44 protein-coding genes (1 of these 44 running past the window's edge) are annotated in these 57671 nt (G+C 72.3%); 19 read left to right on the plus strand and 25 right to left on the minus strand.

Annotation, left to right across the window (positions count from 1 at the left end; genetic code table 11):
- Positions 1 to 118: 118 nt before the first annotated feature.
- A complete protein-coding gene (secA, locus tag ACTVAJ_RS00005) occupies positions 119 to 2962 on the minus strand; it encodes a preprotein translocase subunit SecA (RefSeq protein WP_470385890.1) in 2844 nt (947 codons plus the stop codon).
- A 388-nt stretch (positions 2963 to 3350) separates the two neighbouring features.
- Between secA and ACTVAJ_RS00010 the strand changes: the two genes are divergently transcribed.
- Positions 3351 to 3848, plus strand: a complete 498-nt coding sequence (locus tag ACTVAJ_RS00010) for a hypothetical protein (protein ID WP_470385891.1) — start codon at positions 3351 to 3353, stop codon at positions 3846 to 3848.
- A gap of 280 nt (positions 3849 to 4128) precedes the next feature.
- Here ACTVAJ_RS00010 and hpf read toward each other — a convergent pair whose 3' ends face one another.
- The 5 genes from hpf to mtrA form a co-directional block, all read right to left on the minus strand.
- Positions 4129 to 4800, minus strand: a complete 672-nt coding sequence (gene hpf / locus ACTVAJ_RS00015; RefSeq protein ID WP_470385892.1) for a ribosome hibernation-promoting factor, HPF/YfiA family — start codon at positions 4798 to 4800, stop codon at positions 4129 to 4131.
- A gap of 983 nt (positions 4801 to 5783) precedes the next feature.
- Positions 5784 to 6497: a ComF family protein gene (locus ACTVAJ_RS00020; protein WP_470385893.1), complete on the minus strand. Its 714-nt coding sequence runs from the start codon at positions 6495 to 6497 to the stop codon at positions 5784 to 5786.
- A gap of 75 nt (positions 6498 to 6572) precedes the next feature.
- A complete protein-coding gene (locus ACTVAJ_RS00025; RefSeq protein ID WP_470385894.1) occupies positions 6573 to 8495 on the minus strand; it encodes an LpqB family beta-propeller domain-containing protein in 1923 nt (640 codons plus the stop codon).
- Entirely contained in the window at positions 8492 to 10306 is a 1815-nt protein-coding gene (gene mtrB / locus ACTVAJ_RS00030) for an MtrAB system histidine kinase MtrB (RefSeq protein WP_470385895.1), read from the minus strand. Before mtrB ends, ACTVAJ_RS00025 begins: the two co-directional genes overlap by 4 nt.
- 16 nt (positions 10307 to 10322) lie before the next feature.
- The gene (gene mtrA, locus ACTVAJ_RS00035; RefSeq protein ID WP_116244912.1) at positions 10323 to 11000 is read right to left on the minus strand and encodes an MtrAB system response regulator MtrA; all 678 of its coding nucleotides are present in this window, start codon (positions 10998 to 11000) and stop codon (positions 10323 to 10325) included.
- 850 nt (positions 11001 to 11850) lie between these two features.
- On the opposite strand from mtrA, the gene ACTVAJ_RS00040 reads away from it, so the two are divergent.
- From ACTVAJ_RS00040 to ACTVAJ_RS00060, 5 genes are read left to right on the plus strand one after another with little or no spacing between them, the layout of a single operon-like run.
- Complete coding sequence (locus tag ACTVAJ_RS00040) at positions 11851 to 12849, plus strand: DUF7847 domain-containing protein (protein WP_470385896.1); 999 nt, start codon at positions 11851 to 11853, stop codon at positions 12847 to 12849.
- A complete protein-coding gene (locus tag ACTVAJ_RS00045) occupies positions 12846 to 13475 on the plus strand; it encodes a DUF4129 domain-containing protein (protein WP_470385897.1) in 630 nt (209 codons plus the stop codon). The genes ACTVAJ_RS00040 and ACTVAJ_RS00045 overlap by 4 nt, the downstream gene beginning before the upstream one ends.
- Positions 13472 to 14674 (plus strand): DUF4350 domain-containing protein, encoded by a 1203-nt coding sequence (locus tag ACTVAJ_RS00050; protein ID WP_470385898.1) that lies wholly within the window; start codon positions 13472 to 13474, stop codon positions 14672 to 14674. The genes ACTVAJ_RS00045 and ACTVAJ_RS00050 overlap by 4 nt, the downstream gene beginning before the upstream one ends.
- A 57-nt stretch (positions 14675 to 14731) precedes the next feature.
- Entirely contained in the window at positions 14732 to 15715 is a 984-nt protein-coding gene (locus tag ACTVAJ_RS00055; protein WP_470385899.1) for an AAA family ATPase, read from the plus strand.
- Entirely contained in the window at positions 15715 to 17016 is a 1302-nt protein-coding gene (locus ACTVAJ_RS00060) for a DUF58 domain-containing protein (protein ID WP_470385900.1), read from the plus strand. The genes ACTVAJ_RS00055 and ACTVAJ_RS00060 overlap by 1 nt, the downstream gene beginning before the upstream one ends.
- Before the next feature lie 170 nt (positions 17017 to 17186).
- On the opposite strand, the gene ACTVAJ_RS00065 is transcribed toward ACTVAJ_RS00060, so the two are convergent.
- On the minus strand, positions 17187 to 17630 hold the full coding sequence (locus ACTVAJ_RS00065) for a MarR family winged helix-turn-helix transcriptional regulator (protein ID WP_470385901.1): 444 nt from the start codon (positions 17628 to 17630) through the stop codon (positions 17187 to 17189).
- Between the two features lie 133 nt (positions 17631 to 17763).
- Between ACTVAJ_RS00065 and ACTVAJ_RS00070 the strand changes: the two genes are divergently transcribed.
- Positions 17764 to 18972, plus strand: a complete 1209-nt coding sequence (locus tag ACTVAJ_RS00070) for an MFS transporter (protein WP_470385902.1) — start codon at positions 17764 to 17766, stop codon at positions 18970 to 18972.
- 243 nt (positions 18973 to 19215) lie between these two features.
- On the opposite strand, the gene ACTVAJ_RS00075 is transcribed toward ACTVAJ_RS00070, so the two are convergent.
- Together ACTVAJ_RS00075 and ACTVAJ_RS00080 are read right to left on the minus strand one after the other, a co-directional pair.
- Positions 19216 to 20544, minus strand: coding sequence for a glycosyltransferase family protein (locus ACTVAJ_RS00075; protein ID WP_470385903.1), 1329 nt, complete (start codon positions 20542 to 20544; stop codon positions 19216 to 19218).
- 37 nt (positions 20545 to 20581) lie between these two features.
- The gene (locus ACTVAJ_RS00080) at positions 20582 to 20776 is read right to left on the minus strand and encodes a DUF397 domain-containing protein (RefSeq protein WP_470385904.1); all 195 of its coding nucleotides are present in this window, start codon (positions 20774 to 20776) and stop codon (positions 20582 to 20584) included.
- Positions 20777 to 20923: 147 nt separating this feature from the next.
- Here ACTVAJ_RS00080 and ACTVAJ_RS00085 point away from each other — a divergent pair, with 147 nt between their 5' ends.
- Positions 20924 to 22933, plus strand: a complete 2010-nt coding sequence (locus ACTVAJ_RS00085) for a tetratricopeptide repeat protein (RefSeq protein ID WP_470385905.1) — start codon at positions 20924 to 20926, stop codon at positions 22931 to 22933.
- Positions 22934 to 22937: 4 nt separating this feature from the next.
- Here ACTVAJ_RS00085 and ACTVAJ_RS00090 read toward each other — a convergent pair whose 3' ends face one another.
- Positions 22938 to 23195, minus strand: a complete 258-nt coding sequence (locus tag ACTVAJ_RS00090; RefSeq protein WP_470385906.1) for a DUF397 domain-containing protein — start codon at positions 23193 to 23195, stop codon at positions 22938 to 22940.
- 51 nt (positions 23196 to 23246) lie between these two features.
- Positions 23247 to 24239, minus strand: coding sequence for a stage II sporulation protein M (locus ACTVAJ_RS00095; protein WP_470385907.1), 993 nt, complete (start codon positions 24237 to 24239; stop codon positions 23247 to 23249).
- A 120-nt stretch (positions 24240 to 24359) separates the two neighbouring features.
- Here ACTVAJ_RS00095 and ACTVAJ_RS00100 point away from each other — a divergent pair, with 120 nt between their 5' ends.
- Positions 24360 to 25181 carry an RDD family protein gene (locus tag ACTVAJ_RS00100; RefSeq protein WP_470385908.1) on the plus strand — a complete coding sequence of 274 codons (822 nt, stop codon included), beginning with the start codon at positions 24360 to 24362 and terminating at the stop codon, positions 25179 to 25181.
- 5 nt (positions 25182 to 25186) lie between these two features.
- On the opposite strand, the gene ahcY (ACTVAJ_RS00105) is transcribed toward ACTVAJ_RS00100, so the two are convergent.
- Both ahcY (ACTVAJ_RS00105) and ahcY (ACTVAJ_RS00110) read right to left on the minus strand, forming a co-directional pair.
- The gene (gene ahcY, locus ACTVAJ_RS00105; RefSeq protein WP_470385909.1) at positions 25187 to 26452 is read right to left on the minus strand and encodes an adenosylhomocysteinase; all 1266 of its coding nucleotides are present in this window, start codon (positions 26450 to 26452) and stop codon (positions 25187 to 25189) included.
- 79 nt (positions 26453 to 26531) lie between these two features.
- On the minus strand, positions 26532 to 27968 hold the full coding sequence (gene ahcY / locus ACTVAJ_RS00110) for an adenosylhomocysteinase (RefSeq protein ID WP_470385910.1): 1437 nt from the start codon (positions 27966 to 27968) through the stop codon (positions 26532 to 26534).
- 128 nt (positions 27969 to 28096) lie between these two features.
- Between ahcY (ACTVAJ_RS00110) and ACTVAJ_RS00115 the strand changes: the two genes are divergently transcribed.
- Positions 28097 to 28513: a MerR family transcriptional regulator gene (locus ACTVAJ_RS00115; RefSeq protein WP_470385911.1), complete on the plus strand. Its 417-nt coding sequence runs from the start codon at positions 28097 to 28099 to the stop codon at positions 28511 to 28513.
- Between the two features lie 113 nt (positions 28514 to 28626).
- On the plus strand, positions 28627 to 29829 hold the full coding sequence (locus ACTVAJ_RS00120; RefSeq protein WP_470385912.1) for a hypothetical protein: 1203 nt from the start codon (positions 28627 to 28629) through the stop codon (positions 29827 to 29829).
- 64 nt (positions 29830 to 29893) lie between these two features.
- Here ACTVAJ_RS00120 and ACTVAJ_RS00125 read toward each other — a convergent pair whose 3' ends face one another.
- The 4 genes from ACTVAJ_RS00125 to ACTVAJ_RS00140 form a co-directional block, all read right to left on the minus strand.
- Entirely contained in the window at positions 29894 to 31186 is a 1293-nt protein-coding gene (locus tag ACTVAJ_RS00125) for a serine/threonine-protein kinase (RefSeq protein WP_470385913.1), read from the minus strand.
- A 155-nt stretch (positions 31187 to 31341) separates the two neighbouring features.
- Positions 31342 to 31518, minus strand: a complete 177-nt coding sequence (locus ACTVAJ_RS00130) for a Trm112 family protein (protein WP_017596839.1) — start codon at positions 31516 to 31518, stop codon at positions 31342 to 31344.
- A 115-nt stretch (positions 31519 to 31633) separates the two neighbouring features.
- Complete coding sequence (locus ACTVAJ_RS00135; RefSeq protein WP_470385914.1) at positions 31634 to 32986, minus strand: phosphomannomutase/phosphoglucomutase; 1353 nt, start codon at positions 32984 to 32986, stop codon at positions 31634 to 31636.
- 177 nt (positions 32987 to 33163) lie between these two features.
- Positions 33164 to 33562 (minus strand): DUF3499 domain-containing protein, encoded by a 399-nt coding sequence (locus tag ACTVAJ_RS00140; protein WP_470385915.1) that lies wholly within the window; start codon positions 33560 to 33562, stop codon positions 33164 to 33166.
- Between the two features lie 175 nt (positions 33563 to 33737).
- Here ACTVAJ_RS00140 and ACTVAJ_RS00145 point away from each other — a divergent pair, with 175 nt between their 5' ends.
- Entirely contained in the window at positions 33738 to 34133 is a 396-nt protein-coding gene (locus ACTVAJ_RS00145) for a metallopeptidase family protein (protein WP_470385916.1), read from the plus strand.
- 235 nt (positions 34134 to 34368) lie between these two features.
- Here ACTVAJ_RS00145 and ACTVAJ_RS00150 read toward each other — a convergent pair whose 3' ends face one another.
- From ACTVAJ_RS00150 to ACTVAJ_RS00165, 4 genes are all read right to left on the minus strand, one after another.
- Positions 34369 to 35817 carry a DUF5719 family protein gene (locus ACTVAJ_RS00150; RefSeq protein ID WP_470385917.1) on the minus strand — a complete coding sequence of 483 codons (1449 nt, stop codon included), beginning with the start codon at positions 35815 to 35817 and terminating at the stop codon, positions 34369 to 34371.
- On the minus strand, positions 35817 to 38990 hold the full coding sequence (locus ACTVAJ_RS00155; protein ID WP_470385918.1) for a glycosyltransferase: 3174 nt from the start codon (positions 38988 to 38990) through the stop codon (positions 35817 to 35819). The genes ACTVAJ_RS00150 and ACTVAJ_RS00155 overlap by 1 nt, the downstream gene beginning before the upstream one ends.
- 351 nt (positions 38991 to 39341) lie before the next feature.
- Entirely contained in the window at positions 39342 to 39629 is a 288-nt protein-coding gene (locus tag ACTVAJ_RS00160; protein ID WP_013154770.1) for a WhiB family transcriptional regulator, read from the minus strand.
- Positions 39630 to 39866: 237 nt separating this feature from the next.
- A complete protein-coding gene (locus tag ACTVAJ_RS00165) occupies positions 39867 to 41291 on the minus strand; it encodes a hypothetical protein (protein WP_470385919.1) in 1425 nt (474 codons plus the stop codon).
- Between the two features lie 244 nt (positions 41292 to 41535).
- On the opposite strand from ACTVAJ_RS00165, the gene cofD reads away from it, so the two are divergent.
- From cofD to ACTVAJ_RS00185, 4 genes are all read left to right on the plus strand, one after another.
- On the plus strand, positions 41536 to 42522 hold the full coding sequence (gene cofD / locus ACTVAJ_RS00170; protein WP_470385920.1) for a 2-phospho-L-lactate transferase: 987 nt from the start codon (positions 41536 to 41538) through the stop codon (positions 42520 to 42522).
- Positions 42519 to 43814 carry a coenzyme F420-0:L-glutamate ligase gene (locus ACTVAJ_RS00175; RefSeq protein WP_470385921.1) on the plus strand — a complete coding sequence of 432 codons (1296 nt, stop codon included), beginning with the start codon at positions 42519 to 42521 and terminating at the stop codon, positions 43812 to 43814. The genes cofD and ACTVAJ_RS00175 overlap by 4 nt, the downstream gene beginning before the upstream one ends.
- Positions 43815 to 44064: 250 nt before the next feature.
- Complete coding sequence (locus ACTVAJ_RS00180) at positions 44065 to 45348, plus strand: glycosyl hydrolase family 18 protein (protein ID WP_470385922.1); 1284 nt, start codon at positions 44065 to 44067, stop codon at positions 45346 to 45348.
- A 317-nt stretch (positions 45349 to 45665) separates the two neighbouring features.
- On the plus strand, positions 45666 to 47930 hold the full coding sequence (locus ACTVAJ_RS00185; protein WP_470385923.1) for a chitinase C-terminal domain-containing protein: 2265 nt from the start codon (positions 45666 to 45668) through the stop codon (positions 47928 to 47930).
- Positions 47931 to 48033: 103 nt separating this feature from the next.
- Here the strand turns inward: ACTVAJ_RS00185 and ACTVAJ_RS00190 are convergent, their stop codons facing one another.
- A complete protein-coding gene (locus ACTVAJ_RS00190) occupies positions 48034 to 50661 on the minus strand; it encodes a bifunctional FO biosynthesis protein CofGH (RefSeq protein WP_470385924.1) in 2628 nt (875 codons plus the stop codon).
- 91 nt (positions 50662 to 50752) lie between these two features.
- Here ACTVAJ_RS00190 and ACTVAJ_RS00195 point away from each other — a divergent pair, with 91 nt between their 5' ends.
- The 3 genes from ACTVAJ_RS00195 to ACTVAJ_RS00205 all read left to right on the plus strand — a co-directional run bounded on the left by ACTVAJ_RS00195 (position 50753) and on the right by ACTVAJ_RS00205 (position 53554).
- Positions 50753 to 51712, plus strand: a complete 960-nt coding sequence (locus ACTVAJ_RS00195; RefSeq protein ID WP_470385925.1) for a lysylphosphatidylglycerol synthase domain-containing protein — start codon at positions 50753 to 50755, stop codon at positions 51710 to 51712.
- Between the two features lie 70 nt (positions 51713 to 51782).
- Positions 51783 to 52388, plus strand: a complete 606-nt coding sequence (locus tag ACTVAJ_RS00200; RefSeq protein WP_470385926.1) for an RNA polymerase sigma factor — start codon at positions 51783 to 51785, stop codon at positions 52386 to 52388.
- On the plus strand, positions 52385 to 53554 hold the full coding sequence (locus tag ACTVAJ_RS00205; protein WP_470385927.1) for a CU044_5270 family protein: 1170 nt from the start codon (positions 52385 to 52387) through the stop codon (positions 53552 to 53554). The genes ACTVAJ_RS00200 and ACTVAJ_RS00205 overlap by 4 nt, the downstream gene beginning before the upstream one ends.
- 34 nt (positions 53555 to 53588) lie before the next feature.
- On the opposite strand, the gene ACTVAJ_RS00210 is transcribed toward ACTVAJ_RS00205, so the two are convergent.
- The 3 genes in view from ACTVAJ_RS00210 to ACTVAJ_RS00220 are tightly spaced (at most 36 nt apart) and all read right to left on the minus strand, a layout consistent with a single transcriptional unit that may run on beyond the window.
- Positions 53589 to 54704, minus strand: a complete 1116-nt coding sequence (locus ACTVAJ_RS00210) for a glycosyltransferase family 4 protein (RefSeq protein ID WP_470385928.1) — start codon at positions 54702 to 54704, stop codon at positions 53589 to 53591.
- Complete coding sequence (locus ACTVAJ_RS00215; RefSeq protein ID WP_470385929.1) at positions 54701 to 55636, minus strand: glycosyltransferase family 2 protein; 936 nt, start codon at positions 55634 to 55636, stop codon at positions 54701 to 54703. Before ACTVAJ_RS00215 ends, ACTVAJ_RS00210 begins: the two co-directional genes overlap by 4 nt.
- Positions 55637 to 55672: 36 nt before the next feature.
- Positions 55673 to 57671 carry the 3' portion of a hypothetical protein gene (locus ACTVAJ_RS00220; RefSeq protein ID WP_470385930.1) on the minus strand. 47 nt of this gene lie beyond the right edge of the window, so only the last 1999 of its 2046 coding nucleotides appear in the window; its start codon lies beyond the right edge, outside the window; its stop codon occupies positions 55673 to 55675.

Genomic DNA, 57671 nt, shown 5'->3' on the forward strand with positions numbered 1-57671 from the left:
TCGCCTTCGGCTCCGCCCCGGTCGGCCTGTAGCCCGCCACCGCCCTGGCACACGCAACGCGTGTGGGCACGACCCCCGGGGGTCGTGCCCACACGCGTTCGACGCCTACCGGCCGGGGCTACTTGACGGCCGGGGCCCCGTGGCACTTCTTGAACTTCTTGCCCGAGCCGCAGGGGCAGGGAGAGTTGCGAGCGGTACCGGCGTACTCGTCGGTGGACTCGCTGTGCTGCTCGACGGAGCCGTCCTCGCTCGGAGCGGAGTACTGGAGCCGGTCGGGCCGGTCACCGTCGAAGCCGGGGACCACGACGTCCTCCGCGGACTCGGCCTCCTCGCTGGGAGCCTCGGCCTCGGCGGCCTCCTCGTCCTCGTCGACCACGGTCGCGACGGCCGTCGCACCGGAGGCCCCGCCGACGGTCGCGGCGGTCCTGGCCGCGGCGGAGGCGGTGAGGGTCGGCTCCTCCTTCTTGCGGACCTGGACCTCCACGTTGAACATGTAGCCGACGGACTCCTCCTTGATGGCCTCCAGCATCTGCTGGAACATGTCGAAGCCCTCGCGCTGGAACTCGATCAGCGGGTTGCGCTGAGCCATCGCGCGGAGTCCGATGCCCTCCTGGAGGTAGTCCATCTCGTAGAGGTGCTCACGCCACTTGCGGTCCATCACCTGGAGGATGACCCGGCGCTCGACCTCGCGCATGGTCTCCTCGCCCAGGTCGGCCTCACGGGCGTCGTAGGCCTCCTTGGCGTCCTCCAGGATCCGCTCGGCGATGAGCTCGCCGGTCAGGGTCGAGGTGTCGCCGTGATCCTCGAGGAACTCGTCCACGGTGAAGCTGACCGGGTAGACCTGCCGGAACGCGCGCCAGAGGCGGTCCAGGTCCCAGTCGCTCGCATCGCCGTCGGAGGTCTCGGCGGTGACGTAGCCGCGGAGCACGTCCTCCAGCATCTCGACGACCTGCTCGCGCAGGTCCTGGCCCTCCAGCACCTTGCGGCGCTCGGCGTAGATGACCTTGCGCTGCCGGTTGAGGACCTCGTCGTACTTGAGGACGTTCTTGCGGACCTCGAAGTTCTGCGACTCAACCTGGCCCTGCGCGGAGGCGATGGCCTTGCTGACCATGCCCGACTCGATCGGCTGGTCGTCGGGGATGTTCAGCTGGGTCATGAAGGCCTCCAGCCGGCTGCTGTTGAACAGCCGCAGGAGGTCGTCCTGGAGGGAGAGGTAGAAGCGGGAGATACCGGGGTCGCCCTGACGGCCCGAACGTCCGCGCAACTGGTTGTCGATGCGCCGGGACTCGTGCCGCTCGGTGCCGAGCACGTACAGACCGCCCGCCTCGACGACCTTCTCGTGCTCCTCCTCGAACTCCTTCTTGGCCTTCTCCAACGCCTCCGGCCAGGCCTCCTCGTAGTCCTCCGGGGTCTCCAGCGGGCTCAGGCCGCGGTTCTGGAGCTCCTCGTCGGCGAGGAAGTCGGGGTTGCCGCCGAGCATGATGTCGGTACCGCGGCCGGCCATGTTGGTGGCGACCGTGACGGAGCCGAGCTTGCCCGCGCGGGCGATGATCGCGGCCTCACGGGCGTGGTTCTTGGCGTTGAGGACCTCGTGCGGGACGCCCTCGCGCTTGAGCATGCGGGACAGCAGCTCGGACTTCTCGACGCTGGTGGTACCGACGAGCACGGGCTGACCGGCCTCGTGACGGTCGGCGATGTCCTCGGCGACCGCCTGGAACTTGGCGTCCTCGTGCTTGTAGACGACGTCCTTGACGTCGTCGCGGACCATCGGCTTGTTGGTGGGGATCGGCACCACGCCGACGTCGTAGGTCTGGTGGAACTCCGCCGCCTCGGTCTGTGCGGTACCGGTCATGCCGGACAGCTTCTCGTAGAGGCGGAAGTAGTTCTGGAGGGTGACCTTGGCCAGAGTCTGGTTCTCGTCCTTGATCCTGACGCGTTCCTTGGCCTCGATGGCCTGGTGCATACCCTCGTTGTAGCGGCGGCCCGCCAGGACGCGGCCGGTGAACTCGTCGACGATGAGGACCTCACCGTCCTTGACGATGTACTCCTTGTCCTTGCGGTAGAGCTCCTTGGCCTTGAGGGAGTTGTTGAGGAAGCTGATGAGGGGCGTGTTGACGGCCTCGTAGAGGTTGTCGATCCCCAGCCAGTCCTCGACCTTGGCCACGCCGGACTCGGTGATGCCGACCGTGCGCTTCTTCTCGTCGACCTCGTAGTCCTCGTCGCGCTTGAGACGGGGAGCGATCTTGGCGAACTCCCCGTACCAGCGGGAGTTCTGCTCGGAGGGGCCGCTGATGATCAGCGGGGTGCGCGCCTCGTCGATGAGGATGGAGTCGACCTCGTCGACGATGGCGAAGAAGTGCTCGCGCTGGACGGTGTCGTCCAGGGACAGCGCCATGTTGTCGCGCAGGTAGTCGAAGCCGAACTCGTTGTTCGTCCCGTAGGTGATGTCGGCCTGGTAGGCCCCGCGTCGGTCGACGGGACGCATCTGCGGGCTGACCACGCCGACTTCCAGGCCCAGGAAGTGGTAGATGCGGCCCATGGTCTGGGCGTCGCGGCGGGCGAGGTAGTCGTTGGTCGTGATGACGTGGACGCCCTTGCCCGCGAGGGCGTTGAGGTAGACCGCGAGGGTACTGGTCAGGGTCTTGCCCTCACCGGTCTTCATCTCGGCGATGTTGCCCAGGTGCAGTGCGGCGCCGCCCATGATCTGGACGTCGTAGGGCCGCTGGCCGAGGGTGCGCTTGGCGGCCTCGCGGACGGTGGCGAACGCCTCCGGGAGAAGGTCGTCCAGCGACTCGCCGTCCTCGTACCGCTCCTTGTACTCCTTGGTGAGGTCCCGCAGCTCGTCGTCCGACAGGTCGACGTAGTCCTCCTCGAGGGAGTTGACCTGGTCCTTGAGCTTGGTGAGCCGGCGCAGGGTCTTTCCCTCACCCGCGCGCAGGAGCTTACTGAGTATCCCTGGCACTTCCTATGCGCTCCTCGCAGATCGCGGTTGGCTCCACACGTGTGGAGAGTCAGACCTGGGCCCGCGGACCGCTGCCGCGCGACCGCGGTGGACGCCGGGGGTTCCTGGGCCCTCGGGGCTCCATCCTAGAGGACCACGACCGCGAGGCCCGCACCCTCGAAGGCGGCGACGCTCCGCCCGCACCCGAACACCGAAAGAAACCGGCCCGTTACGCCCTTCTTCCTTCCCTCCTACGAACGTGTGTAACGGGTTCGGATGTTCCCCTGCTTTTCGCACCGTTTGTGCGGCTCCTGGCCCGGCAGTGGGTAGTGGATCCATAGGAGGTCGCGCTGATGACCCCGGTTCCCGTGGTGCCATCGAGCGCGGCGCGTTCCGGAGGGGGATGGCGATGCGAGAGACCGAGGGGCAGAAGGGAACGGAGCGGGCCGAGGGTACCCCGACCCAGCGCACCCCGTTCGAGTTCATCGAGAAGGCGCTCTGGCAGCCGGGGGCGAAGGCACCCGCGCCGAGGATGGACAGCGACCCGGGGGCGCGGTGGGAACGGCACCGGCCCAAGGACGAGGAGGGGTTCGGGCACATCCGGGGGTTCCAGCGGCAGGGGGGCAACCTGGCACCGACCCCGCGTCACCGGGGAAGCGCAGCCTCCTGGGTCGCGGTCGGTCTGGCGTTCGTCGGCTTCGCCCTGATCGGTCTCGCCGTGGTGCTCGACGGAACGACGTGGCTCCTGGTCGCGGGCGGAATCCTGATGGTGGCCGCCGGAGTGGTGGCCGTCGCGTTCGACATGCTGGCCGACGTGGTGCTCGACCCGCCCAGGTTCGAGTCCGAGGAACCGCACACCACACCGCTGCACCAGATCAGGCGCGAGCAGGAGCGCCGACGCGGCTGAGCCGCTCCCGCGCCGGGCCGTGCGCGTCGCGCGCACGGCCCGGCGCGTGTCCGGAACGCGGCGGCGGACCGCGCCCCCACGAGGGGACCGTCCGCCCGCGTCGCGGGGCCCGACGCCGAGGACCCGCCCCGGCGGCCGGGGCGGGTCCTCCAGGTCATTCCCGTGGGGTCCGTGGGTCGGTTCCTCCGTCGGGGGCGGACCGGCCCCGGAAGGTGGGGCGGAACGGGGCGCCTTCGCCGCCGGGGCGCGGTCCGGACGGTCTCACGACCCCCGCGCGGCCTCAGTCCACGAGTCGGAGGACCCCGTAGTTGAAGCCCCTGCGCCGGTAGACGACGCTCGGAGTGTCCTTCACCTCGTCGTGGAAGAGGAAGAAGTCGTGTCCGACGAGTTCCATTTCCATCAGCGCCTGGTCGATGCTCATCGGCTTGGCCCGGTGGAACTTCTCCCGCACGATGACGGGAACGTCCCCCTGGGTGTCGAGTTCGACGAACTCGTCGGTGAACCGCTCGTTGACCTTGGCTCCGTCGACCTCCTCCGCACCGCTGCGCTGGGCGGGGGGCGCCTGTTCCGCGGTGGTGGTCCCGGTGACCAGGTCTCCGGCGAGATCCGCCGTGGCGGCGGCGACGGAGACCGGGGTGTGGTTGCCGCGGTGGACCTTGCGGCGGTCCGCGGCCTTGCGCAGACGGGCCTCGATCTTGTCGATGGCGAGGTCGAGAGCCCCGTGGCGGTCGGAGGCGGCGGCCTCGCTGCGGATGACCGGCCCGTTGGAGTGGATGGTCAGTTCAACCCGCTCACGGACGTCCGCGAGCTTGGGGTTGCGCTCCGAGGACACCTCCACATCGACGCTCATGCCCTTGCGCTCCCACTTGGAGAGCCGTTCGAGCTTGTCCTCGACGTGCTGTCGGAACCTCTCGGTCACACCGGTGCGTCGACCCTTGACGATGATGTCCATAGGACCCCCTTCATCGCGTGGCCGCCGTGAAGGCGACGGCCAGGCTGGCTCTGCTCCCTTCCGCCTTGGGGGACGGAAGAGTGTCGCGCTAGCCCCCTTCCGCTGGCGGCCCCGTCCCATCGGAGCCACGGCTCGGTTGGAAGTGCGTATACCCATCAGAAGCACGGTCATCACGCGCACCAGGACGCGAATGACCGGGACCTCCGGACAGGAGGAACGAACAACCGTCGGATTCGTGACGAATCGGCCGCCGCCGAGGGGGCCGACGGTCCGGGGAGGAGTGGGGCGGGCGCATGCGACACGCCATCGGGGCACGTGTGACCGGGCCCCGGGACGACGTGCTCCCGCGGGGTTCACCACTGACGGCGAACCCCCGCGCAAGGGCATGCCACCCGTCCGGCCGACCTGGTCTTCGTCCCCACATCCGCCTGCTGAGAGTGTCGCCGCTCTTGTCCGCGACTACTGCTCTTCTCCCTGTCATGAGGGACATCGGGACCCTCCGCGGGGCAGGACTTACCTCTAAGGCGCACCGTGATCGGTCGACAAAAAGTCGCCTTACGTGGGCCGTTTCGCCTGCGCCTGGCATCGGCTTGCCGGAACCGCTCCCCGGTCTCCCCGGGAGCTCGGTCATTCCGGCGCAACCACGGACCCGGACGGGTGCCATACCTGGACCGTAACCTGTCCTGGCGCGTCTGTCAGGTAGCGGGATCCTCCCCAGCACCTGCACGACCCCCACAAACCCCTGTACAGACGGGCTTTTCACCCGTTCACGAGAGCTTCGTAAAACCTTCGTCGCAGAAGGAAGGTCGGCTGGCCCGCGACGGGAGCACGGTCCGCGACCGGGCCGGGGGCCCGGGCAGGGGGCCCGGGCAGGGGCCGAGGAACGCCACGGGTCCGGAGCCCGGAACGGGACCGTACCGTGGCACGGGTCGGGGCTGCGCGGACCGCCCGCGGGACGCGCCCGGTCGCGGACGCCGCCGGGGTCACCGCCCACGGCCAAAAACCCGTTCGGCCAGGACCACGGCGCCCGCCACCGGCACCCCCGCGCACCGCAGCGCACGCGCGGCCTCGGCGACCGTCGCCCCCGTGGTCAGCACGTCGTCCACCACCACCGCCCCGGGCCACGCCGCCGCACGGTCGCCCACGCCACGCGGGCCGAGGGCACCGGGGTCCGCGACGAGAGCGCCCACCCGGTTGGCCAGGCGTTCGGCACGTCCCAGGCCGACCTGGGGACGGGCCCGGCGCCGGTACCGCAGGAGCGGGACCACGCGCCCCGCACGGCCCGACCGGTCCAGGCACGCGTCCGCCAGGCGGGTGACCGATCCGCCCCGGTACCACGGCGGCCCCCGCCCGGGGATCGGGACCAGCGGGGTGTCCGGGCCGGCCCACCCCGTCGCCGCGTAGACGGCCGCCAGTCGACCGCCGAGCGGTCCGGCCAACGCGTCGGACCCGCCCTCCTTGTAGGCGAGCAGGACCCGCCGGTCGTATCCGGCGTAGGGACCCGCCGCCCAGATCGGCGGGCATCCCGGCCTGGGGGCGCACCGGCGGGGGCGACGGTCGAGCAGGGCCAGGCAGTCGGCGCACAGCGGCCCGGGGGCGACGGCGCAGGCGACGCAGAGCTGGGGCAGGAGCAGGTCCAGCAGGGCGGCGAACGGACGCGTCCACGCGAGCCGGACCGGGCGGATGAGGTCGTCCATACCTCCAGGATCCGCGGACCGGGGCGCACCCGCCAGGCCGGGTCCGCACCTGTGGACAACCCGGGTCGGGTCGCGTCAGCCCGGGTAGACCGGCGACGCTCCCTCCACCACGTTCTCCCAGATCACCCGGTCGTTGGAGAGCCACACGTTGCCGTCCTCGCCGCCCGCGACCAACGGCTGCCCGGGGGCGCCCGACACGGTCGTCATCCCCGCGACGGGAGCGCCCGCGCTCGCCGGAGGCGTGCCGCCGTCCAGGGAGACCAGGAATGCCTGGCGGGTGCCGCCCTCCCGGCTGCCCAGGACGACCAGCTGGTCGCCGGAGCGCCACGCGATGTCCGTGACGTCGGCGAGTTCCCCGGCCAGCGTGATGAAGTCGCCGACGGACACGCGTCCGTCCTCGTCCACCACCACGCGGCCGACCTCCAGCGCACGCTCGCCGCCGGCCTCGGTCACCACGGCGGCGCGGGTCCCGTCGCGGGAGATGCGAAACTCCACCACCGAGCGGTCGTCCAGTTCGGAGACGTCGACCCCCACGACCTCGTCGCCGTTGCGCAGCATCCACAGCGCCGTCGCGCCGGGTTCGGGAGGCGCCCCGGTGGTCAGGCCGTCGGCGGTGGACTCCGCGTCGGGGTCCTCCGCCCCCTCCGGGGCCTCGTCGGCCGCCCCGTCCGGGCCGCCGTCCCCGGACTCCTCGTCCTCGGCCAACTCCTCCAGCTCCTCGACCACCCACAGGTGGCCGTCCACGTCCCAGGACAACCCGGTGAAGACCCCGTCCGACAGGACCTGCCGGACCTCGGCGTCCGGGCTGGTGAAACTCGTGACGACCTCGCCGCCGCCCACGGTGATCCCCGCGACCGTGCTCTCCTGCATCGACACCGCGAAGCGCTCCAGCGCGACGTCACCGGCGCCCAGGGGACCGGGCACCCGCTCGGCGTCGCTGGGCGCGTCCGGGGCCAGCTCGGACGCCGACCACAGCTGCCCCTCCTGCATGTAGTAGGCGCGCAGCCCGCTCGTGGCGGCACCGGGACTCACCCTGGCCCAGTGGTCGCTGCCCGGCCGGGGCCGCTCGGCGCGCTCGCCGTCGGCACCCGGGAAGGCGACCTCCGAACCGTTCACGACCAGGGTGAACTCCTCGATCTCGGGGACCTGGCGCAGCGTCCACGCGATCTGGGCGCCCAGGCGGAACGCGCGCTCACCCGTCTCGGGAACACCGTTGACGCGGATCTCGGCGCGCTCCCCGTCCACATCGGTGACCGCGTTCTCGGGCAGGGCCGAGTCCACGGCGGGCGCCAGCCAGTCGGTGGGCCCGTCGACGAGCCTGCGCAGCAGGCGTTCGGCCATCTCGTCGGTGGGACGCACCGGGAGGTAGACCGGGTCCGGCACCAGGGCGGTCCCCTCCCGGTTGTAGTAGTACAGGTTGAACGGGCGGTGGGTGCGCTCCACGTCGAGCTGGCTGAGGATCAGCTCGTCGGGCAGTTCGCTCATCCGCCACTCGCCTTCCGGATCGCCGTTCTCCCGGACGACGGTGAAGTGGACCTCCAGGAGCCTGCCCGGTTCGCTGGGCACGTACTTGCCGGTCTCGTCGATCGTGGCCACCAGCGTGGTACGCATCCGCACGTTGGTGGTGAGGCCGTCCGCGCTGGCCTCCGCGGCGATGTCCACCTGTTCGGCTCCCCCCACCACCTGGACGCTGCCGGCGGGGGACCACGACTGGGCGGTCTCCCCGACCATGTAGCTGCGGGCGGCCCCGTGGTCCTCCTCGAAGCTGCCCATGTCCCTGAGGAACCCCCGGACCAGGGCCTCCGGGCTCATGCCCTGCTGGGGCCCGGCGGGCAGCAGGCGCACGTACGCCCCGCCGCCGCCGGAGGGGCCGCCGCCGTCGCCGGGGATGACCGGGCCGGTCACGGGGACGGTCGCGCAGGCGGTCAGCGCCGCGCACGTCAGGGCGGCGGCCGCGGCGGCCCGCGCCCCCCGGGAGATCCGGTCCGGTCCGATCACCGTGCGTCCTCCTCGCCCCGGTCGGTGTCCTCTTCCGGCTGGTCGTTGCGGCCCGGGCGCTCGGCCGCGCCTGCGGCGTCCCTGTCCCCGTAGGCGGAGAAGTTACGGCCCAGAGCGATCTCCGGAGGCACCAGGGGCAGCGGGGAGCCGCGCAGCTCGGCGCCGGACCTGCGGGGAAGCGACAGCCGGAACTGCGACCCCTGGCCCGGCATACCCCACGCCTGGAGCCAGCCGCCGTGCAGCTGTGCGTCCTCCTTGGCGATGGCCAGTCCGAGCCCGGTGCCCCCCGTGGTGCGCACCCGCGCCGGGTCGGCCCGCCAGAAGCGGTCGAAGCACAGGTGCTCCTCCCCCTCCTTGAGGCCGACCCCGTAGTCGCGGACGGCCACGGCCACCGAGTCGCGGTCGCCCGCCGCGGCGACCACGACGTCGCGGCCCTCGCTGTGCTCGATCGCGTTGACGACCAGGTTGCGCAGGATGCGGTTGATCCGGCGGGTGTCGAACTCGGCCACGCAGGGCTCGGCCGGAAGGCGCAGGACGACCTTGATCCCCCGGCGCTCGGCGATCTGCTCGGCGTCGCCGACGGCCTTCATCACGGCGTCACGGATGTCCACCGACTCGATGCCCAGGGTCGCCGCACCGGCGTCGTGCCGGCTGATCTCCAGCAGGTCGCCCAGGAGCTCCTCGAACCGCTCCACCTGGCTCTGGAGCAGCTCCACGGAACGCCGTTGGGTGGCCTCGAACTCCTCACGGTCGTCGTACAGGAGGTCGCCCGCCATCTTGATGGTGGTCAGCGGGGTGCGCAGCTCGTGGGAGACGTCGGAGACGAACTGGCGCTGGAGTTTGGACAGCTCCTCCAGCTCCTGGATCTTCTCCTGGAGGTTGCCCGCCATGTCGTTGAAGGACACGGCCAGCCGCGCGAGGTCGTCCTCCCCCTGCACGGTCATGCGCTCGGCGAGGTCGCCCGCGGCCAGCCGCTCGGCCGAACGCGCGGCGGAGCGGACCGGGCTCACCACCTGCCGGGTGACGACGAAGGCGATCAGCCCCAGGAGGACCACCAGCAGCACGCCCACCAGCGCGACGGTGCGCTGGACCAGGTCGAGGATCTCCTGCTCGTGCTGGAGCGGGAACACGTAGTAGAGCTCGTAGGCGTAGGTCAGCTGGGCACCGACCACGAGCGCGGGCTCGGTGGTGCCGTCGTGGGTGATGCTCGTGTACGTGTGGTACTGCTGGTCGGAGATCTCGGACTGGCGGACGTCGTCGACGAGGCGCTGCGGAACGGCCTCCTCCAGCCGTTCGGGGAAGGTGTCGTCGTCGACGGTGGCGTAGCCGTTCTCACCGCCCACCGACGGCAGGATCAGCACGCCGTAGAGGCCGGTGTCGCCCCGGCGGTTGGTCAGCTCGCTGGTGATGTTGTTCAGGAGCCGGTCGCGGTCGGCGACGGCGACCTCGTTCTCCCGCAGCTCGTCGATCGCGAAGGTGAGCCCCGCCCGGTGGTCGTTGACCGAGGTGTCGATCTTGGCTTCGAGGAGCCCGCCGCGCACCTGGCTGACCAGGACGTACCCCAGGCCGATCATCACGACCAGGGACAGCACCAGGGTCGTGGAGATGACGCGCAGGTGCAGGGAGCGCCGCCAGTTGGTCAGCGCACCGCGCACCAGCGCCCGCGCGGCCCGCTGCGCGAAGGCGTAGGCCCTGGTCAGGCCACTGCTCGTATCGCGTGCCTCGTCTGCGGGCGGCCCTGGGGCCGGGGTCGACCGGCCCTCACCGGGGTCGGCCCCCCGGTCCTCCTCGGGTGCGGCGGCTGGCGTCATGGGTGATGGGTCCGGATCAGGCGGTACCGGCCTTGTAGCCGACACCGCGGACGGTCACGACGACCTCGGGGTGCTCGGGGTCCTTCTCGATCTTGGCGCGCAGCCGCTGCACGTGGACGTTGACCAGGCGGGTGTCGGCGGCGTGGCGGTAGCCCCAGACCTGCTCCAGCAGGACCTCGCGGGTGAACACCTGGCGCGGCTTGCGGGCGAGGGCGACCAACAGGTCGAACTCCAGCGGGGTGAGGCTGATCTGCTCGCCGTCGCGGCGCACGGCGTGCCCGGCGACGTCGATGGTGATGTCACCGATCTGGAGGACCTCGGGAGCGGGCTCCTCGGTCCGGCGCAGGCGGACGCGGACCCGGGCCACGAGCTCCTTGGGCTTGAAGGGCTTGACGATGTAGTCGTCGGCGCCGGACTCCAGGCCGAGGACGACGTCGATGGTGTCGCTCTTGGCCGTGAGCATCACGATCGGAACGTTGGACTCGGCACGGATCTGGCGGCACACGTCGATGCCGTCGGCACCGGGCAGCATCAGGTCCAGAAGCACCAGGTCGGGCTTGGTCTCGCGGAAGGCCTCCAGGGCCTTGTCCCCGTCATGGACGAACGACGGCTCGAACCCCTCGCCCCGCAGCACGATGCCGAGCATCTCGGCGAGGGCGAGGTCGTCGTCGACAACCAGTACACGTCCCTTCATAGGTGCGTCCGGCGCCGGGCGCGGATACCTCCTCGCGGGCGGTCCTCGCGGCGCCTACTCCTCTCTCCTGGAACACTCGGGCGGCGGATGTGGGCGGTGCCCGTGGCCCCCGCGGACGGGGAAGGGCGTCCCCCCGACGAGGGGAACCGCGGTCGTCTCCCCACCTTGCCACCTTCGGGCGACGTCGGGAGAGCGCTCCGCGTTTTTCGACCCCTCGAGGCCGGTTTCGGCCACCGGCGGCGACGGCCCGGCTGAGCTGCGCCGGGAACGCCCACCTCTGAACCGGTTGGTAACAGAAAGCATACAAAAGGAATGAAGTGCCTAGGTTGCGCTCCGAACTGCCGCGGGGCCGCCTGGGCGAGGTGCGACCGGCCGGTAGGTTGGGGGAAAGAGCGCGGATCGCACGGGATTCGACTCACGCAGAGTAACCGAACTTCACGGAGGGCGGGACCAGATGAGCCAGGAGGACGAGCACCGCGACTCTCCGGGGACCGCCCCGGAGGGACCGGAACGCGAACGGCCCTCCGGTTCCGGAACGCCTGGGGCGCCCGCGGACCCCGGAGCCTCCGGCGGGTGGTCGGCCCCCGGCGGGGGCACCGCGGCCGGGGCACCGGCGGACGCGGGGCCTCCCGCCGCCCCCGGACCCGCCGGGCCCCCGGGGTACGCCTCCCCCGAACAGCACGCCCGGTACGCCGGGCCGGTACCCGCCCCCCAGACCCCGGCGCCGGGTTACGCGGCACCGGGTCACGGCCCTCAGGGAACGCCGCCCGGCTACGGCCCGCCGGGTCACGGGTACGGCCCGCCGGGTCACGGTTACCCTGCTCGCCCGGCCGCGCCCAGGCCCGGCGTCGTGCCGCTGCGCCCGATGACCGTCGGCGACCTGTTCAACGGCGCGTTCGCCCTGATCCGGCACAACCCGAAGACCACCGCCGGGCTGGCGATGATCGTCGTCGCGGTCACCAGCGTCATCAGCGCCGTCGGCTTCGGCGGGACGATGCGCGACTACGGCGTCTTCTTCGACCAGGCGTTCAACGACCCGGCCTCCCTCGACCCCGCCGAACCCATTCCGGTGTCCACGTGGTCGATCATCACCACCTACGGCGGGGCCCTCCTGTCCCAGGCCGGGTACATCCTGGTCACCGGCCTGCTCACCGCCGTCGTGGGTATCGCGGTCCTGGGTCGCAGGCTCACCCCGGGTGAGGCGTGGGCGGCCATCCGCGACCGCCTCTGGACCATCGTGGGTCTGGCCCTGGTCCAGCTGCTCATCTACTTCGGCCTGACCCTCGCCACGGCCCTCGTGGGCATCGCCGGCGTGGGCGTCGGAGCCGCCCTCCTCGCGTCCGGGGCCGTCGGGGCCGGGATCGCCGTGATCGTCCTGGCGCTGGTCGCCCTGGTCGCGTGCGTCTGCGTGTTCCTGTGGATCGCGGTCCGCATCCACTTCGCCATGCCGGTCGTCGTGCTGGAGCGAATCGGCGTGTTCGCCTCCCTGGCCCGGTCCTGGCGGCTGACCCGGGGCAGCTGGTGGCGCGTCTTCGGGATCGTCCTCCTGACGATGCTCCTCGCCGGGGTGATCGGCGGTCTGCTCACCACCCCGTTCACCATGGGCTCCCTGGCGCTCGTGCTCCTCTTCCCGGTCGAGGCGTGGATGCCGGTCGCCTCGGGGGCGATCATCTACGTCGGCGAGGTACTGATCAACGCGTTCACCACCCCGTTCGTCGTGGGCGTGGCCACCCTGCTCTACATCGACCTGCGGATGCGGCGTGAGGGACTGGACCTGCGGCTGCACGAGGCCGCGCGCGCGGGGCACCAGGCCGGCCCGGAGATCTACCTGCCGGAGTGGCGCGGGTGAGTGCCGTGTTCCCCGCGGAGGTGACGCGGGAGGAGGGGCGCCGCCGCGCGGTCGAGGAGCTGTCCGACCCGCTCTACGGTGAGCGGGTGCCCACGCTCCTCGACCGGATCCACGAGTGGATCCTCGACCTCCTGGACGGGGTGACCACAGCGGGTTCGGGCGTTCTCGGCGGATGGGTCGTGCTCGGTCCCCTGCTGGTGCTCCTCGCCGGTCTGCTCGTGTGGCTGGTCGTGTACCTGCGGCCGTCGGCGAGCCGGCGCCGCGGCGCCCCCGTCCACGAGGCGGCCCCGCTGTCCGCCGCCGACCACCGGGCCGCCGCCGAGCGGCACGAGGCCGCCGGGGAGTTCGCCGCGGCGGTGACCGAGCGGATGCGTGCCGTCAGCGTGGCGCTGGAGGAGCGGGCCGTGATCACGCCCCGCGTCGGACGTACCGCCACCGAGTTGGCCGCGGAGGCCTCCGCGGTCCTGCCGGGAGAGGCGGACGGTCTGGCCGAGGGGGCGCGGATCTTCAACGACGTGGCCTACGGCGACCGCCCCGCCACCGCGGAGGCCGCCCGGGCCCTGCGGGAACTGGACGCGCGGCTGGAGGCCGCCCGCACCGTCGCGGCGCAGGAGGAGGCCCGGTGACCGCCCCCGCCCCGACCATGTCCCCCGCGCCCCGCGCACCCCGCCCGGGGCCCGCCGAACCCAGCGGCGGCCGGATCGCCCGGCTGTGGCGGTCGGTCCGCGTCCCACTCGTCCTCTTCACCGCGTTCGTCGTGGTGGCCGTCCTGCTGTCGCTCGGCGCCGAGCGGTTCCCCGAGGGATACCTGGAGCCGGGGAGCGTCTCCCCGGACGGGACGCGCGCCCTGGTGCGCCTGCTGGAGGAGGAGGGCGAGGTCGAGGTCGTGCGTACCTCCGACGACGCGGCGGACGCCGTGTCCGCCGCCGGGGACGACGTCGTCCTGCTGGTCTCGCTGGACCACCGGTTGCTGCCCGGGGAGCTGGAACGGCTCGCGGACCTGGACGCGGACACGGTCCTGGTCCGGCCGTCGCTGCCCGCCCTGGCGGCGTTCGCGCCGGGGGTGGACGTCACCGGGCGGATCGACGACGGCGAGGCGCTGAGCCCGGTGTGCGACCTGCCCGGCGCCGCCGCGGCGGGCGAGGCCGGCGTCGGCGGCGAACTGTACACCGCCTCCGGAGGCGCCGACGCGGTGGGCTGCTACCCGTCGGCGGCGGGCGACGCGCTGCTCCGGGTGACCGAGGACGGGACGACGACCACCGCGCTGGGCACGGGCGCCCCCCTGACCAACGGGGCGCTCGCCGGCCGCGGGAACGCGGCTCTGGCACTCAACCTGCTGGCCGCTGACGAGGTCGTGTGGCTGCGTCCGGACACCGCCCGGGTGAGCGGCGGATCCAGCCTGTGGGAACTGCTCCCCCCGGGGGTGCGGTGGTCGGTGGTACCGCTGGTCGTGGCGCTGGGGCTGCTCGCCCTGTGGCGCGGGCGCCGGATGGGCGCGCTCGTACCCGAGGCGCTGCCGGTCGTCGTGCGCGCCTCGGAGACCGCCGAGGGCCGTGCCGGGCTGTACCACTCCCTCAGGGCCAGGGACCGCGCCGCCGACGCGCTGCGTCAGGGGTTCCGGGAGCGGGTGGTACCCAAGCTCGGACTCGATCCGGAGGCCTCCCCCGAGGCCGTCGTGTCCGCGGTGGCCGCACGGACCGGCGACGACCCCGCACGCCTGCGCGCCGTGATCTACGGTGACCGGTCCGACCCGTTCACCGCTGACGACCGGTCGCTGGTCCGGCTCGCCGACGAACTGGACGAACGCACCCGGAAGCTGCGGTGACCCCGGCGGAACGGGGACCCGTGACAGACCACCGAGCAATCGAGAGAGGTAGACGGCGTGAGCGCCTTCACATCCGAGGCACTGCCCTCCGCCGACGAGGCGAGAGCGGCCCTGACCGCCCTGCGCCGGGAGGTCGGCAAGGCGGTCGTGGGCCAGGACGAGACGGTGACCGCTCTGGTCGTGGCGCTGCTGTGCCGCGGCCACGTCCTGATGGAGGGTGTGCCGGGTGTCGCCAAGACGCTGCTGGTGCGCACCGTGTCGGCGGCCCTGTCCCTGGACCACAAGCGGGTGCAGTTCACCCCGGACCTGATGCCGGGGGACGTGACGGGTTCGCTCGTCTACGACCAGCACACGGCGAGGTTCGAGTTCATGAGGGGGCCGGTCTTCACCAACCTGCTGCTGGCCGACGAGATCAACCGGACCCCGCCCAAGACGCAGGCGTCGCTGTTGGAGGCGATGGAGGAGCGGCAGGTGACGGTCGAGGGCGACCCGGTGGCGCTGCCCGATCCGTTCATGGTCGCCGCGACGCAGAACCCGGTGGAGTACGAGGGCACCTACCCGCTGCCCGAGGCCCAGTTGGACCGGTTCCTGCTCAAGGTGACGATCCCGCTGCCGGAACGCGAGGCCGAGGTCGAGATGCTGGGCCGCCACGCGGCCGGTTTCGACCCGAGTGACCTGACCGCCGCCGGAGTGACCCCGGTGGCGGGGGCCGCCGAACTGCGCGCCGCCCGGTCGGCCGTGGAGGGGGTCCGGGTGGCGCCCGAGGTGCTGGGCTACATCGTGGACCTGTGCCGGGCGACCCGCCGGTCGCCCTCGCTCCAGCTCGGTGCGTCCCCGCGCGGTGCGACGGCGCTGCTGCGGACCAGCCGCGCCTGGGCGTGGCTGACGGGGCGCGACTACGTGACCCCGGACGACGTGAAGGCGCTGGCCAAGGGCACGTTGCGGCACCGCGTCTCGTTGCGCCCGGAGGCCGAGCTGGAGGGCGCCACGACCGACGGAATCCTGGACGGTGTGCTCGCCTCGGTCCCGGTGCCGCGCTGATGGCGGTCACCGGACGTGCGGTCGTCGTCGCGGCGCTCGCGGTGGCGGCGGTGGCGCTCTCGGGGGTCATGGGCGCCTGGGTGACCGCGATCGCGCTGGGTGTGCTGGTGGTGCTGCTCGCCGCGGACGTGGCCCTGGCGGCGAGCCCCGGGGCGATGCGCCTGTCCCGGGAGGGGGACACGACCCTGCGCCTGGGCGACTCGGCGACGGTGTACCTGACCCTGGCCAACCCGACCCGGCGCCCGCTGCGCGGGAGGGTGCGCGACGCCTGGCCGCCGAGCGCGAACGCCGGTCCCCGGACGGTGCCGCTACGGGTGGACGCGGGTGAGCGGCGGCGGCTGACCACCACGCTGACCCCGACCCGCCGCGGCGACGCGCGGGCGGCGGGGGTGACCGTGCGCAGTATCGGCCCGATGGGGCTGGCCGGGCGGCAGCGGACCCTGTCGGCGGAGTGGACGGTGCGGACACTGCCGCCCTTCCACAGCCGCCGCCACCTGCCGGGGAAACTGTCGCGGCTGAGGGAGCTGGAGGGGCAGCACACCGCGATGGTGCGGGGCCAGGGCAGCGAGTTCGACTCCCTGCGCGACTACGTCCCCGGCGACGACGTCCGGTCGATCGACTGGCGGGCGACCGCACGGGGCGACGGCGTGGTGGTGCGCACGTGGCGGCCCGAACGGGACCGGCGCATCCTCATCGTGCTCGACACCGGGCGCACGTCGGCGGGGCGGGTCGGCGACACCCCGCGACTGGACCACTCGATGGACGCGGCGCTGCTGCTCGCGGCGCTGGCGGGCAAGGCCGGAGACCGGGTGGACTTCCTGGCCTACGACCGGCGGGTCCGGGCACAGGTGCGCTCGTCGGGCAAGGGCAGCCAGGTGGGCCGGATCGTGGAGGCGATGGCGCCGCTGGAGGCGGAGCTGCTGGAGTCGGACCCGGCGGGGATGGTGTCGACCGTCCTGGGGACGCAGGGAAGGGCACGGCGCCTGGTGGTGCTGCTGACGGACCTGAACGCGGCGGCCCTGGAGGAGGGGCTGCTGCCGAGGCTGGGCGCGCTGACGTCGCGCCACCTGGTGATGGTCGCGGCGGTCACGGATCCGGCGGTGGGCGCGATGGCGGCCGAGCGCGACAGCGCGGACGCGCTGTACCGGGCGGCCGCGGCGGAGCGGACGCTGAGCGAACGGCGGCGGGTCACGACGGAGCTGCGCAGGATGGGCGTGGAGGTGGTCGACGCCGACCCCGAGCACCTCGCCCCGGCGCTCGCGGACGCCTACATCAACCTCAAGGCCCAGGGCCGGTTGTGAGTCCCCGCGGACACGGCCCCGTGATGAGGCGGCGGGCGCGGTCCGGCACGCCCGGCTCCCCCCGTGCTCCGCGCGGGGCCGGTCCCGTCCGCGGCGCAGGGGACACCGCGCCGTAGACAGCGGGAAGGGCGGCCCGGGCGGCGGGCCCCGCCGCGCGGTCGTCGAGCGGTTCAGGACCCGGGGACGGAGAGCGCCCGCACGAGCGGCGCGAGTTCGGGCAGGTCCTCGGCCTCGCCGAGCGCCTCCTCCAGCACGCAGTCGTGGGTCGGCCGGGCGGCGGCCAGGGCCTTCTCGCCCGTCTCGGTGAGTTCGGTGTAGATCCCGCGACGGTCGTCGGCGCACAGGACCCGGGTGAGCAGGCCGCGGTTCTCCAGCCGGGTGACGAGCCGGGTGGTCGCGCTGGCGGACAGCGCCGCGGCGCGGGCGAGCTGGCGCATCCGCATGTGCCAGCCGTCCTGACGGCTCAGGGCGTCGAGCACGGTGAACTCCACGACCGAGAGCCCGTGCTCGGCCTGGAGCGCCTTCTCCAGCCGCGCCTCGATGAGCCCGTGGACCGCGGCGAGTGTGCGCCAGCCCCGTGCGCGGATCTCGACGGCGTCGTCAGCGATTCCCATGGCGCCTCCCCGTGGCGTGACCGACTCCCCCAGCATACCTGACTTGCGCAGACAAGACGCGCGTGCAACTATTTATTTGCGCCTGCAACTAGTGCATGCGCGCACTACCTTCACCTGCACCAGTGGAGTACCCATGCCCGTCGCACTCCTGGCCCTCGCTCTCGGGGGCTTCGGCATCGGCCTCACCGAGTTCGTGATCATGGGCCTGCTGCCGGAGGTCGCCGACGACTTCGCGGTCAGCGAGACCACGGCCGGCCACCTCATCTCCGGCTACGCCCTCAGCGTCGCGGTCGGCGCCATCGCGCTGACCCTGGCGCTCACCCGCGTCCCGCGCAAGACCGCACTGCTCGGCCTGATGGTCCTGTTCATCCTCGGCAACCTGATCAGCGCACTCGCCCCGACCTACGGATCCATGATGGCCGGACGCGTCGTCGCCGCGCTGTGCCACGGCGCCTTCTTCGGGATCGGCTCGGTCGTCGCGGCCGGTCTGGTCGCCCGGGAGCGTCGCGCCCAGGCCATCGCGCTGATGTTCGGCGGCCTGACCGTCGCCAACGTCCTCGGCGTTCCGCTCGGCACCATGCTCGGGCAGGCCGCAGGCTGGCGCGCCACCTTCTGGGCGATCACCGCCATCGGCGTCGTCGCCTTCGTCGGGATCGCCCTGCTCGTCCCGGCCCGCACCGCCCGCGGGGAGGCGCACGCCGGTGTACGCCACGAACTGTCGGCCTTCGCCCACCCGCAGGTCTGGCTGTCGATCGCGGTCACGATCCTCGGCTACGGCGGCATGTTCGGCGGCTTCACCTACATCGCCTACACCCTCACCGAGGTCGGCGGCTTCTCCGACCACGCCGTCCCGTGGCTGCTCGTCCTCTTCGGCGTCGGCCTGTTCGCCGGGAACCTGCTCGGCGGGCGCGCGGCCGACCGCGACCTCCTGCGCACGCTCGTCGTGGTCCTGGCCGCCCTCAGCCTCGTCCTCGCGCTCTTCGCGCTCACCGCCGCGAGCCAGGTGCTCACGGTCCTGGCACTGCTGCTCATGGGCGGCTTCGGGTTCGCCACCGTGCCCGCGTTGCAGATGCGCGTCATGGCCCACGCCGACCGCGCTCCCACGCTCGCGTCGGGCACCAACATCGCGGCCTTCAACGTGGGCAACGCGTTCGGTGCCTGGCTCGGCGGGATCACACTCGCCGCGGGGCTGGGCTACACCTCGCCGCTCTGGGCCGGTGCCGCCGTCACCGCCGTCGGCCTGGCCGTCCTCCTCGTCGCCGCCCGTGTGCGCGGCGGAGAGCTGGCCGCATCGTCCGTTCGGTCCACCGGCGGGCCCGTGTCCGTCGGCGGTGAGTCGTGAAACCCACAGGAGTCCCGGGATGAGGCGGCGGGCGTGGTCCGCCATGTCCAGCTCGTGCGGATCGGGTCTCCCGGCGAAAGACGTGCGGCGGCCTCTCCCTTCCCGTGCGTACTGCTGCCCGATGCAGGCCTGGTGGATGAGGTCCCGGGGTACCGCCGACCGGTCACGCCCCGCGGCTCGCGTTCGGTCCGTTCGTCCGGACGGAAACTGATCATCGCCGCACGGGGGCGGTGACACAGCGTGTCACAGGGCACTCGTGGGTTCGGATGTCCCCGGCTCCGGGTGCTGGGTGCCGGAGGCGGCGAGCAGGAGTCCGTGCGGCCCCTGTCGGGTGGAGACGCGGGTTCCGGCGGCCACGCGCGCGACCGCCTCCGCGAACGCCCCGGCCATGTGTGCGGGGGTGTAGGCGGTCAGGGAGCGCTGGAGCGTACCCGTGTGCCCGACCATGCGGTCGTGGTCGGCGATGAGTTCGGCGATCGCCCCGGCGAGGACGCGGTGCCGGGGTCCGGTGTCCGGCTGGTCCGGCCCCATGCGGTTGCCGTTGGCGGAGAGGGAGCCGCCGTCCTCGATCACGAACCGGTGGCCGGTGCTCCCCGCGATCCCGCCCGGTTCCGCCAGCAGTTCGGCGAAGCCGTTGCCGTTGCCGGGGGCGACGAGGAACGGTGTGCCGCGTGCGGCGCATTCTGCCGCCACCAAGCCATAGGGCTCGATCTCCGAGGCGACGACGAGGGCGTCGGCGGCGTCGATGTCCGCGTTGACCAGTGCCCGGTCCTGGCTGAAGGGCAGGATCCGGACCAACCCGGGTCGGCCTGTCTGGGCGTCCATGGACGCTTGGAACGGAGTCACCCGCCCGGGAGACGTCCCCCGGACGGTGAGTCGGACGGCGTGGCCGTACCGGCGGAGGTCGCGAACCGCCAGCGCCACGTCGAGCACACCCTTGTTCCGGTCCTCGGCCCGGCAGAGCATGAGGAGTTCGAACACCGTGCCGGGCCGACTGGGGGCGCGTTCGGGGGAGGCGACCGTGACGCCCGGGACCAGTTCGTGAACCGCAGGAGCCGGGGCCGAGCACCCTTCGGAGATCAGGTTCCGGGCGTCTCGGGCGGCCTTGGGGCCCGGCGCGAACACGAGATCGGATGCTTGGAAGACGTCCCGGTGGATTCCCGCCACGAGATCGCCGCGTTCGGTGTCGTCGAGCGCCGTTCCAAGCCCTCGCGAGTCCAAGTGCAAAGCGTTGCCCGTGATCGCGGCAGGGTAGAAGGTCCTGCGCAGTAGGTTGGCCTCCCTGCCCGAGGTCCAGCCTGATCCGATCACCGCGTCGAAGTGGTAGGGGTTCGCTGGCAGACCGATGGCCTTCGGGTCTGCGCGACGTATCGCATCACGCAGTACAGAGCGAGCGTCGTCGACTCGTGTAGCACCTTGGCGCCCGGTGAGCGTAACGGCTTCAACGTTCCCGTAGCCACTGACTTCACCAACTGTCAACAGCGTGACCTGTGCGTGGTTTGCCAGCTCGGTCAGTAGCATGCGGTTGAGTACGGCTCCACCATCAGTGATGGCCGCGCTATGGAGCACCACCGCATAACGTCCGGGGCGCCGTCGGGCGACATTCAGTTCAGCGCCCCGTCACCGGCCCCAGGAAGGCGCACCATTCGTCGCCGGTGAAACCAAGGTGACCAAGCTTCACGTTCTGAGAATCCCGGACGTTGACGCGGTCACCGTCCTCAGCGATCTCCAGACAGTTGCCCTCGTAACTGCTGTAGGACGATTTACGCCACATGAGGCCGGTGATACCGGTCCCACTCTCCAATGGTGCACCTCCTTGTAGATCAGCTTCGAGCGAAGCTAGCCCAGACTATAAAGACAAACTAGTGCCAATGGTCAATTTAAGGACATACGCAACATAAGCATCATATCGGCTCCCATCCCGGGTGACATCGCGGGCAGTATGGGGAGCATGGCTACTCCACCCAGCGCCCACCACAACGTCTCCCGGGGGGCCGTGTACGGCCACCTGGTCCAGGCCAGGGACATCCACGGCGGCGTGACGATCAACGTGCGGTCCTCCCCCGCCGCCCCGACGTCGGACGTCTCCCTGGACCCGCCCAGGCTCGCCACCGCCGTACGCGGGCGCGACGACCTGCTGGACGCGTTCGGCGAGGCGATGCGGGCGGGCGCACCCGTTCCGCACATCCTCACCGGACCCGGCGGGTTCGGGAAGACCACCGTGGCCGCCGCGCTCGCCGAGCGGGCACGCTCCGACGGGTGGACGGTCTTCTGGGTACGGCCCGGCAGTGTCACGGCGAGCATGCTGGAGGCCGCAGTCGAGTTGGGCGGTTCCCGCGAAGAGGCCGAACGACTCCGAGGTACCCGGCACCAGGCGGCCCGGTGGGTGTGGCGTCACCTCGACGAGGCGCCCCGACCGTGGCTTCTGGTCATCGACAACGCGGACCGCCCCGAGGAACTGGACCCGGACAACCGCGTCGGTGCCCAACTGGGGTGGATGAGGGCGAGCCCGGGAGGGTTCGTCCTGGTGACGAGCCGGGTCGACGACCCCGCGCTCTGGGCCCCGGCCGAGGTCCACCGCATTGGTGAGCTGGATGTCCACTCCGCGACCACGGTGCTCACCGACCACGTGGAACTCCCCGACCTTCCCGGAGCCGACGTGTTGGCCGAACGCCTGGGCGGGGTGCCGCTGGCTCTCCACCTCGCCGGACGCATCCTGGCCACCCACCGGGTACTGTTCCCCGACGCTCACGCCCTGCTGGACCAGCTCGCTTCGGGCATCGAATCCCTGGACTACCTGGCAGCCCCCTTCACAGTGGGAACCGACGTGGACAGGAACCTGCTGTCCGGTGTCTGGGAGCTGTCACTCCGCCTGGTCACCGAGAAGGACCCGTACGCGGCCCCGCTTCTGCGTCTGCTCGCTGTCCTGGGGCCCGAGGCCACCGAGGTCCCCCTGCGCCGACTACCCATCTCCGAACTGTGGGAAGAACCGTTCGAGGGTATGGACGAGGCCGCCATGGCTCTGGCGATCAACGCCCTCGTGGTCCACGGACTCGTCAGTGTCACCAGCAATCAGGGGGAGACGACTCTCCGCCTGCACCCGCTCGTGTCCGAGAGCCTCCGTACCGGGTTCCGTGAGGAGGAGGCTCGCCTTCTCCACGTGGCGGAGACATTGCTGGACAGGGAGAGCGGTCGCGACCCCGGCCTGGAGGCTGTCGCCTACGCGGAGATCAGCAAAATCGGCAGCTGTGTCATGGACTTCTCCGACTCCACGACGGTCAGGCTGGCAACGAAGTCCTTCCAAGCCCTGATGTTCGCGGGAAACCAGGAAGAGGCGGAGCAGCACCTGCACACGACCGCCACCAACGCCCGAGCCTCGCTGGGCGACACACACCCCGAGACCCTGAGCGCTCGGCACTCGCTGGCTGACGCTGTCCGTGCCCAGGGCCGGGTCGAGGAAGCCGAGGAGATCTTCCGTGCCGTCGCGGACGACCGCGCGACCATTCTGGGACCGGACCACCCCGACACCCTGAGCAGCCGCCACCAGGTCGCCCTCATGGCGTATCTGCGGGACGACCTCGACACTGCTGAGAAAGGACTACGGGCCGTGCTGAAGGTCTGCGAACGCCTCGGCTCCCAGAACGACTCGACGGCCCTGTTCGCATTGGGAAACCTGGCCCACGTCCAACGGCGTCGGGGCGACTTCGACACCGCCGAGGAAAACCTCCACAGGATCCGCGAGGTGAGGATACGTGACCTGGGAGAAAAGCATCCGGACACACTGGCCGTCGATTTCCATCTGGCCGTGGTCGCGTTCGAACGAGGGGATCACGCGTCCGCGATGCGAAGTTTCGACCATTTGACAACGATTCGTGCTGCTGTGTTCGGTGAGCACCACAGCCTGACCGAACAGGCACGCGAGTGGAGGGAGAGGGTCGTGCGACAGCTCAGGGGAGACTGAGCCGCTACGCCTCGACGGAGATCAGGCGCACGAACCGCACCCACTCCGATACTCCGACACCGAACACCGCACCAGCCCGGTTTCGGGTGTCGCGCACCAGCATGACGGCGTGGTTGGAGAAGGCGACCTCCACACATCCACCGTTGGCTGCGTCGCCGTGGCTGCTCTTGAACCAACGTGTATCCGAGAGTGCCACCTCCACACAGTGGGCGAAGGCGTCGCTGTAGGAACTCTTGAACCAGCGGGGGGTCTGTTCGTCCATGCAGCCGATGCTGCCAGAGGGATCCCCGGCACGCCGGGGATTTCCGCCGTATCAGGCCACCGGCACGGCCTGCGGGGCGTTCTCCAGGTCCCCCGTCTCACCCTTCTGGTGGGCCCACCTCCCCAGCGTGTACACGTACACCAGGAACAGCACCTCGGCGACCACACCGATGCCGACCCGCAGCCACACGGCGTCCACCCACCCGGTCACGAAGCCCTCGATGAGCCCGGAGACGAACAGCACCACCGCGAGTCCCAGCACCACCGCGACGGCCGCCCGGCCCTCCTCGCCCAGCGCCCGCAACCGGGTGCGGTCACCCGGCGCGATGATCGTCCAGCCGAGTTTGAGGCCCACGCCGCCCGCCACGAACACCGCCGTCAGCTCCAGCAGCCCGTGCGGCAGGATGAGTCCGAAGAACACGTCCGCCCGGCCGTTGGCGATCATCATCCCCGCGGCCTGGCCCAGCCCCACTCCGTTGACCGCCAGCACCAGCAGCGTCGGCACCCCGAGGAACACCCCGTAGATGATCGCCTGCGCCGCGACCCACGCGTTGTTGGTCCACACCCGCGCGGCGAACGAACCGGCGGGGTTCTCCACGTAGTAGTTGGCGAACTCGTGGTCGACGTAGCGCGCCATGTCCCCGGGGGTGCCCACCGCGTACAGCGTCTCCGGACTGGTGACCAGCCACGTGGCCGTCGCCGCGGCCACCAGCACCGTTCCCGCCGTCACCGCGATCCACCACCACCGCAGCCGGTACAGCACGGCCGGGAACACACGGGTGAAGAACCCGGCCACGTCCCGCCAGGCGGAGGCGTGCGAACCGGTCACCGCCGAGCGCGCGCGTGCCACCAGCGCCGACAGGCGACCGACCAGTGCCGGGTCCTGCCCGGAGGAGCGCACCACCGACAGGTGGGTGGAGACCTTCTGGTAGAGGTCCACCAGTTCGTCGATCTCCTCGCCGGCCAGCCGCCGGCGCCGGCTCACCAGGCGGTCCAGCCGTTCCCACTCGGGGGCGTGCGCCGCCGCGAACACGTCGATATCCACGCATGAGACCCTACTCGGTCGGCGTATCGGCTCCGTGCCCGCGATGACCGCGCCCGCGATGTCCGGGAACCGCAGGTGGCGGTAGGGTCGGAGGATACGGTTCGCACTTCGAGGGAGCGTGTGCAGGTGTCCCACCCCGGCGGCGAGGCCCGCGAGGACGTGTCCGGCACGACTCCGCTGGTGACGGGTGACGCGGTGGTGCTCGACCTGCGACCGGCGGGCTTCGCCACGCGCGCGGCGGCGCTGGCTCTGGACGTCCTCCTCCAGCTCATCCTCCTGGCGGCCATGGGCGTGGCCGCGACCTGGGTCGGCACGGGCCTGGACCCGGCCGCCACGGCGGCGTTCAGCACCGCGACGGTCATCCTCATCATCGTCGGCTACCCGACGGCCTTCGAGACCATCTCCCGCGGCCGCTCCCTGGGCAAGCTGGCGTTGGGGCTGCGCGTGGTGGGCACCGACGGCTCCCCCGTCCGGTTCCGTCAGGCCCTGGCCCGCGCCCTGGCCGGGTTCCTGGAGATCTGGCTGACGACCGGTGTCATCGCCCTGTTCACGTCGATGATCAACCGCGACGGCCGCCGTATGGGCGACTTCGTCGCGGGGACGATGGTCGTCGAGGAACGCACCGGAGGCAGCCGCCGGGAGTTCATCCCGATGCCCCCGTACCTGGCCGCCTGGGCCGCCAACGCCGAGCTGTCCCGGCTGTCGCCGGAGACCGCGGCCTCCGCCCGCCAGTACGTCCTGCGTTACGGGGAACTGGCCGACCACACACGCCACGAGATGGGTGTCCGCCTGGCCAACGCGGTGGCCGCGCAGATCAGCCCGCCTCCGCCCGCGGGAACCGCCCCGCCGCACTTCCTGGCCGCGGTGCTCGCCGAACGCCGCCGCAGACACGAGGAGGCCGCGTGGCGTGACGGCGCCACCGGTGCGGGTCCGACCGGCTGAACCCGTCAGGGGCGCCAGGAGCGCAGGTAGGCGTCCTGTTCGCGGGTGAGCACGTCGATGCCGACCCCCAGCTCCGCGAGTTCGAGCCTGGCCACCTCGGTGTCGGTCTCCTCCGGCACCTCCACCACACCCGGCTCCAGGTCCGCGTGGTTGCGCGCCAGCCACTCCGTGGTCAGCGCCTGCACAGCGAAGGACATGTCCATGACGGCGGCCGGGTGCCCTTCCGCCGCACCCAGATTGACCAGGCGCCCCTCGGAGAGCAGGAGGACGCGGCGACCGTCCCCGAACACGTACTCGTCCGCCTGTTCACGCACCCCGCGGTTCACCCGGACCGCCAGCCGCTCCAGCGCCACGAGGTCGATCTCCAGGTCGAAGTGGCCCGAGTTGGCCAGGATCGCCCCGTCCCGCATCCGCACCAGGTGCTCGCCCCGGACGACGTCCCGGTTGCCGGTCACGGTGACGAACACGTCCCCGAGCGGCGCGGCCTCGTCCATGGTGGTGACCGTGTACCCCTGCATGACGGCGTCCAGGGCCTTGACCGGGTCGACCTCGGTGACCACCACGCGGGCGCCCATGCCCCGGGCGCGCTCGGCGAGGCCGCGACCGCAGTAGCCGAACCCGGCCACGACGACGGTCCTGCCCGCGAGCATCGCGTTCGTGGCCCGCAGGATGCCGTCTATCGTCGACTGCCCCGTGCCGTAGCGGTTGTCGAACATGCGCTTGGTGGCGGTGTCGTTGACCGCGACCATCGGCAGCCGCAGCTCACCCGCCGCGCTCATGCGGCGCAGCCGGATCACGCCGGTCGTGGTCTGCTCGCACCCGCCCAGCACCCCCTCCAGGAGGTCGGGGCGGACCGCGTGCACCGTGTTCACGAGGTCGCAGCCGTCGTCGAGGAGCAGGTGGGGCCGCGCCTCCAGGACGGTGACGAGGTTGCGGTCGTAGGCCTCCTGGTCCATCCCCGCCCACGCGTGGACCGCCACGCCGTACTCGGTGACCAGCGCCGCGGCGGTGTCGTCCTGGGTGGACAGGGGGTTGGAGGCGGCCAGCCAGACCTCGGCTCCGCCCGCGCGCAGCACGCGCAGCAGGTTCGCCGTCTCCGCGGTCACGTGCAGGCACGCGGCGACGCGCAGACCGTCCAGGGGCCGGTCCCGCGTGAACCGCTCGCGGACGCTGCGCAGGACGGGCATCGAGCGTTCCGCCCAGTCCGCCCTGCGCACCCCGGCGGCGGCGAGGCCGAGGTCCGCCACCTCGTGCGAGGGGCCAGTGCTCACTGCATCACTCTCTCGTGGGCCGGGCCGGGGAGGGTTCCCCCGGCCCGGCGCGCACCGCCGGTACCGGCGGTGTTCGTTCCTAGTAGCGGTAGTGCTCGGGCTTGTAGGGGCCCTCGACGTCCACGCCGATGTAGGCGGCCTGCTCCTTGGTGAGCGTGGTCAGCCTGACGCCCAGGGCGTCCAGGTGCAGACGCGCGACCTTCTCGTCGAGGATCTTCGGCAGCGTGTACACGTCGGTCGGGTACTCGTCCGGCTTGGTGAACAGCTCGATCTGCGCGATGACCTGGTTGGTGAAGCTGTTGGACATCACGAAGCTCGGGTGGCCGGTGGCGTTGCCCAGGTTGAGCAGGCGCCCCTCGGAGAGGACGAGGACGGACGTGCCGTCGCTGAGGGTCCACTCGTGGACCTGCGGCTTGATCTCCTTCTTCGTGATCCCGGGGACCTTCGCCAGCCCGGCCATGTCGATCTCGTTGTCGAAGTGGCCGACGTTGCCGATGATCGCCTGGTGCTTCATCCGGGTGATCTGGTCGGCCATGATCACGTTGAAGTTGCCGGTGGTGGTGATGAAGATGTCACCGGTCTCCAGGACGTCGTCCAGGGTGCTGACCTGGAACCCGTCCATGGCGGCCTGGAGCGCGTTGATCGGGTCGACCTCGGTCACGATCACCCGGGCGCCCTGGCCGCGCAGGGCCTCGGCGGAACCCTTGCCGACGTCGCCGTAGCCGCACACCACGGCCACCTTGCCGCCGATGAGGACGTCGGTGGCGCGCATGATGCCGTCAGGCAGCGAGTGGCGGATGCCGTACTTGTTGTCGAACTTGCTCTTGGTGACCGAGTCGTTGACGTTGATGGCGGGGAAGGCGAGGTTGCCGTCACGCTGCATCTCGTACAGGCGGTGGACGCCGGTCGTGGTCTCCTCGGTGACGCCCTTGATGCCCGCGGCGATCTTCGTCCACTTCTGCGGGTCCTTGGCCAGGCTCTCACGCAGCAGGCGCAGGACGACGCCGAACTCCTCGCTGTCGGCGGTCTCCGGGTCGGGGACGGCGCCGGCGTGCTCGTACTCGGCGCCCTTGTGGACGAGCATGGTGGCGTCGCCGCCGTCGTCGAGGATCATGTTGGGGCCCTCGTCGCCCGGCCAGGTGAGCGCCTGCTCGGTGCACCACCAGTACTCCTCCAGCGTCTCGCCCTTCCAGGCGAACACCGGGACGCCCCGGGGGTCCTCGACGGTGCCGTCGGGGCCCACGACCACGGCGGCCGCCGCGTGGTCCTGGGTGGAGAAGATGTTGCAGCTGACCCAGCGCACCTCGGCGCCCAGGGCGACCAGGGTCTCGATGAGCACGGCGGTCTGCACGGTCATGTGCAGGGAGCCCATGATGCGGGCGCCCCGCAGGGGCTTGCTGTCGCCGTACTCCGCGCGAGTGGCCATGAGACCGGGCATCTCGTGCTCGGCGAGCCGGATCTCGTCGCGGCCGAACTCGGCCAGGGACAGATCGGCGACCTTGAAGTCGAAAGCCATGCGTTCCTCACTCGTGATCGTGGTGGCGCCCCTGATTCTAGGCACGCTCGCGCGCGCGTGGAGTAATTATGACAATCGATTGTCAGTTTTGCTTCGACTCGTCGGGAAAGTGGGTTAGGCTCGCGTCCATGGCCGCCCTCGACGACGCCTCGCCCGTATCCGACCGGCCCTCCGCACCGGGCGGACCCGTACCGATCTCGACCGCCGCCGAGCAGGTGGGCACGACCGCGCGCATGTTGCGCTACCGCGAGGGCCTGGGGCTGCTTCCCCGCACGCAGGAGCGGCCCACCGGACGCGGCCACCGCCACCGCCGGTTCACCGGGGAGGACCTGCGCACGATCGCGGCCGGCCTGGAGATGGAGCGCGAGTTCGACATCCCGCCCGCCGCCCTGGCGTTCGCGCTGCGCGTGCTGGCCGAACCCGAGGTCCTGGCGCGGGTGCGCCAGCACGGGGAGCGGCTCGGCAGGCTCACCGCCGCCCCGGCCCGGGCGATGGACTTCGAGAAGGAGAAGGCGATGCGTCTGCTCCACCACCGCCGTGCCTGAACCGACGACGCCCACGGACACCGTGGGTTGACACGCGCCTGCGGCCGGTCACGGCCACACGACCGGACCTCCGTCAGGTTTTGGCACCGAGTCCGCGGGCTACGGATCCACACGTGGATACCCTTAGCAGCGGTGTGGCCCTGAACCGCCTCCCAGGCCATGTGCGCGACGAGCTCACCGACGTGGAGCGCCTCCGGTCGATCTGGACCCGGTACCGCCACGGCCAGCCCCAGGAGGCGCGCAGGGCCGCGCGCAGAGCCCTGATCCGACGCCGCGTCCTGGACCTGGGCGGTGCGCCCGCCCTGGAGGACCTGGTGGTGTCCACCTCCGGGGAGGGGATGTCCGGGCAGCCGGTCTCCGCCGAGTACGTACGGGAACTGGCCCGGCGCGCCGCCGACCTCCCGGCCGACTGCGCCTCCCGCTCCCCCGCCCGGCCCCTCGGGGAGGAGGCGGCCCGCCGTCTGGCCGAGGCCGCCGCGATCCCCGCCCATCCCGTGGTCCGCGCCGCGCACACCTTCGCCGAGTGCGTCGCGGTCCTGCGCGAGCTCGACTCCGCGGAGGGCGGAACCGCCCCCAGACCGGAGTCCGCGGCCCCGACCGCCGCCGGGCCCGGCGGCGACCCGCCGTGGGCGCTGCCGTGGATCCTCGCCTCCCTGGTGCTCCAGCGCGCCGACTACCCGCCCCTGCCGCCGGAACCGCACGCCGGTCCGACGCGGCCGGACGGGCGGGATCCCGCGGCGCGGTTCGCCGCGCTGGTCCACCACTTCGCGCGCCTGGTGACCGGGGCCCTGCGCGACGAACTGTGCTGGGCGCCCGCGAGTGTTCCGCCCCCGCGGGCGCACATCCCCCCGTTGGCGTCGGTGATGTGTCGGCGGATCCAGGACTACGTGCGGTCCCGTCAGGCGTCGCTGGCCCTCATCCTCCAGACCCTGGCCCCGGACGCACGTACGGTCGTGCGCTCGGGCGGGTTCGACGACACCGGGGAGGACCCCTCGGCCCCGGCCCCCGCCTCCCGGACGGTCCTCACCCCCGGTGCCGCCCACTGGTGGACGGCCCTGGAACTGGTGGTCGGGGACGCGTCGCTGACGCTGTTCGTGGTCGTGCAGGAGGTCGGCCGACCCGACACCGGCGTCCTGGCCGTGACCGCCGACGCGCGGCTCACCACACCGGACGGAGTGCGCGACGCGTTGGACATCTCCGGGGCCGACAGCGTGACCGTGATCCCGACCGACTGCGTCGACGACCGCTGGCCGCAGGTCCGCGACCTGGTGGACGAGGCGGTCTCACGCGCGATGAACGCGCTCACCCGCGTGTGACCCCGCGCGGCGGCCCCGGGCGGCCCCGGGCCGGGGCCGGGCGGAGGACCGGGGCGGGCACCGCCTAGCTGACGGCCAGCAGCACCAGCACGAGGATCAGGATGACGATGGTGATGAGCACGGCCGGGATCACCCAGCTCTGCTGGAGCACCGAGTCCTGTTCCACCGGGCGCGGCATCGGCTGGCCCACCCCGGGGCGGGCGTAGGTCTGGTTGGGGTTGCCCGGGTGCGGCATCGGCCGCTGCTGGTGCTGCGGGTAGGCCCCGGGCATCCCCGGTCGGGGGTTCGTGGAACCCGGGTGCGGCCCGAAGGGCGGCGGGGTGTTGGCGATGGGCTGGCCCAGGGGACGCGGGTTGGACGTGCCCGGGTTCTGGCCCGTGCGCGGGTCGGACGCGTGCGACGGGTAACCCCCGAAGCCCTGCTGGGGACCCGTGCGCGGCAGGTGCTGCCCCATCGGCGGGGCCTGACCTCCGGTGAACGCGCCCCCGGCCTGGGCGATCTGCTCGCCCCGCTGGAGGGCGTCGTCCGTGGAGGGGGCCTCCTCGGTCCCCTCGTGGCCCAGCAGGCGCATGAGCAGGGTCTGCGCGCTGGGGCGCCGGGCGGGGTTCTTGTCCAGGCAGGACTCGACGACCGGCCGCAGCGCCTCGTCCAGGCCCTCCAACTCGGGCGGTGCGCTGATCACCCGGTGCACCACCGCGGGAACGGTGTCCGCGCCGAACGGCGCGTGCCCGGTGGAGGCGAAGGCGATGACGCAGCCCCAGGCGAAGATGTCGCACTTGTCGGTGACCCCGCGCCCCTCGATCTGCTCGGGCGCCATGTAGGAGGGCGTCCCCACGATCGAGTTGGTCAGGGTGGCCGTGCCGTCGTCCATGCGCGCGATGCCGAAGTCGATCACCCGCGGGCCGTCCTGGCCCAGCAGCACGTTGCCGGGCTTGAAGTCGCGGTGGACGATGCCCGCCTTGTGGATGGCCACCAGCGCGGTGGCCGTGGACACCGCGAGCCGCTGGAGTTTGGAACCCCGCAGCGGTGCGCCCTTGGCCACGGTGTCCTGGAGGTCCCTGCCCTGCACGAACTCGCTGACCACGTAGGGCGGGTCCTGGTCGAGCTGGGCGTCGAGGATCGCGGCCGTACAGAACGACGCGACCTTCTGCGCGGCCCGGACCTCCTTGGCGAACCGCCGGCGCAGCTCACCGTCGCCCGACCACTGGTCGTTGAGGACCTTGACCGCGACCTGGTCGCCCTCACCGTCCTCGGCCAGGTAGACCACGCCCTGCCCGCCCTTGCCCAGCCGACCGGTCACGCGGTACTCGCCGAACCCTGCGGGGTCGCTCGGCTGTAGCGGTTCGGGACCGGGCATCAGTGTCCTCCAGGGCTTTCGTGCGGGGCGCGCAGCAAACAGGTTACGGGGCGAACGGCGAGACCGCGTCCCGGACGGTCACGCCCGAGCGGTTCCTCTCACCTCGCGTCGTAGCCGTTCTGACTGCTGAAGTGGCCAGAACGTTCCATCCGACCTCAATCGATTTTCCGCGCCTCGTCGACGAGCAGCACCGGGATGCCGTCCCGGATCGGATAGGCCAGCCCGCTCTCGTCGCAGACCAGTTCGTCGGTCTCGGGGTCGTGGCGGAGCGGGGCCTGGCTCTGCGGGCAGGCCAGGATGTCCAACAGCCACCCGTCGATCTTCGTGCTCATGTTCTCGTTCCTCGTGTGCTCGTGGGTGTGCCTGCGGCGCCTCGGCGCCGTGGGCACGTCCGCGCCGCGCGGACCGGCTGTGCCCGGCGCGGAACCTCCCCACCAGAATGCCTGGTCAGGCTCGGACGATGCTCAGGACCTCGTCGCGCAGCTTCGCCACGGTTCCCTCGTCGGACGCCTCCACGTTGAGCCGCAGGAGCGGCTCGGTGTTGGAGGCGCGCAGGTTGAACCAGGATCCGTCCGGCAGCCGGACGGTCAGGCCGTCGAGTTCGTCGACGGTGACGCCGTCCCTGTCGTCGAAGGCCGCGCGGACCGCCGCCATCCGGGAGGGCGCGTCGGCCACCGTGGAGTTGACCTCCCCGGACGACGCGTAGCGCGAGTACTCCCCGGTGATCCGGGACAGCGGACGGTCGTCCGAGCCCAGGACCCGCAGGACGTGCATCGCCGCGAGCATACCCGTGTCGGCCCGCCAGAAGTCCCGGAAGTAGTAGTGCGCGGAGTGCTCACCGCCGAAGATCGCGCCGGTCTCGGCCATGGTGGCCTTGATGAAGGAGTGGCCGACGCGGGTGCGGACGGGGACGCCGCCGCGCTCGCGGACGATCTCGGGGACGGCCGTGGAGGTGATGAGGTTGTGGATGATCGTGGCACCCGGTTCGCGCTCCAGTTCCTGGGCGGCGACCAGGGCGGTGACGGCCGAGGGGGGAACGGGCTCCCCGCGTTCGTCGACCACGAAGCAGCGGTCGGCGTCGCCGTCGAAGGCCAGGCCGATGTCGGCACCGGTCTCGCGCACCCTCGCCTGGAGGTCGACCAGGTTGGCCGGGTCCAGCGGGTTGGCGGGGTGGTTGGGGAAGGTGCCGTCCAACGCGAAGTACAGGGGCACGATCTCCAGCGGCAGGCCCTGTTCCAGGACCGCCGGGACGGTGTACCCGCCCATGCCGTTGCCCGCGTCGACGACCACCTTCAGCGGTCGGATGGCCGACAGGTCGACCAGGTCACGCAGGTAGGCGGCGTATCCCGGCAGCAGGTCGCGGCCGGTGACGGTGCCCGGGGGGCCGTCGTGCCCGGGAACCCCGTCCTCCGCCAGCCGACGGATCTCGTCGAGACCGGTCTCGCCGCTGATCGGCGCCGCACCGGCCCGGCACATCTTGATGCCGTTGTACTCGGCCGGGTTGTGGCTGGCGGTGAACATGGCGCCGGGCAGGTCGAGGTGGCCGGAGCCGTAGTAGAGGAGGTCGGTCGAGCCGAGCCCCGCGGACACGACGTCGACGCCCTGGGAGGTGACGCCGTCGGCGAAGGCCGCGGCCAGGTCGGGTGAGGAGGGGCGCATGTCGTGCGCGACCACGACGGCCGGGCCACCGACCACGCGGGCGAAGGAGGCACCGATCGCTCGTGCGATGTCGGCGTTGAAGGTGTCCGGGATCACACCGCGTACGTCGTATGCCTTGAAGATGCTTCGGAGGTCAGCCACGTCTTCTCCGGCCGGTCGGTCCTGCTCCTGGTTGGGTGGCGCGAGGGTTGCGCGCCGTACAAACCTAGCAAGGGGTCGCGAACGGCCGACGACGCCCGGGGGTGGAGCGCCCGTCCACGGAGGGTGACGGGGGCGAAGGTCGGCGGTCCGCCGCGGCGGCGCCGGGCCGCGGCGGGCTCAGCCCCGGTCGCGGGGGTCGTGGTCGCCCCGCCCGGGGTCGGACCGGACCACGCGCAGATGGCCGCGGCGCAGGGTCTCGGTTCCCTCGCCGACGGCGTCGTCCGCGGAGGCCGCGGGCGAGGGCGGGCGCGCCGCCTCACGCACGGCGTCCGCGAGGGCCTCCAGGTCGTCGCTGCCGGGACCGCCGCCCGACGTCTCGACCGGAAGCCGCACGACCTCCCAGCCGCGGGGGGCCGTCAGCCGGTCGGCGTGGACGGCGCACAGGTCGTAGCAGTGCGGTTCCACGTAGGCGGCGAGGGGGCCCAGCACGGCGGTGGAGTCGGCGTACACGTACGTGAGCGTGAAGACGGCGGGCTGCCTGCACGCGGTACGGGAGCAGCGTCGAACATGGCTCACAGCGTTTGACTGTATGCCTTTACCGGAAGACACGCCAGCATCGTCCCATGACGGCCGTCCCCGCGTGCCCCCGTCCGGTCCGTGTTCCGGGGAATCGGGGCTACGCGCGGGGCGGTTGATGGCTTAGTCTCGAAGTGTGCGACGAGTGCGCCTTTCCAGTGGCCAACCAGACCGAGTGCGGCGCCGGGACCGCCGCGGCCGAGGCATCCGCGGTCCTCTCGTGCCCTCCTACCTGCCGGTTTACCGCAGCCGAGCGCAGGCCTTCGACGATCTCGTCCTGGACGCGGTCGAACGCCTGGAGCGTCTGTGGGCACGCGAACTGGCGAATGTGGACTTCCTCGTCGAGGACGTCCCACCGGTTCCGGCCGGTGATCCCCTGACGGAGTCGATCCCCTTCTCCCGCCTGGAGACCGATCCGAACGGCAGGGCCCGCATCGTGGTCTACCGCCGTCCGGTGGAGATCCGGACCAAGGACCCGGAGGAGATGGCCCTGCTGGTCCACGAGGCGGTCGTGGAGGAGGTCGCCAACCTGCTGGGCGTGGAGCCGGAGTCCGTCGACCCCGAGGCGTGATCCCCGGAACGAAGCCGAGCGGAGGCCCCGGGGGGGTTCCGTTCGGACGCCGGCAGGGTTCTTATGGATGGGACTGCGCCGAAGGCGTCCGTTGAGGGTGGTGGCGGGCGACGGGCGGGCGAGTCGAGCCGCGAGCGAGAAACGAGCGCCAGGCGAAGACGAGGACGAAGAATCCCCGCCTTCGAGGCGCCCGAACCCGGGCCAAAGCGGAGCGGAGGCCCAAAGCAAGCAGGGCTCACGGCACGACGCCCACCATCGAGCCGCGCGCGACCGGCAGCCGCACCTCCACCGGCGCCGGCGGCACCGGGAGGACGCTCCATCCCTCCTGCGTGCCGAGGATCCGCGCCACGTGCACCGGCCCGGAGCCCTCCAGCAGCTCCAGGCGGACCGTGTTCCCCTCGTCCGACGGCAGGTCCCAGTCGGCTCCGGACACGAGTGTCGTTCCGCCGCCCAGGTCGACCCGGGCGGCGTCCCCCTGGGTCCCGTCGGCCCCCACCGGCGTCACCACCATGCGCACGTCCCCGTCCAGGGCGGTCATGACCAGGTCCACGTCCACTCCGTCCGGGACGAACGGCAGGACGGCCGTGGTGTCCAGGGGGTGGGCGAGCGGGGCCACTGCGGCCGGGTAGGCGGTGTCGGCGTCCTCCGCGAGGGCACCCGCCACCACCGGCGCGTCGGACTCCACGACGACCGTGCCGGGGCGCCCGGCCAGCGCCACCTCCAGGGTCACCCAGGCGGAGCCGGAGGGCGGGACGTCGAGGGTCAGCTCCTCCTCGTCGCCGTCGACCGGCAGGACGCGCACCCGGACCTCGGCGGAGTCCGCACCCGGACAGGTCACGAAGAGCCGCCGCGTGCCCTCGCCCTCGGGCAGCCCGGGGATCACGTGCCGCACGGCGGGACCCCGGGTGGGGGCGACCCAGGCGACCGCGCCGGAGGAGTGCTCAGCGAGCAGGGACGCCGCCACACGGCCGGTGCTGGTGCGTACGTGGACGCCGAGCGAGGCGGACTGCTGGATCAGCTCGGTCAGTTCGAGCTCGACGGACTCCCCCGCGGGCACGGAGACCCCCCGGCTCTCGTTCGAGAAGGACGGACCGTCCGTCGTGTACACGTCCACGCTGGCGGTCGCCGCGGTCCGCGACGGATTGGCCAGGTGGACGGTGAGCGCCTCGGTCTCCACCGGGTCGCCCTCGTTCTCCTCGTCGATCACGTGTCCCTGGCCGTCGCTGCCGACCCCGGCGTCCCCGCTGCCTCCGGGCAGGGCGAACCAGGTGCTCGTGGAGGGCTCGGCGCAACGGACCTCGGTCAGCCCGTCGCCGGTCACCGTGGTCTGCGCCGAGTCGAGCCCGGAGGCGAGGCTGCCCTCGGCCCGCAGGACGGTGGGGCCCTCGTCCCCCTCGGTCTCGGCCAGCCAGACGCTGCCGGGCTCGGCGAGCTCCTCGCCGATGTCGGCCCACAGCCTGCCCGCGTCATCGCGGCCCACCCTCGGTGCGTAGGCGGCGACGGTGCTCTCGCCCCCCTCGTAGGGCGCAGGGCACACCCGCGCGGCGAGGTCGGGGCGGACCGTGCCGGGTTCGGAGGTCCCGAGCGGGTCGCCCACGGGGACGAGGGTGACGCCGAACAGCGCGGCCAGCCCCAGGGCGACCAGCCCGAACAGCGCGAAGCGGTTCTCCACGATCAGCCGCATCAGGCCCCCTTCGTCGCGGTCGTGCTCCGCCCCGCGCGGCGGCGGCCGCCCCTGCGGTACCGGCGGCCGGTCCAGTGCGGTCGTCTCGGTCGGGGCGCGGGGGCGGACTCGATCATCCGCGCCTCCTCCTCGGTCCGGGCGCCGGGCGCCGCCAGGACGGCGACCACCAACAGCAGCGCGCCCTGGGTGGCCAGCCAGGCGGTGTGGACCGGGTCGGAGTACCACACACGCAGCTCACCGCCCCCGGGAAGCAGGTCCCACGCCTGGAGGCCGTTCTCGGTGTCGGCCGGGGCGAGGGCGGCCCCGTCGAGGGTGGCCCGCCACCCGTCGTCGGCCGACTCGGCCAGGAGGAGCCGCCGCCCGGCCCCGCCCGCGGGCAGGTCGGCGCCGGCGTCCAGTACGCGGGGCTCGCCGTCCTCGCCGACGACGCGCAGGGTCCCGGTGGGTTCGCCCACACGCCAGAGGCCGTAGCGGTCGGACAGCGACACGCGGAGCAGACCGGGTGTGCCGTCCAGGGTGGTGACCATCGAGGCGTCGTGGGCGTCGCCGATCTCCGGCCTCGGGTAGAGCACGTACTGGACCCCGTAGTCGGTCAGGGTGTGCAGGTGCTCCCCGCCCTGACCGGCGACGAGTTCGGCGACCGCCCGGTCCATGAGTTCCAGGGCCGACTCCGCGGGCACCACGCCCTCCTGCCCGATCCTGGGCTCCTCCCCGCGCAGGACGGTGTAGTCGACGCCGCCCTGTCCCGGGGTGACGACCAGGGTGCGGGGCGGGGTCCCGTCCTGGTCCACGACCTCCAGCGCGCGTGACACCACCATGTCCGCGCGACTGGTGAGCGGCCCGTCCACGCCCTCCCACATCCACAGCCCGGCGGCGGAGACCGGCGTGGCCAGCGCGAGGAGCGCCACGGCCACCGCGAAGACGCGCCGGAGCCCGCCGAGGCCCACCATGGGGCCCAGCGACCGCCCGGCAGTCGAGGCGGACAGCAGGACGGCGAGGGCGGCGAAGGACAGGGCCGCCCCGGGCCAGACCGGGGACGGGGGGCCGCCGGAGTACGGTTCGATCACCAGTCGGCTGGTCACGACCGCGACGAGCAGTCCGAACAGGGCCAGCGACCAGCCCGCGGCGACGATCATCCGGTCGCGCAGCAGCAGGAGCGAGCACAGGGCCGCGGCCGCGAAACCCGCGGTGACCCAGAGCGGCGGGGTACCGGCGCCGGCCGGGGAGAACAGGAGCAGCCGCCCCGCGGCGGCCGCCTCCGTGGACGGGTGCAGGCCCGCCTCCACCAGCCACAGCGTGGGGTGCCGGAGGAGTTCGAGCGACCACGGGAGCAGGAGCACGACCGGGACGGCCAGGGTCAGCGCGACGCTCACGTACAGCCGCCGCCCCAGGTGCCCGAAGGCCACCGCGACCAGGAGCCCGGTGACCAGGGACAGCACCCACACGAGCGGGACGAAGGCGGTGGCCGCGGCCAGGACCAGACCGAGCCCCCAGGCCGCGCGCCGGGACGGCCTGGGCGGTAGCGACACCAGCCGGACCGCCAGCAGCCCCATGACCGGGAGCAGGATGTGGACCAGGGCCGTGCCCAGGCGCCCCTGCGCGATCGCGCCCGTGGCCACGGGCAGCAGCGCGTAGACGGCCGCGGCCCACAGGCGGACCGGGCGCGGTTCCACGACCTCACGGGCGAGCAGGAAGGCCGTCAACCCGGACAGCGGAACGCAGCCGAGGAGGATCGCGGAGACGGCGATCCAGGGCTGGCCGAGGGTGAGCGTGGACAGCAGGGCGAGCAGTCCGACGTAGGGCGGTACCGGGGTGTCCGAGCCGAGCCCGTGCTCGGCCCACCCGGCCAGGTAGAGAGACCACAGGTCGCCCGCCGTACCCGCGACCGGGGGCAGCGCGCCGCCCGCGAGGAGGTCGCCGAAGAGCAGGGAGCGCTCGGCGACGAGCGCCACGACGGCCAGGCCCAGGACCAGCAGGGTGCCCGGCCGCAGGACGACTCGGCGCAGGAGGCTGGTCTGGTCGGCGAGCGCCGCGTCCTCGTCGTCGGGGCCGGGCGGTACGGTGACCGCCTGGTGGCGCCCCGGGGTGTTGAGGACGGGGTCTCCGGACAGGATCCCGGTGACGGCGTCCGCGAACTGGCGCAGGGCCACGCCCCGGGCGAGGAACGGGCGGATCGCGCTGTAGGTGCGGCGGCGGTCGCGGCGGCGCCGGAAGCGCGCCCGGGCCAGGCGGAACGGCCGCAGGTACACGAGCGTGATGGCGGCGGCCTCGTCCAGGGCGTTGCCCGGCTGCTTGACCAGCAGGTACATCACCACGCGCAGCAGGGAGGCGAGGGAGTTGCGCGCGAGCGCGGCCACCATGCCGCCGACGGGCAGGTTGGCCAGGAGGACGAAGACGGCGTGTCTGCGGTCCACCCGGCGCGGATGGTTGCGGGTGGCGGTGATGCGGCGGCGGCGTCGGGCCGAGGCCTCGGCGTGGTAGGCGACCGCGTCGGTGACCAGGACCGCGCGGAGACCGGCACCGCCCACGCGCCAGCAGAAGTCGATGTCGTCGCGGAAGAGCGGGAGCGCGGGGTCGAACCCGCCGAGCCGGTCCCACACGTCGCGGCGGACGAGCATGCCCGCGCTGGAGACGGCGAGGACCTGGCGGGTGCCGTCGTGCTGGCCGTGGTCGAACTCCCGCTGTTCGAGTCCGGTCTCACGGCGTCCCGCGCCGTCGATGGTGACGCCCGCCTCGACCAGACGGCGGCGGTCGAACCAGTCGCGGAGTTTGGGGCCGAGCACGGCGGCGCGCGGGTCCTGGTCCGCGGCGGCGAGCAGCCGTTCGAGGGTGTCGCGCTCGGGTGTGAGGTCGTCGTGGATGAGCCAGATCCACTCGACGGCGCCGTCGGAGGCACCGCCGACGCGGGTGGTGGAGCGCGGCAGGTCGAGCGCCCCGCGGACGGAGTCGCCGTATCCGGTCGTCTCCGGGAGGTCGAGGATCGCGTCGTCGGGCAGGTACTCGGCGAGGAGTTCGGCGCTGCCGTCGGTGCTGCCGGTGTCTGCGGCCACGACGCGCTGGACGGGCCGGGACTGGCCCCGGACTGCCTCCAGGGTCTCCGACAGCCAGCGTGCGCCGTCGTGGGAGACGATGACCGCGGTGACGACGTGTCGGGCGGGATCGTGGTCAAGCACGGCTGTGGTGTGTTCTCTTCCGGGAGAGGGGCGGGCCCGGGGGCTGGCGGTGGGGCGGTGCCCCGACCGTCGGGTGCGCGTACGCGTCAGGCGCCCGTCGGCCTTGCCCGGGGTCCGGTTCGGCACGGTTGGCCCGACGTGGCCGGTCCGGCACGGTGGGCGCGGGTCATCACCATACGCCACCCCGGCGCGTCGCGGGGTTGTTCCCCCAGGACACCCATGCGGCGACGTACCGGGGCATTCACGACACGACAGATGTGTACCGCAATCCTCACCAAAGTCCCAAACGGGATGGAACATGAAAAAGGCGCACCCGGACTCGCGGTCCGGATGCGCCTCGCGCGCGTGCCCCTAGAGCATCTCCGCCAGGAAATCGAAATCCCCTCCGGCGGCTTTCTTCAGCCTTCGGCGCTCACGCTCGGAGAGTCCCCCCCAGATGCCGAAGCGTTCGTCGTGCTCCAGCGCGTATTCCAGGCACTCCGCACGCACCTCGCACGACTGGCAGACCTTCTTGGCCTCCCGGGTCGATCCGCCCTTCTCGGGGAAGAACGCCTCCGGGTCGGTCTGCGCGCACAGGGCACGTTCCTGCCAGCCCAGATCCTCGTCCGAGCCGTGCGCCAGCGGGATCACCTCGCTCATGCGCACCTCCTGTTGCCCCCCATAGATGTCCCGGCCCTTTTCGTCCCCCAGGCCGGGTGGAATCCCACCTTGAAATTACACGCGGGCTCGTGACCAGGAGTCAAGCGCCCTGCGTGGTAATCCACTGAATATCATGTAACGAACCGCCAACGACGATCGTGCCATGTCCGTTCTGTGAATTACCACGCAATTCACGGCCTTCCCGGGCGGGAGGAGGCGCGGACGCGCCAGAGGGGGTCAGCGGTTGTCCTGCCCGCCGTACCAGCCCTGCTGGCCTCCGCTGTTGCCCTGTCCCTGCTGGTCAGAGCCGTAGTTGGTGCCTGCCTCGTACTGGCTTCCGTACGACGCGCCACCCTGCCCGGAGGCGTCCGTACCAGCCTGCTCCCCGGAGTTAAAGAAAGGGTCAACTCCGCTGTCGGACGGTGTGTCCTGCGCCTGCTGGGCCTGCTGAGCCTGCTGGGCCTGATCCGCGCCCTGGTACCAGCCGTACTGGATGGCGTCCTGGGCGGCCTGCTCACCCGAGGCGGCGGCCTGCTCGGTCCCCTGCTGGGCGTCGTAGGACTGCGGCGCGTACTGCGCGGGGTCGTACGCCTGCGCGGAGGCGTCCTGCTGGCCGTACTGCTGGCCGTACTGCTGCGCGTACTGGGACGGGTCGTAGGCCTGCTGGGCCCCCGTGCCGTAGGTGTAGCCCTGCTGCTGCCCCGAGGCGTCGTAGGGCTGCTGCCCGTAGGCCTGCTGGGCCGAGGCGTCGTAGACCTGCTGGCCGTAGGCCTGCTGCCCGCCGGTCCCGTACGGCTGCTGCGCGGACGGGTCGTAGGCCTGCTGGGCCCCCGTGCCGTAGGTGTAGCCCTGCTGCTGGGCCGAGGCGTCGTAGGGCTGCTGCCCGCCGGTCCCGTACGCCTGCTGCGCGGACGGGTCGTAGGCCTGCTGGGCCCCCGTGCCGTACGCCGCCTGCTGGGCGTCGTAGGCCTGGCCGTCCTGCCCGTACTGGGTGTAGGCCTGCTGCTGGCCGGAGACGCCCTGCGCGGCGTCCGTCGGCTGCGCGTACGCCTGACCGTAGGCCTGCTGCTGCCCCGACGCGGGCTGGGACGCGTCCTGGCCGTACACCTGGCCCGACGCGGTCTGCGTCGGGTCGGCGGCGGGGTAGCCGGGCTGGGCGTAGGCCTGCTGGCCGGCACCGTAGGGCTGCTGCGGGTTGTACTGGCCCTGCGGGGTCTCGCGCGGGACCAGCGTCGGGTCGTTGAAGACCTTGAGGAGGACGAAGCCGAGCAGACCCAGCACCCCGCCCTGGGCGAGCGTCGTGAAGAAGCCCGCGAAGCCGAGCCCGACGTTCTCGGGGACGATGAACCCGGTGATGAGGGAGATCGCGGCGAACAGCAGTCCGACGCCGACCATGATCAGCGCGGTGACGACGACGGGGGCGGCCGACGGACGCGTGCGCTCACTGGTGACGACCAGGGCGACGGCTGCGGCCAGGAGGACCACGTGCCACAACCCGAAGAAGCTGGAGGCCGCCGACTCCACCCCGACGGCGAAGCCTCCGGTGTAGTCGCTGGCCCACACGATCAGGCGGATCAGGCCAGCCAGCAGGGTCGCGCCCACGGCCCCGAGGAGGGCCCAGGCCCCCAGTGGGCGCAGGCGATCGAGTGTTTCGTTGTTCAAGAGAGGTTCCCCTCCGCTGGTTCCTCACCGTCGAGACGGGGGAAGCTTGGCATATCGTCGGGCTGTCGGGTGTATCGGCCGCGCCCCGACGGGGAATGGGGACATCGGACACAGCCGACCGGTGAGACGGCGCGCACCGCCCCGGGGTTCGGAGACTCCCCGCACGGGTACGGTCACGCCGGGGTCGTGGCCCACGGCGGGGCAGACGACTCATACACGCCCCCAGCCTGCCAGACTTGGACGCATGCGGATAGTCGTACCGGCCGGCGGTATCGGCGGGGCACGGTTCCTTCGCGGCCTGAAGGCGGCGCTCGGGATCGACGCTCCCACCCCCGGAGAGCAGAGCACAGACAGCATCGGCACCATCACCGTCATCGGCAACACCGGCGACGACATCACCCTGTTCGGGCTCCGGATCTGTCCGGATCTGGACACGGTGATGTACACCCTGGGCGGGGGCATCAACGAGGAGCAGGGCTGGGGCAGGGCCGACGAGTCCTTCACGGTCAAGGAGGAGCTCGCCGCCTACGGCATGCACCCCACCTGGTTCGGGCTGGGTGACCGGGACACCGCCACCCACATCGTCCGCGCGCAGATGCTCGCGGCCGGGTACCCCCTCTCGGCGGTCACCGAGGCGTTGTGCGACCGCTGGAAGCCCGGCGTGCGCCTGCTGCCCATGACCGACGACCAGGTGGAGACGCACGTGGTCGTCGACGACGGGGAGGGCCGCCGCGCCATCCACTTCCAGGAGTGGTGGATCCGGCACCGCGCCGCGCTGCCCGCCGAACAGATCGTCAGCATGGGTGCGGAGTCGGCCACACCCGCCCCGGGCGTCCTGGCCGCCATCGCCGAGGCGGACGCCGTGATCCTCCCGCCGTCCAACCCCGTGGTCAGCGTGGGGTCCGTGCTGGGCGTCCCCGGCATCCGCGACGCGCTGACGGACAAGACCGTGGTCGGTGTCTCACCGATCATCGGCGGCGCGCCCGTGCGGGGGATGGCCGACGCCTGCCTCGCCGCCATCGGGGTGGAGACGAGCGCCGCGGCCGTCGCCGAGCACCTGGGCGCCGACCTGCTGGACGGCTGGCTGGTGGACGAGGCCGACGCGGGCACCGACGTCGAGGGGATCGAGGTGCGCTCGCGCCCGCTGTACATGAGCGACCCGGCCGCCACCGAGGCGATCGCCCGCGCGGCGGTGGACCTGGCGGTCGAACTGTCGAAGGAGCGGGCGTGACCGACGACATACGGGTGCGCGGGCTGTCCGGGGTCCCCGAGGTGCGGGCGGGCGACGATCTCGCGGCCCTGGTCGCCGACGCCGTGGCCGCCTCCGGTACCCCGCTGGTGGACGGCGACGTCCTCGTGGTCACCTCCAAGGTCGTCAGCAAGGCCGAGGGCCGCGCCCGGCGGATGGGCCGGGAGGAGGCGATCGACGCCGAGACGGTGCGCGTGGTCGCCCGCGCGGGCCGCACCCGGATCACGCAGACGCGCCACGGCCTGGTGATGGCGGCCGCCGGTGTGGACGCCTCCAACGTCGAGCCCGGCACCGTGCTCCTGCTCCCCGAGGACCCGGACGCCTCCGCCCGCGCCCTGCGCGCGGGGCTGCGCGAGCGTCTGGGCGTGGACGTGGCCGTGGTCGTCTCCGACACCTTCGGCCGCCCCTGGCGCGTCGGCCAGACCGACGTGGCGATCGGCGCGGCGGGGCTGACGGTGCTCCAGGACCTGCGCGGCGCCACCGACACGCACGGAAACCTCATGGAGGCGACCGTGAACGCGGTCGCCGACGAGATCGCGGGCGCGGGCGAACTGGTCAAGGGCAAGACCAGCGGTGTGCCCGTCGCGGTGGTCAGCGGCCTGGGCGCCCTGGTCACCGAGGAGGACGGGCCCGGAGCGGCCGAACTCGTGCGCTCGGCCGACGCCGACCTGTTCCGCCACGGTTCGCGCGACGTCGTGCCCGCCCGGCGGACCGTCCGGGGGTTCACCGACGACCCCGTGGACCCGGCGGCCGTGCGGCGCGCGGTCGGCACGGCGGTGACGGCCCCGGCGCCGCACCACACCACCCCGTGGCGGTACGTGCTCGTGGAGTCCGAGCGCACGCGCAAGCGGCTGCTGGACGCCATGTTGCACGCGTGGGTGGCCGACCTGCGGGGCGACGGGTTCTCCGAGGAGGCGATCGCCCGGCGGACACGTCGGGGCGACGTCCTGCGCGGGGCGCCCTACCTCGTGGTGCCGTTCCTGGTCGCTGACGGGGCGCACCCGTACCCGGACCGGCGCCGGGCGGACGCGGAGCGGTCGATGTTCCTGGTGGCGATGGGCGCCGGGGTGCAGAGCCTGCTGGTCGGACTGGCCATGGAGGGCCTGGGGTCGGCCTGGATCTCCTCGACCATGTTCTGCCCGGACGTGGTGCGCGAGGTGCTGGACGTGCCCGGGGAGTGGCAGCCGATGGGGGCGGTGGCCGTGGGACACGCGGCCGAGCCGCCGAGGGAGCGTCCGCCACGCGATCCGGAGGACTTCGTGACCGTCCGGTGACGCCGACGATGACAGGCGGCCAGTGCCCCGAGCCGGGGTGCTGGCCGCCTTTCTTCTGCTCAGAGGCCTCAAGGATCCCTCAAAGCCCAGGAGTCACACGCCGGACCGGCTCACATCGCATCTCCGAAAAATCGCAAACTTTCTTTACGGTTTTCGTTGACGCACCGGTCAAGCAACTCTAAGGTTTCTTAACAATTAAGGGCATTCAGATCCGGTTCGTCGCCCCCGCCCGACGAAAGGAGCACCCCCCATGCTCGACTCCCTGCGCCGACGAAGCCATCGAAGGAGCCGGCCCTCCCGGACCAGAGCGGCATTGACCAGCGCTTTCGCCGTCGTGACCGCCGCGCTCATCGCCGGTGGCGCCAGCCAACTCGCCCTGGCCGCCAACGAGGCCGAACCCGCGTCCGCCACCAGCGCGACGCAGCAGTGGCTCACCGGTTACTGGCACAACTTCGACAACGGCTCCACCGTTCTGACCCTCGCCGACATCCCGTCCGAGTACAACCTGGTGGCGGTCGCCTTCGCCGACAACCACCCCTCGCTCGACGGCGGCATCACGTTCAACCTCGCCAGCAGCGAGCTCAACGGCTACACCGACGCGCAGTTCCGCTCCGACATCGCCGCCATCCAGGCCGAGGGCCGCAAGGTCGTCCTCTCCGTCGGCGGACAGCTCGGGAACGTGAGCGTCACCAACCCCACCCAGGCGCGGAACTTCGCCGACACCGCCCACGCCCTGATGCAGGACTACGGTTTCGACGGCATCGACATCGACCTCGAACACGGGATCAACGCCCAGTACATGGAGTCCGCGCTGCGCGACCTCAGGGCGAGCGCCGGCACGGGCCTGATCATCACGATGGCACCGCAGACCATCGACTTCCAGGCGCCCACGCAGCAGTACTACCAGCTGGCGTCGAACATCTCCGACATCCTCACCATCGTGAACATGCAGTACTACAACTCCGGCACGATGGCGGGCTGCGACGGCCAGATCTACGCGCAGGGCACGCCCGACTTCGTGGCGGCGCAGGCCTGCATCCAGCTGGAGATGGGCCTGTCCCCGGGCCAGGTCGGCCTGGGCCTGCCCGCGGTCCCGTCCGCGGCCGGCGGCGGGCACATGCCCACGAGCGACATCATCGCCGCCCTCGACTGCCTGGAGGCCGGGACCAGCTGCGGGCAGTACTCGCCCACCACCCCGTACGGCCCCATCGGCGGAGTCATGACCTGGTCGGTCAACTGGGACGCGACCAACAACTACCAGTTCGCGCGCGACATCTCCGCGCGGCTGGGCAACGGCCCGACCACCCCGCCCACCACCCCGCCGCCGACGACCCCGCCGCCCAGCGGGTCGCCCACCGACACGCCCCCGCCCGGTGACTGCACCGACCCGGCCTGGTCCGCCGAGACCGTCTACACCGGCGGTGAGACCGTCTCCCACCAGGGCAACGTCTACCGGGCCAAGTGGTGGACGCGGGGCGAGGAGCCCGGCACCACCGGCCAGTGGGGCGTCTGGGAGACCGTCCGCACCTGCTAGCCCCCGTCAGACCCCGCGCGGGGCCGCTCCCGGCCCCGCTTCCACCCCCTCCCGGGTGGGCCGCCACCTCACTCCCCTCGTGTGGCGGCCCACCCCACCCCCACCGCCGTCTCCGGCCCACCCCCTCCGTCACCACGACCCCATCCCCGGCCCCCGGCCGCGGGCGGGGCCGGTGGTGTGCCCGCAAACCGATCCCAGAAAGGGTCCCCCCCATGCCCTCACATCCCTCCCCGCGACGGGGAAGACCCGCCCGATGGGCGCGTGCCCTCGGGGCCGCGGCCGCCGGGTTGTGCGTGTCGGCGAGCATGCTCTTCACCGTGCCGACCGCGAACGCCGCAGTCCAGGCGCCCCAGGCACCCCAGCTCCCGGCGGCACCCGCCACCAACGCGGACTGCCGCCCCGACGGCCTCCACCAGACCCCCGGGGTGGACGTCCCGTACTGCGACGTGTACGACGCCGACGGTCGCGAGATCCTCCCCAACAACCTCGACCGCCGGGTGATCGGCTACTTCACCAGCTGGCGCAACGGCTCCAACGGGCAACCGTCCTACCTGGTCGACGACATCCCGTGGAACCGGATCTCGCACATCAACTACGCCTTCGGCCACGTCGACGGCGACAACCGGCTCTCCGTGGGGCCGGACGGTCCGGACAACCCGGCCACGGGCATGACCTGGGACGAGCCCGGTCTGGAGCCCGACCCCGCGTTCTCCTACAACGGTCACTTCAACCAGCTCAACAAGTACAAGAAGGAGAACCCGGGCGTCCGGACCCTGGTCGCCGTCGGCGGTTGGGCCGAGACCGGCGGCTACTTCGGGCCCGACGGCACACGGGTGGACTCCGGCGGCTTCTACTCGATGACCACCACCGAGACCGGTGTGAACCACCAGGGCATCGAGACCTTCGCCAACTCCGCGGTCGACTTCGTCCGGCAGTACGGGTTCGACGGCCTCGACATCGACTACGAGTACGCCACGTCCAACAACGGCGCGGGCAACCCCGACGACTTCTGGATCTCCGACCAGCGGCGCGGGCACCTGTGGGAGGGCTACGAGGAGCTGATGCGCGTCCTGCGCGAGAAGCTCGACCAGGCCTCCGCGCAGGACGGCAGGTACTACCAGCTGACCGCGGCGGTCCCCTCGTCCGGCTGGCTGCTGCGCGGCCAGGAGGTGCACCAGGTCGTGCAGTACCTGGACTTCGTCAACATGATGTCCTACGACCTGCACGGCACGTGGAACCACTTCGTGGGGCACAACGGCGCGCTCTACGACAGCGGCCAGGACCCCGAACTGGCCGACGTCTACAACGCCTACAACGGCATGGGCTACCTCAACGCCGACTGGTCCTACCACTACTTCCGCGGCGCGATGCAGGCCGGTCGGATCAACCTCGGCCTCCCCTTCTACACACGCGGGTGGCGGGACGTCCAGGGCGGCCAGAACGGCCTCTGGGGCACCGCGGCGCTGCCCGACCAGACCCAGTGCCAGCCCGGCACCGGCATCTCCGTGCCCTGCGGCAACGGTGCGGACGGCATCGACAACCTGTGGCACGACAGCGACCCCCTGACCGGCAACGCCATCGCGGCCGGGGCGAACCCGATCTGGCACGCCCTCAACCTGGAGAACGGCGTCGTCGGCGACTACGCGGCCGACTACGGGATCACCGACGGGATCGAGGGCACCTACACCCGCCACTGGGACGACGTGACCAAGAACGAGTGGTGGTGGAACTCCACCACGAACACGTTCCTGTCGGGCGACGCCGAGCAGGCCACGGCGGCCAAGGCGGAGTACGTCGCCAACAACGGCCTCGGCGGCGTGATGATCTGGGAGATGGCCGGCGACTACGCCTACAACGACGCCAAGGGCCAGTACGAGATGGGTGACACGCTCATCACCAACCTCCACCAGACGCTGAGCACCGCGGGCCCCTACGGCGCCGCCAAGGCGGAGACCGCCGCACCCGCGGAGGTCCTCGACGTCGACGTCGACTTCCACGGATTCGCGCTCGGCGACAACAACTACCCGATCACCCCCGACGTGACCGTCACGAACAACTCGGCCGGAGAGATCCCCGGCGGTTCGACGATCACGTTCGACTACGGCACCTCGGCACCGGCGAACATGAGCGACCAGTCCGGTATGGGGCTGACGCACATCCAGAACGGCCACAACCGGGACAACAACGTCGGCGGCCTGGACGGCGACTTCCACCGGGTGGAGCTGACCGTGCCGAACTGGCAGAGCATCCCGGCGGGCGGCTCGTTGGACTTCGTGCTCAGCTACCGCCTCCCGATCGCGCAGCCGTCGAACTTCCGCGTCACCGTCGGCGCGAACGAGTACGCCATCACCTACGACAACCCCCGCGAGGGCACGCTGGTCGACGCACCCGCCGGCGGCGGTGACGGCGGGGGCGGCACGCCGCCCGAGGCCTGTGCCTCCCCGGCGTGGTCCGCCGGCACCTACACCCAGGGCGACACCGTGACCCACAACGGCACCGCCTACCGGGCCAAGTGGTGGACCCAGGAGGAGCCGGGCACCACCGGCGAGTGGGGCGCCTGGGAGTCACTCGGCGCCTGCTGACCCGGTGCGGGGCCGCCGAGGCGGTCCCGTACGCCCCCGGGCGGGCCGTCACCCCGTGTGGCGGCCCGCCCCCGTCGTAGGTTCCGTCGGCACCGAGACCCCGTCACACGAGCGGCAGGGTGGGGCGCCGGACGCTGGGGGCGACCCCGTCGCTGGCCTCCGCCACCCGGCGCCGCTCCTCGTCCACCTCCCCGTACAGCGTCGTCCGCTGGCGGAGCGGGCGTCCGGTCGGCGCGACCAGGGCGCGGATGTCGCTGATCGTCTTGTACGACCCCTGCCCCGACCCCGCCATCCGGCTGATCGTCTCCTCCATGAGCGTGCCGCCCACGTCGTTGACCCCGCCCGCCAGCAACTGGCGGCAGGTGTCCTCGGCGAGCTTGACCCACGAGCACTGGATGTTGTCGATGCTCCCGTGCAGCAGCAGCCGGGCCAGGGCGTGCACCGCCCGGTTCTCCCGCACCGTCGGCCCCGTCCGGGCCAGCCCCGCGAGGTAGATGGGCGCGTTGGTGTGCACGAACGGCAGTGGCACGAACTCGGTGAACCCCGGGCGGCCGTTGCGCTCCCGGGAGCGCTCCTGGAGCGAGCGCAGCAGCTTGAGGTGGGCGACCCAGTGGCGCGGGGAGTCCACGTGCCCGTACATCATCGTCGAGGTCGTGGGGATGCCCAGGTCGTGCGCGGTCGTGATCACCTCGACCCACTCCCTCGCGGGCAGCTTGCCCTTGGTGAGGATCCAGCGGACCTCGTCGTCGAGGATCTCGGCGGCCGTCCCCGGGACCGAGCCGAGCCCCGCCTCGCGCGCCCGCGTGAGCCACTCACGGATCGGCAGGTCGGTGCGGGCCGCCCCGTTGACCACCTCCATCGGGCTGAACGCGTGGACGTGCAGGCCGGGCACCCGTTCGCGCACGGCCGCCGCGATGTCGAAGTAGGCGGTGCCGGGCAGGTCCGGATGGATCCCGCCCTGCATGCACACCTCGGTGGCGCCCGCGTCCCAGGCCTCCTCGGCACGGTCGGCGACCTGGTCGAGGGAGAGCGTGTAGGCGTCGGCGTCGGTGCGGCGCTGGGCGAAGGCGCAGAACCGGCAGCCGGTGTAGCAGACGTTGGTGAAGTTGATGTTCCTGGTCACCACGAAGGTGACGTCCTCGCCGACCGTGTCGCGCCGGACCCGGTCCGCCAGGTCCGTCAGCGCCTCCAGTTCGGGCCCGTCGGCGTGCAGCAGGGCGAGCGCCTCGTCGTCGGAGAGCCCGGCGGGGTCGGCCTCGGCGGCGCGCAGCGCGTCGGCGATCGCCGGGTCGAACCTGCGGGGCACGGCGCCCTCCCGGTCCACACCCGACCGGAGTTCGTCCCAGTCGCCGTACACCGAGTCGAAGTCGCCCCGCCGGTCCTCGGCCCGACCGGCCTCGTCGATCCCGGTGTGCAGGTCGGTGCGGCCCGAGGAGACCAGCACGGCCTCGGGTTCCTGCCACGGGCGGCCCACGACCGGGGCGTCCTCCGCCGCCAGCCCGGTCTCGGGGTCGGCGAGCGCCGCGACGTGCCCCGCCACCCGCGGGTCCAGCCACGGCTCGCCCATCCGGACGTACTCCGGGTAGACCGTCAACCGCTCGCGCAGGGTGAACCCCAGGGCGGCGGTGCGCTCGGCCAGGTCCTCGATCTGCGGCCAGGGCCGCTCGGGGTTGACGTGGTCCGGGGTGAGCGGGGAGACCCCGCCCCAGTCGTCGATGCCCGCGCGGACCATGAGCGCGTACTCGTCCACGCCCCCGCGTTCGGCGCCGATGAGGTTGGGCGGCGCCTGCACGTGCGCCCTCGGCCCCATGACCAGGCGGGTGACGGCGATCGCGGCGGCCATCTCCTCGCGTTCGGCGTCGGGGCGGTGCATCATCGCGGTGTCCGGCTTGGCGCGGAAGTTCTGCACGATGACCTCCTGCACACCCCCGTAGCGGCGGGCGGCGGCGCGCATCGCGAAGACCGACTCGGCGCGTTCGCGGACGGTCTCGCCGATCCCCAGGAGGATGCCGGTGGTGAACGGCACGCTGGAGCGGCCCGCGTCCTCCAGGACCCGCAGCCGGACGGCCGGGTCCTTGTCGGGGCTGCCGTAGTGCGCCTGCCCCCTCTCCGTGAACAGCCGCGTGGAGGTGGTCTCCAGCATCATGCCCATGGACGGCGCGACCGGCTTGAGCCGCTGCAGGTCCGACCAGGTGAGCACCCCCGGGTTGAGGTGCGGCAGCAGGCCGGTCTCCTCCAGCACCATGACGGCCATGGCCCGGACGTAGGAGAGGGTGTCGTCGTACCCGTGGGCGTCCAGCCACTCGGCCGCCGCCGTCCAGCGGTCCTCGGGGCGGTCGCCGAGCGTGAACAGGGCCTCCTTGCAGCCGAGGGCCGCACCCCGGCGGGCGATCTCCAGGACCTCGTCGGGGGAGAGGAAGGGCGACTCCAGGCGCCCGGGCACGGTCGCGAAGGTGCAGTAGTGGCAGCGGTCCCGGCACAGTCGGGTCAGCGGGACGAAGACCTTGCGGCTGTAGGTGATGGTCCCCGGCCGCCCGGCCGCCTCCAGACCCGCGTCACGGACCCGACCGGCGTGGCCGAGGAGGGTCTCCAGGTCGTCGCCCCGGGCGTGCAGGAGAACCTCGGCCTCGGTGACGTCGAGGGTCTTGCCGTCGCGGGCGCGGGCCAGCGCCCGGCGCATCGCGGAAGGGGTCGGGGAGGGGTCGGGTCCCTGGTCGTTCGCACCACTCATGACCGCACCCTACGACGCGGCGGGGGAGGGCGGGACGGCCGCACCGCCCTTCTGGGATCATCGGTGAACCGGACGGCGGAAGGGAGGGCCCGTGCTGACTCGGCTTCGCCGTGACCCGTGGGTGCGGCTCGCGGTGCTGCTCGTGCTCCTGGTGTGCGCGGGTCTGGCGGTGCGCTCGCACTGGGACCAGGCACGGGAGGCGGCCGCGGCGCTGCCCCTGTGGGTGCTGCCGGTGGCGGTGCTGGCCGGTATGGCGGGGCTGACCGCGCAGATGATGGCCTGGCGGGCGCTGCTCGCCGGGCTCGGGTCGCCGTTGCCGCGCGGGGTGGCGGCGCGGGTGATGTTCGTGGGCCAGCTCGGCAAGTACCTGCCCGGTTCGGTGTGGGCGTTCGTCGCGCAGGTGGAGCTGGGCCGGGACTGGAGGGTGCCGCGGGTGCGCGGCGCGGCCGCGACCCTGCTCGCGGTCGGGGTCACGGTCGCGGTGAGCCTGTCCGTCGCGGCGGTCGCGCTGCCGCTGTCGTCCGCCGAGGCGGCCCGTCGGTGGTGGTGGGCGCTGGCCCTGGCGCCGCTGCTGTTGGCGGCGCTGCACCCGCGCGCGGTGGGCTGGGGTGTGCGGCTCGCGGCCCGGCCGTTCGCGCGGTTCCGTGAGGTCGCCGAGGCGGGGCCGCTCCGGATCCCCGGTCGCGCGATGGCCGCGGCCGTCGGGTGGACCCTGGCTGCCTGGGTACCGCTGGGCGCGCACGTGTGGGTGCTGACGTGGGCGGTGGGCGGCGACCCCGCGCGCTCGGTCGGACCGTCGGTGGGGGCCTACGCCCTGGCGTGGACGCTGGGGCTGCTGGTGGTGTTCGCGCCCGCCGGGCTGGGGGTGCGCGAGGCGGTGCTGGTCGTGGCGCTCGCGCCGGTCGTCGACGCGGGGGCGGCGCTGCTGGTGGCCGTCCTGTCCCGCCTGGTCATGACGGTCGCGGACGTGGCCTGGGCGGGTCTGTCCCTTCCGTTGTCCAGGACCGCCCGACGGGGTGTGGCGCCCATCACATCCGAAGGGGCGTCCTGACCGCGAACACCGGAGCCGGGATCGGGCTAGTAGGGGTGTAAGACCACCCACCGAAGTGATCGGATCCCCCATGCCCACTGCCGTCCCCAGGGCGACCACGCCCGACGGACTGGAGTCCGACGCGGTCGTCATCCAACGCTCCCTGGACGATCCCACGGGTTTCGGCGAGATCTTCCGCCGCCACGCACCCGCCCTGCACCGCTACGTCGCCCGGCGCCTGGGCGAGGCGGACGCCGACGACGTCGTGGCCGAGACCTTCCACACCGCCTTCAGGACGCGCCACCGGTACGACGCCGGCCGCCCCGACTCCCGCCCCTGGCTGTGGCGGATCGCCACCAACCTGGTGCGCCGTCACCACCGCTCGGAGACACGCGCCTACCGGGCCCTGGCCCGGACCGGCACCGACCCGGTCACGGAGGGCTTCGCCGACCGGGCCGCCGAACGCGCGGACGCCACCGCGATGTCCGGTGACCTGGCCGCCGCCCTGGCCCGCCTGTCCAGGGGCGACCGGGACACCCTGCTGCTCGTCGCCTGGGGAGGACTGACCTACGAGGAGACCGCCCAGGTCCTCGGTGTCCCGACGGGCACCGTCCGGTCCCGGCTGCACCGGGCCCGCAAGCGCGTCCGCGCCGCCCTTCCCACCACCGCCGCTCCCGTGAAGGGGGACTCCCAGTGAACGAGATCGACCACCTGAGCCGTATGCGGGCGGACGTCCCCGAACGCACCGCGGAGGAACTGGCCGTGCGCACGGGCTGGCGTCCCGGGGGCGCCAGGTTCACCCGCCGTCCCCGGGCGACCGGACGGCTGCCCCTGCTGCTGTCCGGTACCGCCGTGCTCGTCGCCGCCGCCGCGTTCGCCTTCCTGGTCCTGGGGCCGCCCGGGTTCCTGCGGACGGGCCCGGTCACGCTGACCCCCGTTCCCGCGTCGGAGGGGTCCGGAGACGACGGGCCCGTCAACGACGGCAGCGCCGCGGAGGCCATGGCCCCCGTCATCGAGGCCGCCCGCTCCCAAACGGTCGAGGGTGCCGTCTGGTACACCGAGTCCGTCTCGGCCGAGGCCTGGGGGGTGGGCCCCGAGGGCGACAGGTACGGGGTGTACGACATCCAGGCGGGCCGGGAGTGGACGAACATCGAGACCGACCTGGAGACCTTCCAGCACACGTCGGTGGACTGGGCCCTGGTCGCCGACCGCGACCGGGGGGCGTGGGAGCGCGACGGCGCCCCCACGTTCTGGCCGGCGGAGACCGCGCGGCTGGAGATCCCCAACGACAGGGGGCTCGGAGACTTGTACACCCCCATGGAGGCCGACTACCCCCTCGGCGGCTCCCTGGTGAGCCCGCAGGAGCTCCAGGAACTGCCGTCGGAGGCCGAACAGCTGCGGGAGATGCTGCGGCCCGAGCAGGAGGGTGCGGAGGAGTTTGACGGGGGAGACACGGCGGAGGCGGGCTTCTACACCGTGCCCAAACCGTCGGTCGAGACCGTCCGGGCCACCCTGGGCCTCCCCCTCCCTCCTGAGGTCAGGGCGGGTGTCTACGAGGTTCTGGCCGGGCTGCCCGACGTCCACGCGGCCGAGGGGGTGACGGAGGACCGGTCCGGACGGCCCGCCGTGGGGATCGCCTACGACGTCGACGGGCTGGTCGACGGACGGTACGAGGAGCGGCTCCTCTTCGACCCCGGGACGGGCCTGCCCCTGTCCTCCGAGCGCGTGGTGGTCCAGGCCCCGGAGTGGGCGGCCGACTGGGTGGAGCCCGGTGACGTCGTCGCGTACAGGCTGCACGAGACCTTCGAGTGGACCGACGCGTGGCCCGACGTGGAGGTGCCCGAGTCCGCCGTGGGCGAGTAGGGCTCCCCCGCCGCGTGTGCCGGGTCCGCCGCGGTCAGGCGTCCAGCAGCCGCCCGGTGTAGGCCCGCCAGTACGGCGCGGCGTCCACCGGGCGGACCCCGGCGCGCAGCCGTTCGGGCTCCCCCGGGGCGTAGAAGTCCCGCAGGGCGCGTGCCAGGTCCGCCACGTCGTCCGGGGCGCACAGCAGGCCGTCGGCCCCGTCGCGCACGTGGTCCGCGAGCGTCCCGGCACGGGTCGCCACCACCGGCGCGCCGTGCTCGTGGGCGAGCCAGACGTTCTGCGTGGCGGTGGCCGTCCGGTAGGGCAGGACGACGGCGTCGGCCCCGGCGAACAGTCCCGGCAGGTCGGCGGCGGGCACGTACCCCTCGCGGAACCGGACCCGGTCGGCGATCCCGAGCTGCGCGGCCAGCTCCGCCAGCTCACCGGAACCGCCCCAGAACTCGCCCGCCACGGTGAGCACGACGTCCTCGGGAGCCCCCTGGGCGAGGGCCCGCAGGAGCACGTCCACCCCCTTGTAGGGGCGGACGATGCCCAGGAACAGCAGGTGCCGCCGCTCCCCCGGCGCGGCGGGCTCCGGTCCGCCCGTCTCCGGCAGGTGCGGGGGCATCTGCGCCACCACCGGCCGGGGCCGTCCCGCCCCCCGCAGCCCCTCGGCGAGGAGGGCCTGGTCGGGTGAGTGGGTGACGACGGCGTCGACGCGACGCAGCAGCGTACGGACCAGGGACACGTCCACGGCCCGGCGCTCGTGCGGCAGCACGTTGTGGCACAGCGCCACCACCCGCGTGCCCGCGCGCCGGGAGCGCACGCCCGCGAGGACGCCCAGGTAGGCGGGGACCTGCGCCGGGGAGAAGAGGGTCAGCACCACGAGGTCGGCGGTGTCCGCGAGGCGGCGTCCGGTCCGCCACCAGCCGTCGGGCCGGTACCAGGCCAGGGCGTGGCGGGTGTCGGGGTAGGGCTCGCCCTCGGGGTCGGTGATGGTCTGCCGCCCCGGGTAGAGCGCCGCCGGGTACTGCGCCCGCCACGACTCGATCACCGTCGGGTGGCCGAGCGCGCGCAGCCGGTGCGCCAGCTCGGTGGTGTGCCGGGCGCCGCCGCCCTTGTAGGGGTGGGCGGGTCCCACAAGGGCGACCCGGGCCGGTCCGGCGCTCACGCGCTGTCCCGCGAGCGGACGATGAGGTCGGCCAGGAGCCCGATCGCCGCGATGATCAGTCCCGTCATAAGGATCATGATCGTGTTGTTGGCGAGGTTGAAGAGCTTGTTCCACTGGTCGAAGACGAACTTGGCGGTACCGATCCCCAACAGGACCAGCGCGAGCGGCATGAGCACCTTGAGCGGGTTGAAGTACATGACCATCCGCAGCACCTGGAGGATGTAGCGGTAGGCGTCCTTGACGAAGTGGAACTTCGAGGTGCCCGCCCGCGTGGCGTACTCGATGGGCACGTACCGGATCCGGTGCTGGTTGGACAGGAAGGCCAGGGTGATCGTCGTGACGCAGGAGAACCCGGGCGGCAGCAGCCGCAGGTAGGGGCGGGCGACGTCGCGACGGAACACGCGCAGCCCGGAGTTGAGGTCGGGGATGCGGCTGCCCGCGAGGCCCTCGGCGATCTTGCGGATGACCCACTTGGCCGGGACGCGCAACGCCTTGTGCGACCCCATCTCCTGGGTGCGCGCGCCCACCACCTGGTCGATCTCGGGATCCTGGTCGAGCATCGCGACCAGTTCGGGGATCCGCTCGTTGGGGTAGCTCATGTCCGCGTCGGTCCAGACCACGAACTCGCCGCGCGCCCGCTGGCTGCCGATCCGGCGCACCGTCCCGGAGCCGCCGTTGTGGCCGAAGGCGATCACGCGCAGCCGCGGGTGGAGCGCCTCGGCGTCGCGCAGCCGGGCGAGGGTGTCGTCGGTGGAGGCGTCGTCCACGGCCAGCAGTTCGTAGCCGTACCCGGAGGCGTCCATGGCCGAGCAGATCCGCTTGACCTCGTCGAGCACGTGGTCCTGCTCGTTGTAGCACGGGAGCACGATGGTGACCCGCACGGACTCCTCGTCCGCGCTCGGGTCCTGGATGTGGTCGTGTGTGTCGCTCATGCGTCCGTCTCAGCGGTGGTGTCGGGGCCGGGGCGGTCAGTCCGTGGCCGGGATGACGGCCACCCAGACGCTTCCTCGGAAGGTCCAGTGGCCGGTGGGCGGTTCCATGAGGGTACTGGGGTCCATGTCGGCGACCACGTGGAAGGGCCGTACGGGGGTGACGGCACCGCCGGTCAGCTCCATGAGCGGGGCCGGGTCGGGCGCGGCGAGCACGGCGGTGCGGCCCCGTTCGTGGATCCGGCCGACGACCCGCGCCACGTCGCCGGGTGTGGGCTCGTCCATCGCCGCCGTGGGCAGCCCGCACACGTTGCGGAACAGCGGCAGGTAGTTGCCCGCCATCCCGCCGTCGACCACGACGACCGACCCGTCGCCGGGTAGGTGCGCACAGAGGTTCTCCGCGGCGGCGACCGTGCCCACGTCCTGCCGGTACCCCATGATGCCGTTGGCCGCGGTGGCGGCGGTCGGCACGATCATGGCCACGGAGGCGCCCGCCGCGACCACGGTCGGGAGTGCGCGCAGCACCGGGCCGTCGCCGTCGAGTCGGACGGCGCGGTCGCAGTAGCGCGTGAGCCAGGCCAGGAACCAGACGGCGAACAGGATGAACGCCGGGATGACCAGGGCGATCAGCCGCCTGCTCGCCCACGGGTGGTCGGGGGTGATGGCGGGTCGCAGGAGCGTGGTCCCCACCGTCCACACCAACAGCATGGCGGGCAGGACCCACTGGGGCTCGCGGCGCGCCGCCACCCGGCGCAGGATCAGGGCGAGGCCGAGCGCGGCGAACAGGACGGTGCCCAGGCCCACGTACCAGCCGACCCAGTAGAGGCTGAGGTCGTAGTAGGTGCGGCTGCCCTCGATCGGCAGTCCCTCGCGTTCCTGGACCGCGGCGACCCACTGGTCGGTGAAGTCGCTGCCGTGACCGTAGTCGGGCCACAGCAGGGGGCGGACCGCGAAGCCGACCATCGCGACCAGGGCGAGGACCGCCATGGCGTTGGGCAGCCAGCGCACCCGCTCCACCCGGGGGACGCCGTACCGCCACAGGGCGGCGGTGGCGGCGACGGTGAGCACGATGACGACGGCGGTGATCACCAGGAGCGGGTTGAGCGAGTCGGACAGGTACTCCAGGTAGGGGCGGGACAGTCCGTACCCGGCGTACAGGCCCATGCCCGCGCCGACGACGAGTCCGCACAGCAGCGGCAGGGCCTGACCGCGGCGGGCGAGGAGCAGCAGGCCGACGAAACCGATGACCGGAAGCAGGTCGCGCAGGACGTCGATCCGCACCACCAGCCCCAGTCCGAACGCCAGTCCCGCGGCCGCCGCCAGGGTGTGCTGGGCGGACCAGCGGTCGCGCAGCCAGGAGCGGCGGGAGAGCGCGTCGTAGGCGAGGACCAGCCCGCCGAGTAGGAGGATCTGGGTGGCGGGCTCGCTGTAGGTGAACCGGCTGACCCACTGCTGGGGCAGGCACACCGCCAGGACGACGGCGGCCAGCGGGGCCCAGCGGGCACCGACCAGGCGGGCGGTGAGCCCGGCGAGGGTCAGCACGCCCATCGCGCCCAGGACCGGTGTGGTCACCATCATGCCGGTGAGGCCGCCCAGCCAGTAGCCGATCGAGGTCAGCAGGGGCGCGCCCGCCATGAACTGCGGCCAGATGTGGTCGCCGCGCTGGTACTGGGCGAGGCTCTGGTAGCTGAGCGAGGGGTCGTCCCCGGCGATGAGGTCGGTGCGCAGGGGGATCGGCAGCGATCCGTTCTCCGCGATCCACACCGTGTACATGGCGTAGGAGGCGGGGTCGCGCCGGATCACCAGCGCCTCGGCGTGGTAGGCGATCTGCACGGCGGCGAAGCCCACGGCGATCAGCAGCACGAGGACGACCGGCCACCAGGGCACGTCCTCGTCCGGGTCCGGGATGAGCCGGGGCACCAGCGCGCACGCCGCGACCACCGCGGGGACGCCGACGACGATCCCTGCCAGGGGCGTGAAAAGGCCGAGCACCAGGAGGGGGAAGGCCACCAGGAGCCAGGCCGAGACGGCGACGGCG

This window comes from Nocardiopsis sp. KDC1DS13DA1 (assembly GCF_055632325.1).

Bases quoted from the DNA above. Each gene is read 5' to 3' on its own strand.
- mtrB (WP_470385895.1), bottom strand. From the start codon at position 10,306: ATGACGCCAGCCGCCGCACCCGAGGAGGACCGGGGGGCCGACCCCGGT.
- ACTVAJ_RS00115 (WP_470385911.1), top strand. From the start codon at position 28,097: ATGGCCGCCCTCGACGACGCCTCGCCCGTATCCGACCGGCCCTCCGCA.
- ACTVAJ_RS00070 (WP_470385902.1), top strand. From the start codon at position 17,764: ATGCCCGTCGCACTCCTGGCCCTCGCTCTCGGGGGCTTCGGCATCGGC.
- ACTVAJ_RS00060 (WP_470385900.1), top strand. From the start codon at position 15,715: ATGGCGGTCACCGGACGTGCGGTCGTCGTCGCGGCGCTCGCGGTGGCG.
- ACTVAJ_RS00065 (WP_470385901.1), bottom strand. From the start codon at position 17,630: ATGGGAATCGCTGACGACGCCGTCGAGATCCGCGCACGGGGCTGGCGC.
- mtrA (WP_116244912.1), bottom strand. From the start codon at position 11,000: ATGAAGGGACGTGTACTGGTTGTCGACGACGACCTCGCCCTCGCCGAG.
- ACTVAJ_RS00090 (WP_470385906.1), bottom strand. From the start codon at position 23,195: ATGGACGAACAGACCCCCCGCTGGTTCAAGAGTTCCTACAGCGACGCC.
- ACTVAJ_RS00010 (WP_470385891.1), top strand. From the start codon at position 3,351: ATGCGAGAGACCGAGGGGCAGAAGGGAACGGAGCGGGCCGAGGGTACC.
- hpf (WP_470385892.1), bottom strand. From the start codon at position 4,800: ATGGACATCATCGTCAAGGGTCGACGCACCGGTGTGACCGAGAGGTTC.
- ahcY (WP_470385910.1), bottom strand. From the start codon at position 27,968: ATGGCTTTCGACTTCAAGGTCGCCGATCTGTCCCTGGCCGAGTTCGGC.
- ACTVAJ_RS00215 (WP_470385929.1), bottom strand. From the start codon at position 55,636: ATGAGCGACACACACGACCACATCCAGGACCCGAGCGCGGACGAGGAG.
- ACTVAJ_RS00200 (WP_470385926.1), top strand. From the start codon at position 51,783: ATGCCCACTGCCGTCCCCAGGGCGACCACGCCCGACGGACTGGAGTCC.
- cofD (WP_470385920.1), top strand. From the start codon at position 41,536: ATGCGGATAGTCGTACCGGCCGGCGGTATCGGCGGGGCACGGTTCCTT.
- ACTVAJ_RS00085 (WP_470385905.1), top strand. From the start codon at position 20,924: ATGGCTACTCCACCCAGCGCCCACCACAACGTCTCCCGGGGGGCCGTG.
- ACTVAJ_RS00160 (WP_013154770.1), bottom strand. From the start codon at position 39,629: ATGAGCGAGGTGATCCCGCTGGCGCACGGCTCGGACGAGGATCTGGGC.
- ACTVAJ_RS00190 (WP_470385924.1), bottom strand. From the start codon at position 50,661: ATGAGTGGTGCGAACGACCAGGGACCCGACCCCTCCCCGACCCCTTCC.
- ACTVAJ_RS00150 (WP_470385917.1), bottom strand. From the start codon at position 35,817: ATGCGGCTGATCGTGGAGAACCGCTTCGCGCTGTTCGGGCTGGTCGCC.
- ACTVAJ_RS00125 (WP_470385913.1), bottom strand. From the start codon at position 31,186: ATGCCCGGTCCCGAACCGCTACAGCCGAGCGACCCCGCAGGGTTCGGC.
- ACTVAJ_RS00180 (WP_470385922.1), top strand. From the start codon at position 44,065: ATGCTCGACTCCCTGCGCCGACGAAGCCATCGAAGGAGCCGGCCCTCC.
- ACTVAJ_RS00130 (WP_017596839.1), bottom strand. From the start codon at position 31,518: ATGAGCACGAAGATCGACGGGTGGCTGTTGGACATCCTGGCCTGCCCG.
- ACTVAJ_RS00020 (WP_470385893.1), bottom strand. From the start codon at position 6,497: ATGGACGACCTCATCCGCCCGGTCCGGCTCGCGTGGACGCGTCCGTTC.